This is a genomic window from Thioalkalivibrio sp. ALE23 (assembly GCF_000378545.1).
Lineage (GTDB): Bacteria > Pseudomonadota > Gammaproteobacteria > Ectothiorhodospirales > Ectothiorhodospiraceae > Thioalkalivibrio.
This window is the reverse complement of the sequence record NZ_KB900031.1, coordinates 1-55383: the sequence shown is the minus strand read 5'-3', so window position 1 is coordinate 55383 and position 55383 is coordinate 1. Positions and strand designations below refer to the sequence as shown.

Here is a 55383-nt window from a genome sequence, read left to right as displayed (position 1 = left end):
CCACGTCCGAGCAATGTCCTGCGCCCGATCGGCCAGAGGCTGGCCTCCCACGGCCCCCGGTCGTGTAGGAGGCCGGCCCTCCGGCCGATCCCACGTCCGGGCTGTCTCCTGCGCCCGATCGGCCAGAGGCTGGCCTCCCACGGCCCCCGGTCGTGTAGAAGGCCGGCCCCCCGGCCGATCCCACGTCCGGGCGACTTCCTCCGGCGTGGTTGACCCCGCCCCCCGTCCGCCCTAAAGTCCGATATAGTGCGACAAATTGTCGCAATCATCCACGCTTGTCATCGCGTCGAAGGGCGCAGGAGATGCCACCCATGGCCCGAAGCGTTCGTCTGGACGACACCCTGGTCCGTGATGCACAGGTCTATGCGGAGGCCAATCACCGCAGCCTGCCCAAGCAGATCGAGCACTGGGTGCAGATCGGCCGCACGGCCGAAGACAACCCGGATCTGCCCTATGAATTTATCAGGGACGCACTGACCGCAACCGCCGAGATCGACGCAGGACGGGTCGAGCCGTATGTCCGCCGAAAGAAGGATTGAGATACGGCAGACGCCGACCTTCCGCAAGGCGTTCAAGCGTTTGAGCGAAAAGCAGAAGGACCGGGTGGACGACGAGATCGACCGCCTTGTCGAGAATCCGGAACTGGGGACGCGGAAGCGGGGCGATCTCGCACATCTGTGGGTGCATAAATTTCGGCTGGAGGGGCAGGAGATCCTGCTGGGTTACGCATGGGACGAGGGACAGCTCGTCCTCACGCTGATGAATCTGGCCCCGCACGAGAATTTCTATCAGGCCGCCCGCAAACGCAGGGACGCGGACCTCAAGTTCCTGCACGAACCGGACCCGGGCACATGAACCTGGACTGTTTCAAGGCGTACGACATCCGCGGGCGGGTCCCGTACGAGCTCAACGAGCGGGTGGCGTACAGCATCGCGCGGGCGGTGGCCGAGGAACTGGGGCCGCAGATGGCCATCGTGGGGCGGGACGTGCGCCTCACCAGCCCGGCGCTGGCGGCGGCGGTTATCGACGGGCTCTCCGCCGGCGGCTGCAACGTGGCCGATATCGGCCTGTGCGGCACCGAGGAGGTGTACTTCGCCACCGCCTACTACCGCGCCGGGGCGGGGATCATGGTCACCGCCAGCCACAACCCCATGGACTACAACGGGCTCAAGATCGTGCGCGAGGGCGCGCGGCCGGTGAGCGCCGACAGTGGCCTGGAGGCCATACGCTGGCGGGCGGAGCAGGGCGGGTTTACCCCACGGGTGCGCGGGCGCGCCGGGCGGCTGTACCACCGCGAGGCGTACATCCGCCACCTGCTGAGCCTGGTCGACCCCGAGGTGATGCCGCCGCTCAACCTGCTGGTGAACCCCGGCAACGGCGGGGCCGGCCCGGTGCTGGACGAACTGGATGCCCACCTGCCGGTGGAGATGATCCGCGAGAACGCCGAACCCGACGGCAACTTTCCCAACGGCATCCCCAACCCCATGCTGGAGGAGAACCGCCGTTACACCAGCGACGCGGTGCTCTCCTTCGGCGGCGACCTCGGCCTGGCCTGGGACGGCGACTTCGACCGCTGCTTCTTCTTCGACTCGCACGGCGAGTTCGTCGAGGGGTACTACATGGTCGGCCTGCTGGCTGAGGCCAGCCTGCGCGCGCAGCCGGGGGGCGGGCAGGGGACTCGGGTGGTGCACGACCCGCGCCTGACCTGGAACACCATCGAAATGGTCGAGGCCGCCGGCGGCGTACCGGTGCAGAGCAAGGCCGGCCACGCCTTCATGAAGGAGACCATGCGCCGCGAGAACGCCGTGTACGGCGGCGAGATGAGTGCCCATCACTTCTTCCGCGATTTCTACTACTGCGACTCCGGCATGCTGCCCTGGCTGCGCGTAGTCGAGCTGATGGGGCGGCGCGAGCAGTCCCTGCGCGAGATGGTGCGCGAACGCATGGAGCGCTTCCCCTGCAGCGGCGAGATCAACTTCCGTGTGGACAACATGATGGACGTCATCCACCGCGTGATGGTCGCCACCGATGCCCGGTCCGGCCACATCGACCGCACCGACGGCATCAGCGTCGAATTCCCCGAATGGCGCTACAACCTGCGCGGCTCCAACACCGAACCCCTGCTGCGCCTCAACGTCGAGACCCGCGGCGACCGCCACCTCCTGCGCCGCCAGGTCGAACACATCTCTGCCATCATCGAAGCCGGGGAATAACCCCTGATGCCCGATCGGCCAGGGGGCTGGCCTCCCACGGGTGCCCCGACCGGGTCGGCGGGCCCCGGCGGATCGGCGGGCACGGCCCGTAGGAGGCCGGCCCTCCGGCCGATCTGCCCCTCCGGCCGATTTGCCCCGGTGGGTTGTCTGGCCCCGATCGGCCAGGGGGCTGGCCTCCTACGAGGCGGGGGAACGGTAGGAGGCCGGCCCTCCGGCCGATTTTGCGTTCGGGCAACCCCCGACGCCGGGTAGGTCAACGCCCGATCGGCATTCAATCAGGCCGCAGCCGAGTCCGCGCCATTTCGGGTGACCGACGGCAATCGAGCACGGCAAGAATCTGAACCCGCTCCGGCTCCGGCATTCGATAATACACGGCATACGGGAACCGACGAGCCAGCAGCCGGTAGAAGCCGAACCGGGTCTCATGGATGCCGGCGTAAAGGGCGAGGGAGTCGATTTCGCTGGCCAGGCTTTCGAGAAAATAGAAACCGACCCCGGGACAAAGCTTTTCGTAGAAATGAAAGCCGTCAGTCAGATCGCGTTCGGCTTCCGAGAGGAGCTCAATCTTCATTCAGGGCGATTGAGCAAGCGTTCCCGCGCACTGCTCCAGGGGGTGAATTGCGAGCGCCCCTGTTCTATCTGCGCTGCCCGGTCGTCCAGGACCTCACCGTGCCACTCCGGAGCAGGAACCTGCTCGGGAGTCCGGCTCAGGTCCTCCCACAGGGCTTCCATGGTTCGCAGTTTCTCGGCGACCGACATTTTTTCGATGGTTGGGTCCATAGCCTGGTACCAGAATGTCAAGGGATTATGGCCAGCATATCATCGAGCATGGGATCGGCCAGAGGGCTGGCCTCCTACGGGGCGGGGGAACGGCAGGAGGCCGGCCCTCCGGCCGATTTCGCGTTCGGACATCCCCCCTGCGCCGGATCGGTCAACGCCCCGAGCGGCCAGGGGGCTGGCCTCCCACGGGTGCCCCGGCCGGGTCGGCGGGCCCGGCGGATCGGCGGGCACGGCCCGTAGGAGGCCGGCCCTCCGGCCGATTTCGGGCTCGCCTCCTGCAGGGCGCGGTTACAGCCATATCGCGTCCCAGTGCGGATAATCGCCCAGATTGCGGACCAGCCCGGCACGCAGCGGATTGGCTGCGATATAACGGGCGATCGGCAACAGCTCCTCCTCCCGCCGCAATGCTCGGTCATGGAACCCCGGCTGCCATACCGCATGCCCCAGACGCCTGGACGTGACGGCCTTGATGGATCGAACCACCGTGGATAACGATTCCACCTCGCCCAGCGACATCAACCAGTGCAGATGGTCGGGCATCACCACGAAAGCGAGGGTCTCCGCGTGGTTCTCCCTGTCCGCGTAACGCAGCGTACCAATCAGGGCGCGGGCGGCCCACAGATCTCGAAAAACCGGCTTGCGGTCACGCGTGACCGTGGTCACCAGATAGATACGGCCGGGTTCGGAATACCGGCCCCGGCGAAGGGCCTCGGCATGAGGGCGGCCATCCATGGCGCGTTTCTCCAGCTTGTGTTCCCTGAGCCAGAAAGCCTATCGCGCTCCCGGATGCCCGCCAACCCCCGACCCGGCAGGAGCCCATCCCCCTGGCCGATCCGGCGTTCGGGCATCCAGCGCGGCCCCATCGGCCGGAGGGCCGGCCTCCTACAGGGCGGGATCAGGTCGTAGGAGGCCAGCCCCCTGGCCGATCTGCCCGGTGCGTCTTCTGGCCCCGATCGGCCAGAGGGCTGGCCTCCTACGGGTCCGGGGTGGGGTGGTGTTCCTTCAACCATTCCTTCAGGGCCGCGTCCATGCGCGTCTGCCAGCCCTTTCCGGTTGCGCGGAACGCGTCCACCACCTCCGGTGACAGGCGGATCGTGATTCGTTCCTTGGTCACTTCGGACCGTGGGCGACCGACCGGACGAAGTTTCGCGAACTCCTGTTCATCGGACTCATGGGTATCCGGATCCGCAGCGATGCCCTCGTTGACCCGGGTTTCCTCGTCGGCATCGTTCAGCGCGACCCGGCGGCCGTCACGTAGCGTTATAAATTTGGGCATAGCGAAGGATCTCCCGGTTGTTGGCCTTGCGCAGGCTGATAATGCGGCGAGCGGATCCCCGGTCCGTGAAGACGACGCAGTACAGCCGTTTTTCCCGGAGGGCGTACCCCGTGATCCGGCATTCGCCGTAATCGGCCCTGCGGTCCTCCATCGCCAGCAGCGTGTCGCAGTCGAGATGCGCGGCGTCGGCCAGGGAGACACCGTGTTTGGCCAGGTTCGCGGCGTCCTTGTCCGCATCAAATTCGATCTCCATTTGAATATTGTATGTACAAAAAACATGTGCCGCCAGCGCCACCCGGCGCCGGAGACAGCCCGGACGCACAATCGGCCGGAGGGCCGGCCTCCTACCGGTGGTAGGGTTCGGCCTGTGGGAGGCCAGCCCCCTGGCCGATCGGGCGCCGGAGACACCCCGGACGCCGAATCGGCCGGAGGGCCGGCCTCCTACCGGTGGCAGGGTTCGGCCTGTGGGAGGCCAGCCCCCTGGCCGATCGGGCGCGGGATGTCGGGGCCTGCGGTTGGCCGTGGTTCGTTGCGCCTTGCTGTGCCATATTGGAGCTGCATGTGGCAGAGGATGAGAGCTGTGGCACAAAACGAAAACGAGGTGCAGGTAGGCGCACAAGGCAGGGTGGTGATCCCGGCGGCACTGCGCAATACCCTGAAACTGCGCCCGGGCGACCGCCTGGTCGCGCGTCTGGTCGGGGAGAGCCTGGTGCTGGAACGGCGTGAGATCGTCGAGCAACGGCTCCGTGATCGATTCAGGCACATCCCGCGGGACGTCAGTCTTGCGGACGAACTCATTGACGATCGGCGGCGCGAAGCCGGGCATGAACATGGTGAACCATGACCACCGTGCTGGATGCTTCCGCCCTGCTGGCCTTTTTGCATGACGAGCCGGGCGGAGACAGCGTGGCGCGTGTCCTCGACGGCGGCTGCGTGTCCACCGTGAACTGGTCCGAGGTTCTCCAGAAAGCCCTGCAGCGCGGGGTCGACGTCCGGGGCATGCAGCAGGAGTTCATGGATGTCGGGCTGGTGTTCGAGCCATTCACGGCGCAACAGGCCGAGCTGGCCGCACAGCTGTGGGAATCCTCCCGCCGACATGGCCTGTCAATGGCCGACCGTGCCTGCCTCGCGCTGGCCAGAGACAAGGCCCTCCCGGTCCTGACCGCTGATCGGGCCTGGAACCAGCTCGACCTGGACATCGAGGTTTGCTCGTTGCGTTAACCCCGCCAGCCGCTCGTATCCGGGGCCTGGCCGACGGGGCAAGACTGGCACCGGGCAGATCGGCCGGAGGGCCGGCCTCCCACAGGGAAGGGAGGGGTAGGAGGCCAGCCCCCTGGCCGATTCGGCCCTGGAGACAGCCCGGACGCACAATCGGCCGGAGGGCCGGCCTCCCACAGGGAAGGGAGGGGTAGGAGGCCAGCCCCCTGGCCGATCCGGCGCCGATCCGGCCCCGATACGCCGGTCGGAGGCCCGCACTGGGGTATGATGCCGACATGGACGATACCGTGATCCAGCCCGTGATCCTCGCCGGCGGTTCCGGGACGCGCCTGTGGCCGCTCTCGCGCGAGGCGCATCCCAAGCAGTTCCTGGCCCTGCCGCATGCCGATGGCCCGACGCTCCTGCAACAGACACTCGCGCGGGTGGCCAGCGCTTACCCCGGTTCGACCACCCCCCGCGGGAGGCCGGCCCTCCGGCTGACCAGCTCCGGCGCCCGATCGGCCGGAGGGCCGGCCTCCTACCGGGCAGGGTTTGGTTGTAGGAGGCCAGCCCCCTGGCCGATGCCCCCGGAACCTGCTGCGGAGCCAGATCCGGGGCCAGCCCCACACCCCGCCCCACGCTTCGCCCCCGCCCGGATCATCGTCGGCGCCGAACACCGCTTCCTCGCCGCCGAACAGCTCCGCAGCGCCGGATACACCGACCTGCCGCCGCTGGTGCTGGAACCCGAGGGCCGCAACACCGCCCCCGCCATCGCCCTGGCCGCGGCCTGCGAAGAGGCCGCAGGCCGCGACCCGCTGCTGCTGATCCTGCCCGCCGATCACCACATCGCCCGCACCCGCGACTTCCACGCGGCCGTGGCCCGCGCCACCCCGCTGGCCGAAGAAGGCTACCTCGTCACTTTCGGCGTCACCCCCGAGCGCCCCGAGACCGGCTACGGCTACATCCGCCGCGGCGAGTCACTGGGTGATGCGGGCGCCCGCGTGGCCCGCTTTACCGAAAAGCCCGACGCCGCCACCGCCCGGCAATACCTGGAAGAGGGCGGCTACCTGTGGAACGCCGGCATCTTCCTGTTCCGCGCCTCGCGCGTACTGGCCGAACTGGAACGCCACGCCCCCGACATCCCGCGCGCCGCGCGCGCCGCCATCGCCGATGCCCGGCACGACCTCGACTTCCTCCGCCCCGACCCCGACGCCTTCCGCCAGGCCCCCGCGCGCTCCATCGACTACGCCGTGATGGAAGCCACCGAGGCCGCCGCCGTCACCCCGCTGGACGCCGGGTGGACCGACATCGGCTCCTGGGAGGTACTGGCCGCCCTGCAGGAACCGGACGCCCACGGCAACCACACCCGCGGCGACACCGTACTGGAAGACTGCACCCGCAGCCTGGTGGAAGGCCACGACACCCTGGTCGCCGCCCTCGGCCTGCAGGAGACCGCCGTGATCGCCACCCCGGACGCCGTATTCGCCGCACCCCGCGACAGGCTCCCCCAACTGCGCGCCCTGGTCGAACGCCTGCGCGAACAGTCCCGCCCCGAGGTGCACCAGTACCCCACCGTGCACCGCCCCTGGGGCCATTACCGCAGCATGGAGGCCGGCGAGCGCTACCAGGTCAAGCACCTGCACGTGCGCCCCGGCGCGCGGCTCTCCCTGCAGCGCCACCGCCACCGCGCCGAACACTGGATCGTGGTCGCCGGCACCGCCCGCGTCACGCGCGGAAAAACCGTTTATGATGTACGGGAAGACCAGTCGACCTACATCCCCCTGCACGAGATCCATTGCCTGGAGAACCCGGGCGAGGGACCGCTGGAGGTGATCGAGGTGCAGACCGGGGATTATCTTGGCGAGGACGACATCGAGCGAATGGATCGTTCGCACCGATAACGAGAAGCCACAAAACAACGTCTTTGAGACGTAGCTGTGCTTATCTCCGATCTGTTCGCATAGGAAATATTTTCCCTTCAGCGTCATCGCCTCGTCAACAGAGATTCGTCCGCTCCCAATTTATATGAAAAAATTATTCTCAACCCCAAACGGTTTCACCAAAGAAGCCCTCTTTCTGTCTATCAAGGCGGCGCGCCTCCTCTACCGGTCTTCTCCAAGAGGGCTCCGTTTGATTATTGACAAATGGCCGCTGGCTCAGCGTATAAGCAAGGTCGTTCCCGCTCGCAGAGGCTATCCAAGATACTACCTTCCAGAGGGCGCGTCAGAGACAAAATTCTTGTCTGAAATTTCCGATTATGGGGTTAGTTATGTGCTGATGCGATGGAGTGACCATCTAGAACATGGCCTCGGCGACTCAGAAGACCTGGATATCTTGGTGTCGGAGCGCGATTTCGACTTTGTGGCTTCTTATCTTCGGCGCAGGCCCGGGGGGCGCGCGGTAGATCTATATTCGGCGCGAGGGGAGAAATCAGATTATAATGGGCTGCCATATTATCCTGCCTTTCTAGCTGAGGAGGTCCTTGCTTCTAGTATCACTAACCCGCAGGGTATAAGAGTCCCCAATCAGTCGCATTCCCTTATATTGTTGATCTACCACTGCCTTTTTCATAAGGGTGCTCGATCCGGCATCCCGGGCTTTATGTTTCCGACGCCCAGTCCTGAGCACGCGTATTTTGAAGAGCTGGAAGACTTGGTTTCGCGGCAGCATCTGGAGATCCCCGTTGAGGCTGCTTATTTGAAAGAGTATCTCGAGTCTAGTCAAGCTCTTCCTCCCCCCGACCTGTTCCGTAAACTGTACTTATTAGAGCGTTCTGTCGCGGATTTTGATAATGAGGGAATTATTGCAAGAAAATTCGGGGAACCCGAGGAAATATTGGTTGTGGTGAGGGAGTTGGCGTATAGCTCCGGATTTTTATCAAAAATAAAGGATTCGTTCGACCGCGTGGGTTTGATTTTGGAAGGCGAGTGGGAGCTTTCCAGTGAAGAGGCAGCGTTCTTGTCTGATCATATGAGAGGCGGTAACTGGGGCCCCGGCCCTTTCCCTGTGTCGGGGGGGGCACCCTGTTTATGCGCTAGTTTATTACGATGAGTGTGCGAAACCGAGTCGTGTGGATCCTTTTATTAATGCCAAGCTAGGTGTAGCTAAAAAGAAGTGTCGGAGAGCTGTAAGGAAAGCAGTTCCTGCATCAGAGTCGTTTAACCCTATTCATTCTTGTGATGATGGTTTTGAGTCCAGATGGTTTTTGGATGTCTTGAAAGGAATGGGGTAATGGGTTTAAAAAAAATATGCCCTATTTTGTCCGTAAAAGTCGCGTTGGTGCGATTGGTCGGAATCTATCCGAGTCCGGCATCGTTAGGGCGTAGGCTGGAGGTTGGCTTGAAACAGCGCTCATTGTGTGCGGCACGTAGGGTTAGTATGCGTGAGATTGAGGCGGGGGTTCCGAACAATGGGCTTTATGAGCTTAATGTTACGGCTTCGAGTTTGCGAGTGGTTCCGCCTTTATGTGAGCCATTAATCCCTGGTGGCCGGCTTTATGAAGCTGTGAAGGAGATTGGTGGGTCGTTCGATAGGGGAAAGGCGGCGCTGGGGCGGTATTATGACGAAACGTCGCCAATCTCGTTGGTCGATGTTTTGCCAGAGCTGGAAGGTTTCGTAACGCCAGAGATAGCGAGGTTGGATCCGTTGTCGGCTTGTTTGCCGTGGGAAGGCGTGCCGGGAGGGTACGTGCGTTGGAGGCGGCAAGTATTTGAGCAAGATGACGCGCGAAAAATAATTGGCGGATGCGGGCTGGGGTCGGAGCATGGTAGCAAATATTTCGGCCCGGTATCGTCAGAAAAGCTCAACCTGGAGGCTAGTCGGTATGCGTTTCTGTATGAGAAGCTTAGTAAAACAAGGAAGGACTCGGTTGAGGTGTCGGGCTTTGTACTGGTGTCCTCGAATGAGGTAGTCGGTGTTGTTCACTCGGGACACCATCGAGCAGTGGTAGCGAGCGTTTTGGGGTTGCCTGTGAGATTTCGCTTTTGGGGTTGGAATATAGTCAGAAGCAGTGGTGTAGGTGAGTGGCCTCAAGTAAGGCGAGGGATGGTGGGCGGCGCTGCGGCGCTTAAGTTGTTCGGCCGGGTCTTAAACGGGTGAATGTGTTATGCGTTGGGCGAAGTCGATGAATGAAGCGGCGCGAGTGTACCATGTATCCCTTCCGGTTGAGCGGCTCCAATCAAGGTGAGTGGTGAGCGCGCGTTCGATCGCGTTGGCGACTTCGCCCGGGGAGTCGGGCGGGTATGTCGAGACGACGCCATGGGGAGTGGGTGTTGAAGCAAACGGCCCGGTACGGGCGGCGACGACAGGTAAGTGGCAAGCCAGCATCTCGTGAAGCTTTTGAGGGTAGCAATAGCTTCCGAATTGGCCGGGGATGTTGCAGATGACCCCGACGTCCAGAGCGTTCAGAACCAGTGGCACCTGTTCGAGGGGTATTTGCCCGAGGTCGTAAACCGGGAGATTGGTGGGTGGTTGCCAGGAAGCATCACGGGGGCCGGCGACCAGCAGGCCTGTGTTTCCGAGTCTGGAGCCAAGGATGGCGGCGGCACGACTCAGGATGTCGATTCCGCGGTCGGAGGTCAGTGATCCCGCCGTTCCGAACAGACGCAGGTCAGTCGGGAGGCCCAGTTGTGCCCGGACCTGGTTCCGGTCGAGGGGGCGGAATCGGTGGCCGTCCGCGGCATTGGGCAAATGCAGGGTTCGATGGGCACCGTGTTGCGATGCATATTGGGCGAGGTCCTGTGACGCGCACGTTACCGCGTGGGCGTTACGGATTGCCGAGTGGAGCATACGGCGGAGCCCGGGAAACCGGGTGAGACCGAAGGCTTCATAGTTATCTTTCAGGTCAATGATGGAAGGGATGCCGTGCCGGCGGGCCGCGCGTTCGCCGACGACCGTAATCAGCGCATCCGACCCGGTCCAGATGAGATCCGGTTCAAAGGTCCGGATCGTCCTGCGGATTGCTCGAAGATAGCGGTCGAAGCGCAGCAAGGGACCGGAGCGGATTGGCAGGACTTCCCAGCTAACTGCCGGGTCGGAGGGCGGGCCGTCGTTCCCCGGAGCGGGGCGGTAGTCTGCGACCAGGCCGCGGACGTCGTGGCCCAAGCATGCGAGCTCTTCGGGGATCGCAAAGCATCGGCCATGGAGATGGGTTAGCGCGTCCAGACCCATGTGATGGCGTTTGGTGAGGACGAGGATTTTCATACGAGGTTCGTGTAGAGGGCTGGAAGCGCCGGGCGGTCGAGTGCCGGTCGTAATTTTTCAGTGCGTGGCTCCTGCTCTGACTGGCCAGGTTCCGTGATCGCTCGGGAGTATTCCTTAGGGAGTGCAGAGACTATCTGCACGTCCGTCGTTCGGAGCAGATGGCGTATGACCGCAGAACCGATAAAGCCGGCGCCTCCCGTGACGAGGATGGTGCCGGGACGTTGGGTGTGGACCGGGTTCATGTCAGGCGCTCCCGGAGGTCATTCACGATAATGGCTGCGGGCTGGCTGGCGGGCAGTTCGCTTCGGGAGGTTTGCCCCTCCCCGTGAACAGCCCGCCGGATGGTCTCGGAGATGCGTTCAGGGTCGAAGCGGCTCAGTATGACGTTGCTCCCGAGGCCTTCCTGGCGTTCGGTGGCCATTCGCATCAGAAGTGTCGGGATACCAAGGTACGAAAGCTCCTCCTGATTGCTGCCTCCGTCGCTGACGACCAGTCGGGCCTGGCTGATGAGCTGCATGAAAGGGATGTAGGTCATCCGCGGACGCAGTTCGATCGCTGGGTTCTGTTCAAGCGCATCGAGTTCGCCGAGTTCAATCAGACGTTTGCGAGTGGTGGGATGGAGCACAAGTATGACTCGGACAAGCTCGGCCAACTGTCGGATCGCGCCAAGGATGATGTCCATCCGTACTCCTGAATACAGGTTCTCGAATCGGTGAACCGAGACTACCGCATAGGGCTGGTTCACTCTGGCTTCGGGGCTCGGTGGCGCGGCCGTGGCAGCGCGTAGCGCATCGAGGATGGTGTTGGCTCCGGTGTCCACCACTGCCTGGCGATTCGGGTTGAGATTTCCGCAGGCCCACTCGCCGGGACAGTAGGCGATGTGGGCGAAACGCGTGACGATCAGGCGGGTGAGTTCCTCCGGAAAGGGGTGCCGCCAGTCGTACGAGCGCAGGCCGGCCTCCACGTGGGCCACTCTGGCGCGGACGAGCCAGCCGACGCTGGCGGCCAGCAACGTGGTAAAGGTATCCCCATGGGCCAGGACGATGGTGTTCCGGCGGGGGCGTGGTGCCCAGTTGTTGCGCCGGCGCCAGAGGGTCCATGCCGTACGGATCATCCATTTGGCGGCCTGGGCCATGCCCTTGATCTCCGGCCCTTCATACAGCCGTTCACGCGAAGTGTGGATGCCGAATTCATCCAGCAGCTCGTCGATGGTCTCGCGGTGCTGACCGGTGAGCAGCAGGCGAAAGGGCAGGCCTTGACGCTCCAGCTCTGCGAGCAGGGGCGCCATTTTGATGGTCTGCGCACGGGTGCCGAGGATCGCCACCAGGCGCGGGCTTTCCGTGGGTTGCTCGGGCATGGGTTCCTTTCCCTGTGGGCCTTTCGGCCGGCCGGTTCCTGGCGGGTCAATCGTGTGATTAGCGTACCATGGCAAAGGGCATACAGGCGGATGATCAAGAGCCGGGAGGCAGCATCGCTTGAGCGGCGGGAGTGAACAGCAGCGGCAAGCATCGGATGGAGGCTGGCGAGGTCACGGCCTGGCGGGCCGGTTGCTGCGTGGCGGAGCCGGGAGTCTGGCGGCACAGATAGCCGAGGTCCTGCTGGGTCTGGTGCTGCTGGTGCTTCTTGCGCGCGGGCTTGGGGCCGAAGGGCTGGGTGTGTATGCCTTTGTTCTGGCCTTGATGACGCTGCTTTCCGTGCCCACTCGTATGGGGCTGCCGCCACTGATTATTCGCGAGACGGCAAGGGGCCAGGCGTCGGGTGAATGGGCGCCTGTCCGGGGAATGTGGCGTTGGGGTCACGCTGTCGCGCTGGTCCTCTCGTTGGTGGTGGCGCTTGCCGTGGGCGGGATGTTGCTGCTCTGCGAGGTCGAGGATGGGGCGTTACGTAACACGTTGCTTTGGGGCGTGTTGCTGGTACCACTTCTCGCTCTCCTGGAGATCCTTTCAGCGGCCCTGCGCGGGCTGCGGCATGTGCTGGCGGGGGTCCTGCCCGGGCAGGTGATTCGGCCGGGGCTGGCGGTGGTGTTCATCGGACTGTTGCTATGGGTGCCTGCCGTGTCGCTCACGGCGGATCTGGCGATGGCGATGATGGTCCTGGCCGCCGTCCTGGCCTTTGCGCTGGGGACGTTGTGGCTTTATCGCGTCCGGCCGTTAGAAATGACGCGGGCTGCGCCCGAGTATGATGCAAGGGCCTGGTTCGCGGCCGCCTGGCCCATGGCGCTCACCCAGGGGTTTCAACAGATCAATCGTTACGCGGACGTGATCCTGCTGGGGATCCTGGCGGCTTCGGTGGATGTGGGGGTGTATCGCACGGCGGCGCAGGGGGCCTTGATGGTGGCTCTTGGGCTTAAGGCCCTGAACATGGTGGTCGCCCCGTACATTACCCGGCTGTATAACCAGGGGGAGTTCGGCAAGCTGCAGAAGATGGCTCGGCGTACTGCACAGGCCGCGCTGGCTTTTGCGTTGCCGTCGGTGCTGGTGTTCGCGCTGATCGGCGAGTGGCTGCTGGTGACAATCTTCGGAGCGGAATTCGGGGCCGCCTGGTTGCCGTTACTGATTCTGGGGCTGGGGCAGGTAGTCAATGCCGGGTTTGGTTCCACCGGCTTGTTGCTGAACATGACGGGCCACGAACGCGACGTCACTCGAGTGGTGGCGGTGGCGGCGGGGTTGAACGTGGTGCTGAACCTGGCGCTGATCCCGCTATTCGGTGTGGCGGGTGCGGCGGCGGCCACCAGCGTGAGTCTGGTGGTGTGGAACGTGTGGCTGTGGTTCGTGGTTCGGCAGCGGCTTGGGATTCGCTGTTCGGCGTTTTAGTCGCCTTCCGAGTGCGCATCCTTGTACATCAGCTGGGTGATCTGCTCGGACACCAGGCCGATCAGGAAGATGGTGACGCCGGCGGTGAGCATGAAGATGGTGGCCAGCGACAGCCGCCCCTGGGTGAGAAAGGTGAACGCGTAGTACCCCACGCCCAGCAAGCCGTGCAGGAACGCCACGGGCACGAACAGCTTGAGTGGCGAATAGAGCGTGCCGATCTTGAAGATGATCAGCAGGAAGCGGATGCCGTCCTGAATGGGGCGGATATGGCTCTGGCCAATGCGTTTGGCGGCGTGGATGGGCACGTAGCACACCGGGTAGCCGGCGCGGAAGAACGCCATGGTGATGGTGGTCGGGTAGGAAAAGCCGTTGGGCAGCAGGTGCAGGAACTCGCGGAACAGCCGCGCGCGTACTGCCCGAAAGCCGGAGGTTAGATCCTCGATCCGCTGCCCGGTCATGAAGCTGGCCAGCCGGTTGTAGAAGCGGTTGGCCAGGCCGCGGCCCACGTTGGCCTGCGAACCGCGCTGGCGCGCGCCCACTGCCATGTCGTAGCCGTTGTCCAGGCGTTCCAGCAGGCGCGGGATATCCGCCGGGTCGTGCTGGCCGTCGGCGTCCATGAACACCAGGATCTCGCCATGCGCCGAACGCGCCCCGCGCTTGATCGCGGCGCCGTTGCCCATGCTGTAGGGCTGGGTGACCACCCGGGCGCCGGCCTCGCGGGCCACCTGTTCCGTCTCGTCGGAGGAGCCGTCGTTCACCACCAGGATCTCGGCCTCGGGGAACTGCCCGGCCAGCGCGGAGACGACGGGACCGATGGCGGCGTCCTCGTTTTTGGCGGGGAGGATGATGCTCAGCTGCGGATCCATGCGCTTCACTCCATGTTGGCCTGCCCGGTCCTCGGGGCCGGGATCGGGTAATCCGGTGCGAGCAGGTCCTCGAGGATGGCCCCTCGCAGGTGCTCGCGCTCGCGCTCATAATACCCGGTTCGTTCGGTGTAGCGGGCGCGGATGCCGTCGATGTGCGTGCCTCGGGCGCGGGTGTCCAGCGGCGTGGTCTCCAGGAACACCAGGGCGTCTTCCAGATGGCCGGCGCTGGCGATGCGCGCGGTCACGGCCAGGACCCGCCCGGGCCGGGGTTCTTCGCCCAGGGAGCGCCGGTAGGCGGCCACCGCGGGTTCGATCTCGCCCTGGTCCAGGTGCACATGGCCGCGCCACAGTTCCAGGGTGGAGCCCAGGCCGGGGCGGTTGCGGGCCCGGTCGTCGGCCTCCAGCCGGTCGATGATGGCGAGCACGTCTTCGGGCTGGTCCAGTCCCGGGCAGCCTCCGCCGTGCAGGTGTTCCAGCAGGGTGTTCACCTGCGAGCGCTGCACCGAGCGTACCGCGCTCATGGAGGCGAGGGCGTCCAGCGTGCCTTCCAGTGGCTCATGCGGGTCGCGGCCGCGTTCGCAGGCGATGCCCACGGCACGGATGCGCCAGGGAATGCCCTCGGGGTTCAGTTCGATGGCTCGACGGATCAGCCGTTCTTCTTCCTCATAGTGCCCGGTCTCGCGCCAGAATCCGGCCAGGTAGTGCTGGGCACGGGCCGAGTCCTCGCGGGCCTCGGCCCAGCCGCGGGCCTGCTGGAAGGGGCTGCCCCACAGGTCCGCACGCAGCGCGGTCACCAGGGCCAGTGCGGCGATGACCAGCAGGGGCACCAGCGTACGGGTGAGCGCATCCGGGCGTTTCCAGCGCAGCCAGGCCAGCGCCAGCGGCAGGCCGAGCAGGGCGGCGGCCAGGTGGTTGCGGTGCTCGAAGTACAGCTCCAGTTGGATGAAGCTCGACTCCAGCAGATGCGCGGCCAGAAAGAACAGGATGGCCGCCGCCAGCGCCGGGAAGCGCAGTCGCCACACGATGGCCAGCGCGGCCAGGGTTATCCAGGCCGCCCAGGCCAGTGCCGTGGTCCAGGGGCTGAACAGGCCGGTGGAGACCGTAATATGGTCCTGAAACACCCCGCCCGTGACCGGTCGGGGCAGGGCCAGGTGGCCCACGTAATCCCACAGGATGCGGCCCTGGGTGAGCAGGCGCTCCAGCGCGGTAAAGCCGCGCGTGCCCGGGTCGTCGCTCAGCAGGGCCCCGGCGCGGGTGGCCAGATAGGCCAGCAGCAGCGCGACGGGCACGCCCAGCACGATCCGCCGCCACCAGACAAACCCGCGGGTCGGCTGCAGGCCGTGCCGCCGCGCATGGGCGGCGAGGATGGTCCCTTCCAGCACCAGCGCCAGCAGCGGCAGCAGGGCCCCGTTTTCCTTGGAGAGCACGGCCAGCAGGCCGCACCCGCCGATGCCGCCGGCCATACCGAGTACCGTGGCCGGGCGGACCTCGGGCGGGTGCGCCAGCCGCGTGCGCACGTACAGCCACAGCCCGGCCAGCACGAACAGTGTGGCGAGCTGCGCCATGCGCTGCACCACGTACAGCGTGGTGGAGACCCACAGCGGGTGCAGCAGCCACAGCGCCGTGGCCAGCAGGGCCACCAGCGCGGCGGTGCGGGCGTCTGCCTCCAGTGCCCGTGCCAGCCGGTGCAGCAAGCCGAACAGCACCACGCCGATGGCCAGATGGATGAGCACGTTGGTGTGCTTGAACGGCTCGGGATCCGCCGGCCAGTTGCGCGCATCGATCAGGAACGAGGCCATGGCCACCGGCCGTCCGGTGGGGCCGGCAAAGCCCGAGAGCACGTACAGCCAGAATGCCTGCAGGTTGTCGATGGTGCCGTAGAAACCGAGCAGGGCCAGGTTGGTCAGATCATCGAAGATGAAATCGCCGGACAGGCCCGGGCGGTAGACCAGCCAGGCGAGGGCCAGCAGAAGGAGCAGGGCCAGCCTTGCGCGCCATGCCGTATGAGATCGAACGGAGTTCAGCCGCGTCATGGCATGACCTCCCCATGGGGCCGGAGCTCGCCCGGTTCGATCTCGCCCGGCTCGATCGGGTCCGGCTCCTGTCGGCGTTCATCGAGCTGGGCCTGCAGGGCGCGTCGGGTGCTGCCGTGCCGGTCGTGCCGGTCGGCCTCTGCCGCACGCATCAGGCTCTGTTCTGCCTGGTGCAGCATTCCACTGACGATCTGAAAACGCGCCAGCCGCAGCCAGGTCACCTCGTTGTCGGGGCGGTGGGCGGTTTCCTCTAGCAGGAGTTCGTACCCGCGCTCCCGCTCCCCCGCGACGTTGATCAGGAAGTCGGCCAGCGCAGGGCGCAGGCGGCTCCGGTCGGGATGGAGTTCATAGGCCGTTTCCAGCACCCGCTGCAGCCGCTGCGGGTCCAGATCGATGGTGCCGTCGGCCTGGGCGCGCGCCAGCGACATCAGCGCACCCACGTCCTGCGTGGTCAGCGGCCCGCGGCGGATGTATTCCTCCATGGCGGTCCACCATACAGGGTCCACGTTCAGTCCGGCGTGTCGCGCATGTTCGAAGATCAGCCCCTGATAGGGCGTAAGGGTGGCGCCGGGCAGGCGGGCGGCGCGCTGCATCTGTTCAATGGCCAGTCCGTATACCGGCTGGCCCGGTTCGGCGCCTGCCTGAATCAGGATGAGGCCCAGATGGTAGCTGGCCCGTGGGGAGTCTTCCTGCCGGGTTCCTTCGAAGTACGCGAGCTGAATCGGATCGCTCCATTCGCTGGCCCGCAGAAAGGTGAGAAACCCGTAGAGAAGGATCAGGCCGATCACGGCCGCCTTGCGCGCGAACGCAAGCGAGTCGCCCGGGCGGCCCGAGAGGAGCACCCCGAACACCGCCATGATCAGGCCGGCCGAGGCCATGTGATTGCGGTGCTCGTACACCAGCTCCAGGCCGATGATGGTGGACACCAGCAGGTGCGGGATGAAGAAGAACAGCACGCCGAAGGTGATGAGCGGGTGACGGCGCCACAGCGCGAAGGCCCCCGCGACCAGCCCGAGCAGGCCCAGCGCTGCCGGCAGGCTGGTCCAGGGATCGTTCCAGCCGCGCGCGAGCGGGAAGGCATCGTGGTACAGGGTGAGCGCACCGGGTGCGGGCGCGACGATGTTGCGCATGTAGAACCACATCGCGTGGGCCTGGGTCCACAGGCGTTCCCACAGGTCGAACGGGCGGTTGGGGAGCTCGGGGTTCACCGGCAGTACAGTGGCCAGGCCGGCCACGCCGGGCAGCACCAGCACCAGGCCGAACAGCCAGTAAATCCCGCGCCGGGTCGCCGTCCCGGCCGCGCCAAAGCCGAACAGCAGCCATTCGGCCAGCAGCGCGAACACCGGCAGCATGACCCCGCTTTCCTTGCTGAGCACGGCCAGGGCCGTGCCGAGGCCCAGCCCGCCCAGGACCAGCGCCCAGCCGCTGCGCAGACGCCCGCGTTCGATCCGCAGGCGCCCGAGGATGTAGGCAATGAGGCCGGCCAGCATGAACAGCGTGGCCAGCGCCTCCATGCGCTGGACCACGTACAGCACGCCGGTCAGGTTGATGGGGGCCAGCGCCCAGGCGGCGGCTACGGCCAGGGCGAACATCGGCAACGGGATGACCAGACTCAGGCCATGCCCGCGCCGTTCGGTCAGGCGGTGCTCGAGCCGGCGCGCGACCAGCAGCGCCAGGGCAAACACGAGCAGCGTGTTGATCAGGTGGATCACCACGTTGGTGATCTTCATCGGGAACGGGTCCAGCCCGAAAAAATAGCGTTCCAGGGCGAAGCTGCCCATGGCGATGGGCCGGTTCAGGCGGCCGGAATCCGCGGAAAACGCCGCGGCGCGCAGCTCGGACCACGACAGGTGATCCATCTCCAGTGCGGTGTTGTCGACGATATTGGGCATGTCGTCGAAGACATAACCCCCGGTACTGCCGGGCGCGTAGACCAGTGCAACAGCCGCCAGCAGGGCGACCAGAAGAATGGTGCTCAGCGTGGTTCCGGATAGGGTGCGGGAGGGTCCGTTCACCGTGGCCTCGTGGCGGATGTCTGGAACTGCGGGGAGGGGGTGGAAAAAGAACACCCCGCCGGAGCGGGGTGTTCGGTGCCGGTATCAGCCGATGATCGGCTGGTCGATCCTCGCAGGATCAGTTGCGGCAGTCGGCCGGCAGGTACTGGGTATCCGTGTCGAGGATGTTGCCACCCTGACAGCGCCAGTCCAAGCTGCCTGCCGCAGAAGTGACGGCCGAGAAAAGCAGCTCGGCATCCTCGATTGCAGCATTGGCTTGGTTGCCGAAAGTGACTGTAATGAGGCCATCTTCGCTGGACGCGTTTTCGGTATCGTCCGTGCCGGCGCTGACGCTCACTACGTACTGGCCGCGAATTTCGTTGGAAGCCGCGAGGCCGTAGGACGCGTTATTGTCGGCGAACCTGCCGCGCTGGTTGTAGAATTCAGCCACGGCAGTGCGGGCGCCGGAGGCCAGCGACATGCCTTCCGAGACCTGGGCCCGGACGGTGTAGTCCTGGTAGGCCGGCAGGGCGATGGCCGCCAGGATACCGATGATCGCGACCACGATCATGAGTTCGATGAGGGTGAAACCCTTCTGGACTTGCTTGCGCATGGTGTTGCTCCTTGCTTTTGGGAGTTGGTCAGGGTCCTGCTAAACCCTGCCTGAAAGTATGCAATCGTAATGCCAGGTATTGCAATACGCCGGGCAGGGAAATTTGGGCCCGCTTATTCGCCGCGGCATCCCGAGGGCAGCAGGCGGGTAGGGACGTCGCCCTGGCCCACGCACTGCCAGGTCAGCCCGGAGCTGGCGGTGGAAGCCGAGAACACCATGTAGCCGCCGGCCACGCGAGTATTGGCGTCGTTCCCGATCAGGGCCCGGATGGTGCCGTTATCATGCACCTCGATGGATTCGGTGTAACTCCCCGCATATCCTTGAGGGTCTTCCAGCCCGGCCGATTCGTTGGAGGCGGGGAAACGGCCCCGTTCGTTATAGAACTCTTCCACGGCATTCCGCGCCGGACCCACCAGCGAAACGCTTTCCGCGAGCTGTGCCCGCACCTGGTAATCCGCGTAGGCAAACAGCGCGAGGCTCGCGAGGATGCCGATGATCGCGACCACGATCATGAGTTCGATCAGGGTGAAGCCCTTCTGGATGAGTTGTCGCATGGTGCTGCTCCTTTGTTTTTTGTGCGGGCAATCACATTTCGTGCCAACCATAAATACCCGGAGGTGACGGCGGTTGTCAGTCTCGGGTGACGAAATTGGTCACCCTGAGTGACAACCTTGGTCAGTTTGCGGGTATTCCCGAGTGTGCCCATCGGGATTGTCGCCCCGGCTCGTAATCGCTCTTGTATGCCCCCGCTGCCCGGCCAATAATCCTTCCTCCCCCACGCAGGAGCGCATCCCCTGCGCGTGCTGGTGTCCCCGGCGCAATCCACCGTCGACACGAGCAGCGCAGTCCCCTGCGCGTGGGGGTGCTGGACATGCCCGATCGGCCAGAGGGCTGGCCTCCTACGGGCCCGGCACCCTGTGGGAGGCCAGCCCTCTGGCCGATCGGGGTCTGGATGCGCCCCATCGCGCAGGGGTCTGCTCGCAGGCGAACAGCCGGAGCCCGGGGCGCACGCACGTCCGGTTCGCGGCCGAGGCCGCTCCTACGCGGCCCCCGCCACACCGGTCTGTGGGAGCCTGCTCGCAGGCGAAACGCCAAGGTTGTATACAAAGAACAATGATTAAATTCCGGGAAACACGCTACGTCGCTCGCCTCGCCATGCTCGCCGCCCTCGCGCTCTCCGGCGTTTTCCCCGGCGCTGCGGCCGCCGACATCACCGTCCACGCGGTGTTCGACGGCCGGGCGGTCCTGTCGGTGGACGGCGAGCGGGCCGTGGTGGCCGAGGGCGAGAGCGGTCCCGGCGGGGTTCGGGTGCTGCAGGCGGGCGGCGGGCGTGTGCAGGTGGAGTTCGCGGGGGAGACCCGCTGGCTGGAGCGCGGGGCGGGGGAACCCGCTTCCACAGGGGCTGGCGATGCGGATTCGGCCGATGGTGAAGCCGCGGGCCGTGAGAGAGAGGCCGCCGGCCCCGGGATCACCGTGTACCCCGATTCTCGCGGGGTGCACAGCCTGACCGTGGGCGTGAACGGCCGGGCCATCACCATGGAGGTGGACCGCGAGGCCGAATCGGTGATGCTGCGCGAGCGCGACGCCGAACGCGCCGGGGTGGACGCCGACGCCGGCAATACCGTGCACCTGCGTACCGAGCGCGGCCGCGTGAACGCCCGCCGCGTCACGCTGGATGAAGTGCGGGTGGGCGGCATCCGCCGCAGTGGCGTGAGCGCGGTGATCGTGCCGGACGATCACATCCACCGGGCGCGCCTGGGGCGGACCTTTCTCGACCGGGTGGAGGTGGAGCCCAGCGGTGACGCGCTGATTCTGCGGTAGGGGGTGCCCCGGTTCGCCTGCGAGCAGGCTCCCACAGGCGGGTGGCGGGTGCGTAGGAGCGGCCTCGGCCGCGAACGGACGGGCGTTTGCCTCGGGCTCAACCTGTTCGCCTGCAAGCAGGCTCCCACAGGCGGGTGGCGGGTGCGTAGGAGCGGCCTCGGCCGCGAACCGGACGTGCGTGCGCCCCGGGCTCAACCTGTTCGCCTGCGAGCAGGCTCCTGCAGGCGGGTGGGGAGGCTGTTCGCGTGCGGGCACACTCCCACGATGGGCGATGTGTGCTTGCCGGTCCACGGGGGGTATGATCCAATACGCCCCGTTCGTTCAGGGGGTGAACGGCGCCGGCCGTGCGTCGCCGTGCGGATGCATCCGCGTGTTCGCGGGTCGCCCCTCCCGGTGCCGACGTGCCGAAAGCCCCTCGAAGGCGGTGAATTGCAGCGAGACGAGATCCAGTACCGCATTCTGAAGATCCTTCAGGACCATCCCGAGCTGAGCCAGCGCGAACTGGCGGAACGGCTGGGGGTGTCGGTGGGAAGTGCGCATTATTCCCTGAGGGCGCTCATCGACAAGGGCTGGGTCAAGGCGGGCAACTTTGCCCGCAGTGAGAACAAGACCCGCTATCTGTACAAGCTCACCCCTCATGGCGTGGCGGAAAAGGCCCGGCTGGCCCGTGCGTTCCTCAAGCGCAAGCGCGAGGAGCATGCCGCCATTCAGGCGGAGATCGCGGCGCTGGAGGAAGAGCTGAGGCAGAGCCGGGAGGAGGGGTGATCGGCCGGGGGCGGGGCGGGTAGCGCCGTAGGAGCGCAGCCCCCTGCGCGATTGGGGTGTGTCCCGGGCCCGATCGGCCGGAGGGCCGGCCTCCCACGGGGTGCCGGGTGGTTGTAGGAGCGCAGCCCTCTGCGCGATGGGGCGTGTCCCGGGCCCGATCGGCCAGGGGGGCTGGCCTCCTACGGGGGCGGGAAATCAAGAAGACCAGGAAGGATGACGGAATGAAGATTGCGGTGGCCGGAACCGGTTATGTGGGGCTGTCGAATGCCGTGCTGCTGGCGCAGCACCACGAGGTGGTGGCGCTGGACGTGGTGCCGGAGAAGGTCGAGAAGATCAACCGGGGCGAATCGCCGATCATCGATGCCGAGATCGAGGAGTTCCTGGGCAACGGCTCCCTGAACCTGACCGCGACCCTGGATCCGCAGCAGGCGTACCAGGGCGCGGAGTTCATCATCATCGCCACGCCCACCGACTACGACCCGCAGACCAACTACTTCAACACCCGCTCGGTCGAATCCGTCATCCGCGACGTGCTGGCCATCAACCCGCATGCCACGATGGTCATCAAGTCCACCGTGCCCGTGGGCTACACGCGCGAGATCAAGGCGCAGATGGAGACCGACAACGTCGTGTTCTCGCCCGAGTTTCTGCGCGAGGGCCGGGCGCTGTACGACAACCTGCACCCGTCGCGGATCATCGTCGGTGAACAGTCCGATCGCGCCGAAACCTTTGCCAATCTGCTGGCCGAAGGCGCCGTGGACGACGACATCCCCATGCTGTTCACCAACTCCACCGAGGCCGAGGCGATCAAGCTGTTCGCCAACACCTACCTGGCCATGCGCGTCGCCTATTTCAACGAGCTGGACACCTACGCCGAGACCCACGGCCTGGATACCCGGCAGATCATCGACGGCGTGTGCCTGGACCCGCGCATTGGCAGCCACTACAACAACCCGTCGTTCGGCTACGGCGGCTACTGCCTGCCGAAGGACACCAAGCAGCTGCTGGCCAACTACGACGAGGTGCCCAACAACATCGTCAAGGCGATCGTCGACGCCAACCGCACGCGCAAGGACTTCGTGGCCGATGCCGTGATCGCCCGCAACCCGAAGGTGGTCGGCATCTACCGCCTGGTGATGAAGAGCGGGTCCGACAACTTCCGCGCCTCCGCCATCCAGGGCGTGATGAAGCGCATCAAGGCCAAGGGCATCGAGGTGATCGTCTACGAGCCGGAGCTCCCGGATGACGAGTTTTACCGCTCCCGCGTCATCCGCGACCTCGAACAGTTCAAGCGCGAGGCCGACGTGATCGTCGCCAACCGCATCACCGACGACATCCGCGACCAGACCCACAAGATCTACACCCGCGACCTCTTCAACAGCGACTGACCGAGCCGGCCCCGTAGGAGGCCAGCCCCCTGGCCGATCGGGCCCGTTCGGAACCCCAATCGGCCGGAGGGCCGGCCTCCTACGGGGTGTCGGGTTGCCGTAGGAGCGCAGCCTCTGCGCGATGCGGCATAACCAGGCGCTGATTGGCAGCGTGCCGCTGCTTGCGGGCGCGGTGTGGTTCCGCGCGGGGGAGCCGGAACAGCCGGAGTAGCCCCGGCCCGGAACCCGAGACGCGCGGGGGTGGAATCGGTACCATTCGCGGATTCGATGACCCCATTAATGGCCAACGGGAAACAACGCTGTCATGGATCTGATTGCCCCCTATGGCGGGACGCTTTGCGACCGCTACGTTGACGAATCCACCGCGCGCGAGCTCAAGGAGCAGGCGCAGGAGATGCCGAGCTGGGATCTGACCGAGCGTCAGATCTGCGATGTGGAGCTGCTGCTGAACGGCGGGTTCTCGCCGCTGACGGGCTTCATGCGGCAGGCCGACTACGACGGCGTGCTGGACAACATGCGCCTGGCGGACGGCCAGCTCTGGCCGATGCCCATCACCCTGGACGTCAGCGAGGCGTTCGCCGAGCAGGCGGCGCCGGGCACGCGCATCGCGCTGCGCGATGCCGAGGGCGTGCTGATCGCCGTGATGGACGTGGAGGACCGCTGGACGCCGGACAAGGCGCGCGAGGCGCAGCAGGTGTTCTCCACCACCGACGTCGCGCATCCGGCGGTCAACTACCTGATGAACCGTGCCGGGGCAGTGTACCTGGGCGGCACGCTGCACGGGGTCGAGTCCCCGGTGCATTACGACTTCCGCAACTATCGTTACAGCCCGGCGGAGCTGCGCGAGTACTTCCGCAAGCTGGGCTGGAACCGCGTGGTCGCGTTCCAGACGCGCAATCCCATGCACCGTGCGCATGTGGAGCTCACGCGCATGGCCGCGCGCCAGACCGAGGCCAACCTGCTGATCCACCCGGTGGTGGGCATGACCCGGCCCGGCGACGTCGACCACTACGTGCGCGTGCGCTGCTACGAGCACGTGCTGCGCCAGGCACCGGAGCAGACCACCCAGCTCAGCCTGCTGCCGCTGGCGATGCGCATGGGCGGCCCGCGCGAGGCGCTGTGGCACGCCATCATCCGCCGCAACTATGGCTGCACCCACTTCATTGTGGGGCGCGACCACGCCGGCCCCGGCCCGGGCTCCGACGGCGAGGACTTCTACGGCCCGTACGATGCCCAGGAACTGATCCAGAAACACGCCGACGAGATCGGCATCGAGATGGTGCCGTTCCAGGCCATGAGCTTCGTCGAGGACCGCGCCGAGTACGTGCCGGCCGACGAGGTGCGCGAGGACGAGGAGGTGCTCAACCTCTCCGGCACCGAGTTCCGCCGCCGCCTGCGCGAGGGGCTGGACATCCCCGAGTGGTTCTCCTACCCGGAGGTGGTGGCCGAGCTGCGCCGCAGCTTCCCGCCGCGCCATCAGCAGGGCTTTACCGTGTTCTTCACCGGGCTTTCGGGCTCGGGCAAGTCGACCATCGCCAACGCGCTGCGGGTCAAGCTGATGGAGCTGGGCGGGCGTGCGGTGACGCTGCTGGACGGCGACATCGTGCGCAAGGAGCTTTCCAGCGAGCTGGGCTTCTCGCGCGAGCACCGCGACATGAACGTGCAGCGCATCGGCTTTGTGGCCAGCGAGATCACCAGGAACGGCGGCGTGGCCATCTGCGCGCCCATCGCCCCGTACACCGACATGCGCCGGCGCGTGCGCGAGCGCGTGGAGGACGCGGGCGGGTTCCTGGAGATCCACGTGGCCACGCCGCTGGAAACCTGCGAGAAGCGTGACCGCAAGGGTCTGTACGCCAAGGCGCGCGCCGGCCTGATCAAGGAATTCACCGGCATCGACGACCCGTACGAAGAGCCGGAGCACCCGGAGCTGCGGATCGACACCCGCGAGATGACCCCGGACGAGGCGGCCCACCGGATCCTCCTCAAGCTGGAAGGCATGGGGTTCATCCGCAACCCGTAACCCGTAGGAGGCCAGCCCCCTGGCCGATCGGGCCTGGCCAACCCACCGGGGGTGAATCGGCCGGAGGGCCGGCCTCCTACGGGCCGGGGCCGCCGGGATACCCCGTAGGAGGCCAGCCCCCTGGCCGATCGGGCCTGGCCAACCCACCGGGGGTGAATCGGCCGGAGGGCCGGCCTCCTACGGGCCGGGATACCCCGTAGGAGGCCAGCCCCCTGGCCGATCAGGCCTGGCCAATCCACGGGGGTGAATCGGCCGGAGGGCCGGCCTCCTACCGGCCGGGATACCCCGTGGGAGGCCAGCCCCCTGGCCGATCGGGCCTGGCCAACCCACCGGGGGTGAATCGGCCGGAGGGCCGGCCTCCTACCGGCCGGGATACCTCGTAGGAGGCCAGCCCCCTGGCCGATCGGGGCCCGGCGCCCCCACCGGGGCGCACGATAACCGAACAACAGGCGAACAAGGACACGTCATGAAGATTCTGATTACTGGAACAGCCGGGTTCATCGGCAACGCCCTGGCCCTGCGCCTGCTCGAACGCGGCGACGAGGTCATCGGCGTCGACAACCTGAACGACTACTACGACGTCTCGCTCAAGAAGGCGCGCCTGGCCCGCATCCAGGACCACGAGCGCTTCACCGAGGAGCGCGTGGACATCGCCGACCGCGAGGCGATGCAGCGGGTGTTCCGCGAGCACCGGCCGCAGCGCGTGGTCAACCTGGCCGCCCAGGCCGGCGTGCGCTACTCGCTGGAGAACCCGGCTGCCTACATCGACACCAATCTGGTCGGCTTCGGCAACATCCTGGAGGGCTGCCGCCACAACGGCGTGGAGCACCTGGTCTACGCCAGCTCCAGCTCGGTGTACGGCGCCAACGAAGAGATGCCGTTCTCCGTCCACCACAACGTCGACCACCCGCTCAGCCTCTACGCCGCGAGCAAGAAGGCCAACGAGCTGATGGCGCACACCTACAGCCACCTGTACCAGCTACCCACCACCGGCCTGCGGTTCTTTACCGTCTATGGCCCGTGGGGCCGGCCCGACATGGCGCTGTTCATGTTCACGCGCAAAATCCTCGCCGGCGAGCCGATCGACGTCTTCAACTACGGCAACCACCGGCGCGACTTCACCTACATCGACGACATCGTCGAAGGCGTGATCCGCACCCTGGACCGCCCGGCCCAGCCCAACCCCGAGTGGAGCGGCGCGCAGCCCGACTCCGCCACCAGCGCCGCCCCCTACCGGCTGTACAACATCGGCGCACACCGCCCGGTCGAGCTGATGCACTACATCGAAGTGCTGGAAGACAACCTCGGCAAGAAGGCCGAAAAGAACCTCCTGCCCCTGCAGCCCGGCGACGTCCCCGACACCTACGCCGACGTCGAAGACCTGCGCGCCGACACCGGCTACGAACCCACCACCAGCGTGGAAGAAGGCGTGGCCAGCTTCGTCGCCTGGTACCGCGACTACTACCAGGTCTGACCCGCCGCCGTTCGCGGATGGGGGCATCACCGTAGGAGCGGCCTCGGCCGCGAAGCCCCTGCTACAATCGGCCTCATGCGCCTGAGTCCGCAACATATACGAGCGATCCGCGACGTCGTGCGCCACGAATGCGGGCCCGACGCGCGCGTTCGCCTGTTTGGATCGCGGCTGGACGATACCCGACGTGGCGGGGACGTGGACGTGCTCGTCGAACTCGAACAGCCGGTCGAGCGTCCCGCGGTGCTTGCCGCGCGTCTCTCGGCCTGGCTCAGCCGCCGGCTGGACGGGCGCTCGGTCGATGTCGTCCTGTCTGCCCCGAATCTGCCCCGCAGCGCCGTTCACCGCATGGCCGAACAGCAGGGACAGCTTCTGTGAACATCGACCCCGAACAGCTCGAGCGTCTCCGGTTTCTCGGTCGCGTGGTTCAGCGCGAACGCCAGCATCTGGAGACGACCGATCAACGCGTCTTCAGCGAGCCTTTCACCCCGGCCCGCGCGGGTGCACTGGCCGACAACGTCGACGAAGCCGAGCGTGTCGAAGCCTTCGTGAGCCGCTTCGGACGTTTGCAGGATACGCTGGGCGACAAGCTGCTGCCCGTGTACCTCGAGGCGCTCGGCGAACGCCTTGGCGCGGCGATCGACAACCTCGACCGGGCGGAAAAACTCGGGCTGATCCCTTCCAGTGATGAGTGGCTCGCGATGCGCAAGCTGCGCAATCAAATGGTGCACGAATACATCGAGGCCCCCACCACCCTGGCGGATGCGCTCCAGGCGGGCCACGAATTCGTGCCGACCCTGAGTGCCGTGGTGGACAACATCCTGGCCGACATGCGCGCCCGCGGCTGGGCGGCCGCGTAGGAGCGGCCTCGGCCGCGAACCGGCCTGTTCGCGTGCAAGCACGCTCCCACAGGCGGGTAGGAGCACCGTAGGAGCGGCCTCGGCCGCGAACGGACGGGCATTCGTCCCGGGTTCAACGCTGTTCGCTTGCAAGCAAGCTCCTACAGGCGGGGTGGGGCCGCGTAGGAGCGGCCTCGGCCGCGAACTCCCACGGGCGCGCCCGCGAACCATCCCGCGGTGCTACCCTTGAAACAACGAATCCGAACCAACCTGGAGCAGGCTCATGCCACGGAAGGCGAGAGCACACCGACTGCGCCTCGGGCGCGTGAGTGAAACCGGACGGCCGTATCTCATCACGGCCGTGTGCGCTGAACGGCGCCAGTGGTTTGGCGATCTCGCAGCGGGCCGATGTTTCGTGCACGCACTCCAGGAAGCCGAAGGTGACGCCCGCACTCTTTGTTTCGTGGTCATGCCCGACCATATCCACTGGTTGATGGAGCTGCAGGCCGGAACGGTTTCCCGGGCAGTCCAGAAGGTCAAGGCCGGCACCTCTCGGCGCATCGGGCGGCTATACGATCAGCCGTGTTCGGTCTGGCAGCGCGGTTTCCACGACCGCGCCGTCCGCCGCGACGAAGACCTCGCCGCCATCGCCCGTTACGTCGTCGCCAATCCACTGCGCGCGGGCCTCGTGCGCAACCTCCGCTACTATCCCCTGTGGGATGCCATATGGATCTGACCGCATGCCCATTCGCACGTAGGAGCGGCCTCGGCCGCGAACGGACGGGCATTCGCCCCGGGCTCAACGCTGTTCGCTTGCAAGCAAGCTCCTACAGGCGGGTGGGGCCGCGTAGGAGCGGCCTCGGCCGCGAACGGTGCCTCTTCCTCACCATTTGCGAGTTGCGTACGCTAGTCCGCGACTGGATCCGGAAAACACGCCGAAAGGCTGCGAGACGCCCATGCTCAAGCAACTCGACCTGCGAAACGTGACGGCCTTCGGCGATGCCCATCTGGAGTTCGCCCCCGGCCTGAATGTGATTGTGGGGGAGAACGCCACGGGCAAAACTCATCTGCTCAAACTCGCGTATTCCATCCAGTCGGTGCTTGCGGAAGGCGGTCGGGGTCGGGAAGAAGAGCGGGAACCCACCAAGGCCATCCTCCAGCCGCGGTTGGCGGACAAGCTTGTCGGGGTGTTCAAACCGGACAGCCTGGGCCGGCTGGCCCGGCGTCAGCAGGGACAAAGTCGGGGTTATGTCAGTGCTCGTTTCGAAGACAAGCGCTGGAATATCGACTTCGATTTCCACACCCAGAGCAAGAGCGAGGTAACTGTCACGCGCCTGCCGGACGCCTGGCTGGACAAGCCACCGGTCTACCTGCCCACGCGCGAACTGCTGACCATCTATCCGGGCTTCGTCTCGGTCTACGAGAACCATTACCTGGAGTTCGAAGAGACCTGGCGGGATACCTGTGTGTTGCTGGGCGCTCCGACACTGAAGGGTGCGCGCGAGGAGCGGGCGCGCGAATTGCTGAAGCCGCTTGAAGAGTTGATGGGCGGGCGTGTGGTCCTGGAAAACGGGCGTTTTTATCTGCGACAGCCGGGCCGGGGCAACCTGGAGATGGGGCTGGTCGCCGAAGGATGGCGCAAGATCGCGACACTCGTCCAGCTCATCGTGACCGGATCACTTCTGGAGCAGGGTTACCTCTATTGGGATGAGCCGGAGAGCAACCTGAATCCGCGCCTGATCCGCGCGGTGGCCGAGGCCATTCTCAGCGTGGCGGAGCAGGGCATCCAGGTGGTGCTCGCAACCCACAGCCTTTTCCTGTTGCGGGAGATCGATATCGCCGCCGAGCGACGGGGCAAAGGGGCCGCGCGGCAGCGGTATTTCGCCCTTTCGCAGGGAGAAGCGGGAGTCGAGGTGAGCCAGGCGGATACCCTCGAGGAGATCCACCCGCTCGCTTTGCTGGATGCGGAGCTTGAGCAGGCCGACGATTACCTGGAGCTGGAGTGAAGTCGTGACAGGAAGCCGCTTCACCGAAGGTGGTCTCACCTTTCACTTTGACGCCGGTGTGGAGGCAGGGCAGTACGACGGCTGGCGGTTCTTCACCGGCGGTTTTCAGAACACGTGCGGCGGCGCGAAAGCAGTCGACTTTGTGGCCCGGTGGGACCAAACCACCTACCTCATCGAGGTCAAGGACTACCGTCAGCACCCGCGGACCAAGCCGAGCGAGTTGCCGGACGAGGTGGCCGCCAAGGTACGGGACAGCCTGGCGGGGCTTGTGGCCGCCGGAGCCGGCGGGAACAGCGCATACGGCACGATTGAACCCGAAGAACGCCGACTGGCGCATCTCTGGGTGAGTGCGAAGCGGCTCCGGATCGTGCTGCACCTGGAACAGCCGACCCATGGGCGCAAGGGGCACCGAAGACTGAACCCGTCCAACCTCAAACTGGGTCTTAAACAGCGGTTACGCTTCATCGACGCCCAGCCTCGTGTGGAGCGCATGGACACAACCCATGCGGAACATCCATGGCAGGTGACCAGCCCGTGAACCATACCGGCTTCGTTGCCCTCTTCCGGGCTCAGCCTGTTCGCTTGCAAGCAAGCTCCCACAGGGCCTCCCGGGCGTGGGGTTCCCCGTGGACCAGGCGGATGTCCTGCGGGCCGGTGCGGATGCCGCGCACGAAGCGCAGGAGGTCGGCCTGGTCCGCATGGGCGGAATAGCCGCTGATGCTGTCCACACCCGCGCGGATGGCGTAGCCCTCGCCGTCCAGCTCCACGTGGCCGCCGCGGCCGGCGGCCTGGATGGCGCGGCCCGGCGTGCCCTCCGCCTGGTAGCCGACGAACAGCACATGATGGCGTTCGTCCTCCAGCATCGCCTTGAGGTAGTTCACCACCCGGCCGCCGGCGGCCATCCCGCTGGCGGCGATCACCACCGCCGGGCGGCCGGAGCGGGCCAGGTAGTCCACCGTCTGCAGGTGGGTGTCGTGGTCATCCACCGTGTAGAGGTTCTCGAAATCCAGCGGATGGCGCCCGGCACGCAGGCGCTGGTGCGCCTCGGCATCCCAGAACGGCTTCAGCTCGCGGTAGACCTCTGTAAAGCGCGCGGCCAGCGGCGAGTCCAGCACCACCTCCATGTCGCGCCAGCGCCGGTTGCCGCGATGGATCAGCCCCTCCAGCTCATACAGCAGCTCCTGCGTGCGGCCGATGCTGAAGGCAGGCACGATCACCGTGCCGCCGTTGGCATGGGCATGCTCCACCGCCGCCCGCAGCCGCGCCGCGCGCTCGCGGCGGTCGCCGTGGAGGCGGTCGCCGTAGGTGCTCTCCAGCACCAGCGTATCCGCCCGGCGGGGCGGCTTCGGCGCCGGCAGCAGCGGCGCCCCGGGCGCGCCCAGATCGCCGGAGAAGACCACCCGGCGCGAACGGCGCTCCCCCGGCTCGCGGAAATCGAACTCCACATAGGCCGAACCGAGGATATGGCCCGCACGTTGCAGCCGCACCCGCGGGGCGAGGGCGGCATCCTCCGCCGGCAGCGCATGCCAGGCGTTGTAATCCAGCGCCACCAGCCGCTCGTCGATGGTCTCCAGCACCGGCTCGATCAGCTGCCGGTCGCGGGTGAAGCCGACCCGCAGCGCATCCTCCAGCATCAGCGGCAGCAGCCGGGCCGACGGCTTCGAACAGATGATCGGCCCGTCAAAACCCGCCGCCAGCAGATACGGCAGCCGCCCGATGTGGTCGATATGCACATGCGTGACCACCAGCGCCCGGATATCCTCCACCGGAAACTCGATCGCATGGCGCTCCAGCGTATCGCCCGGCCCATGGTCGCGCCCCTGGAACAGCCCGCAATCCACCAGAAACGAATCCCGCGCCGACAGCCGCAGCCGATGGCAACTGCCCGTCACGCCCTCGGCGCCCCCGTGATGCACGATCTCCATATCGTCTTCCCTGACCGTAAGCCAACCCCGACCATACATCGGACCATGCCCAAAGCGCACTTGATTCGCCCCATTTTTCGTGGCCCAATCCGCATCTCGTTCAAGGGCTGAACGAGCCCCGTAGGAGGCCAGCCCCCTGGCCGATTGTCCTGGCCGATCTGGTTCGCCGGTGGGGCAATCGGCCAGGGCAATCGGCCAGGGGGCTGGCCTCCTACGGGCAAATCAACCGACAACCACCCAACCGGCCACCCCATGCTCAGCACCTACCGCAAAGCCCTGGCCCTGCTCAGCCGCAAGGAAAAACGCCGCGGCGGACTTCGGGCTCAGCCTGTTTCCCGCTTCTCCACCCCAAGATAGGGGTGACACTGCATATGGTGTCAGATGTCTGCTAACGTAAAGGATGTACTGCAGCAGCTCCAGGGTGCGGGCGGTTCCCTGCGATGCGATGAATTGCGACGGTTGCTCGAAACCCTGGGCTTCGAGGTCCGCGACGGGAAGAAAGCAGGCCACAAGGTGGTCACCCATGCCGGGCTGCCGAGTTTCTACTCGACCTCCTACACATGCGGACACGGGAAAAACCCTGAAATCAAGCCAGCTTATGTCCGGAACATCCGCAGGATGCTCGAGGAGCGGGAGCCGGAATTGAGCCAATGGCTGAAGGGAGAGACGTCATGAACGCACAGGACTACGGGATCACGATACGCCGGGTCATCGAGGAGGGAGAAGCCTGCTTCGAGGCCCGGGTACGAGAGCTGCCGGACGTTGTCGAATACGCCGAAAGCCACGAAGAGGCCTACGAGCTCGCGATCGATACCATCGAGACCACCGAGGCAGCGCTGAAGGAAAGCGGACGCGCGCTGCCGCAGCCTTTGCCGCCTGCGGATGACTTCAGTGGGCGCATTACACTGCGCGTGCCCAGAACACTGCACCGCGCACTGGTCTCCCTGGCCGAAGACGAAGGCGTAAGCCTCAACCAGCAGATCGTCGCCGTATTGAGCTACTACGTCGGAGTGCAGACGCCCACCCGTACGGTTTTCGCCGAGTGGCATGCAGAACCCGCCATTGCCCGGCCCGGCGGCAAGGCTGGAACGGCTCGCCCGCAAATCATCCATGACATCGGCGCGAGCGACTCCAGCAAAGCCGATAAGTGGATGGCGCCAGCTGTATGACGGATTCCCCGATCCAAGCAGCCATCGATTGCCTGCGAATCCACGGGGTAAGCGTGCGCCAGTCCAGTGCCTGGCTGGCGGAAGATCATGACCCGCGGTTTTCACCCGTCGAGGCATACCAGCCGCAGTTCAAGCACCATGTGGACCGCAGCTATCTCATGGAAGTCCGCGAAGCAGAGACATCGTATTACGTCTTCCGGGTGTTCATCGGGCTGGGCCTGCGCTTGTTGCCAGCTTCTCCCGCCCGGGAAGGCGAAGACCGGGAGAAACACGAAGCCGGTGAGGCAGAAAGCGATGGTGTGCTGGCGCAGATCGAGGCGACATTTGTTGCCGACTACGACACCGATACCGACCCGGGTCCGGAAGCGCTCGAAGCCTTTGCACAGAGGAATGCCAGCTACCACGTATGGCCATACTGGCGTGAATTTGTAAGCAATCAATGCGCCCGCATGGAGTTGCCGCGGGTCGTCATCCCGACGGTTCAGTTTGCTGTTCCGGCAGATACCCAATAACCCCGCATCCCGAACCCAACACCCGACCCTGAGGCTGCCCAGTTACCCCATGTTCAGCACCTACCGCAAAGCACTGGCCCCTTCCGGTTCGCCTGCGAGCAGGCTCCCACAGACCGCGCATGGCAGCGTAGGAGCGGCCTCGGCCGCGAATTTGATTCGCCCCACGATTCGTGGCCCAATCCGCAGTTCGTTCAAGCGGTGAACAACCCCGCGTAGGAGGCCGGCCCTCCGGCCGATCCCCCGGTGGGGCATCGGGCACCGACCGGCCATGCCAGATCGGCCAGAGGGCTGGCCTCCTACGAGAAAATCAACCAGAAACCACCCAACCGGCCACCCCATGCTCAGCACCTACCGCAAAGCCCTGGCCCTGCTCAGCCGCAAGGAAAAACGCGGCGGCGGCCTCGTGCTCGGCATGGTCATCGTCATGGCCGTGCTGGAAACCGCCGGCGTCGCCTCGGTCATGCCGTTTCTGAGCGTGCTGGGCAACCCCGAAGTGGTGCAGACCAACCCGGTGCTCAACACCGTCTACGAGGGCCTCGGCTTCACCTCGGTGGATGCCTTCATCCTCGCGCTGGGCGCGGCGGCCTTCGGGCTCATCCTGTTCTCTGCCTTCTTCCGCTCGCTCACGCACTACGCGATGAATCGCTTCATCGAGATGCGCCGCCACAGCATCGGCAAGCGGCTGCTGGAGACCGCTGAGGACAGCCACATGGAGCCGCGCCCAGCGGTAGCCAGGCTGCTGGTCATCCTGGGCCGACCGCCTGGTTCAGTCGGCGACAGCGAATGCCCGGCTGGGGGGCACGTTAGAAAGTGATGTCCACTCTCGGGGCCATAGCCGCGCCGTATCGGCGGCTTCAGAAGTACCTCAACAACTCCTTCTGGATCATGGGGGAGAAGGTGCTGGGGATGGGGCTGGCCTTTGTCGCCACCGTCTTCGTTGCCCGCTACCTGGGGCCGGAGGACTTCGGTTCGCTGGCCTATGCGCTTTCTCTTGCCGCTCTGTTCGCTGCGGCGGGTCATATGGGGCTATCCGGCCTGGTCGTTCGCGAGATCGTCAAGAACGATGCGGATCGCGGCGAAACGCTGGGGACGGTGGCCTTCCTCAAACTCCTGGGTATGGGCGCTGGCTATGTAGTGCTGCTGATCTACGCAGCCACCTATGAAGGGCTGGGCAGCACCGAGTTCTACCTGATTGCCTTCGCGGGGGCCGCGCTGCTGTTCCGTCCCATGGACGTGATCGACTTCTGGTTCCAGGCGTTTGTGCAGGCTCGGTACACCGCCATCGCGCGGATCTCCTCGCATCTTGCCACCACCGCATTCAAGCTGGCACTGGTGTTTGCGGGCTCGAGCCTGGTCTATTTCGCCACTGCCCAAATTCTGCAGGCCGCGCTGGCTGCCCTGTTGCTGCTTGTGTTTTTCTGGTTCAAGGCAGAGCTTCGCGTTGCGCATTGGCGTTTCAGCTGGGTCCGCGCAAAAGAGCTTCTCAGCCAGGGGTGGCTGATCTACCTTGGCACGATTTTCGCGGTTATCTACCTGAAAGTGGACCAGGTCATGCTCCGCTGGCTGGCCGACACACAGGAAGTCGGCCAATATGCCGTTGCAGCGCAGATTTCCGAAGCCTGGTATTTCGTTCCCACAGCGATCGTCGCCTCTTTCTTTCCGAAGCTCATCAAGCTGCGAGAGGAAAACGAGGCGTTGTTCAAGTACCGCCTGCAGCAGCTTTTCGATGCGCTGCTCCTGATGGGGCTGGCCGTAGCAGTGCTGATGACGATCGCCGCCCCCTGGATCATCAGCCTCTTCTTCGGGGCCGAATATGCCGCCAGCGCATCGATCCTGGTGATCCATATCTGGGCGGCGATATTCATCTTCATGCGCGCTGCCTTCTCGAAATGGATCCTCATCGAGAATGTGCTGGTATTCTCGTTGATTACGCAGGGCCTGGGTGCGCTGGCCAACGTATTGCTGAACCTGGCTCTGATTCCCGCGCATGGCGGCATCGGTGCGGCATACGCAACCCTGCTGTCCTATGCAACAGCTTCTTTCCTGGCCCTTTTCTTCTACCGACGGACCCGCCCGGTGTTCTGGCAAATGGCGTGGGCTTTGCTTTCGCCCATCCGCTACCCGGTGCGCCTGGCCCGCATGCGATAGACAACGACCCATGATCTCCACACTCCGTAAAGCTCTTCCGGCCCCGGCCAAGCGCACGGTGCGCCGCGCGCTCGATGCGATGGCCGTGGCCAGTCCTCGAATCTTTTCCGCAAACCGCTGGCTGGCCAACCTTTATTATTTCCTGTTCAGCCGACGCTTCGACCGTGAGCACCTTGCGGTGCTGAAGGGGCGCGCGGCCTACCACAGGGCGCTGCGCAGCATGGACGACACCTCGCCACTGCTGCGGCGGAATGTGCATCGGCTGGAGAAGGGGCTGATCATGCAGCCCCGGAGAAACGTGTTCGCCGAGGCCTTCATCCTGGAGACCGTGCGCTGCTACAACCGTGCGAAGGCCCGGCCGGGCTACTCGGAGGGCGAGCTTCGCTGGGCCACGGATGTTCTGGACGAATATTTCAGCGTGGTGGAGGACACGCCGCCCATACGCAAAGCCCGGACGGAATATGCAGGGGAGGGAGCGGAACGCGACCGTGCGAACGACGCTGAACCCCGCACATTCAAGCCCTATCCGCTGTCCACCTGCCCCGAGACCGACGTTTCGTTCGACCAGCTCGCCACGCTGTTCCTCCGTCGTCGCTCGGTGCGGTGGTACAAGCAGCAGCCGGTTCCCTCGGACCTGATCCAGCAGGCGATCAACGCGGCCGCCCTGGCGCCATCGGCGTGCAATCGCCAGCCGTATCGGTTCATCGTTGCGGACGATCCCGATCGGGCCACCGAAATTGCCGAATGCGCCGGGGGTACCACCGGCTTTGCTCAGCAGCTACCGGCCATCATCGTGGTGGTGGGCGATCTCTCCGCATATCCCAAGGAGCGCGATCGGCACCTGATCTATATCGATGCCTCGCTGGCCTCCATGCAGCTCATGCTCGCGGCCGAAACACTGGGGCTTTCCACCTGCCCGATCAACTGGCCCGACGTGGACTGGTCGGAGCGCAAGCTGCAGGGGATCCTCGGTCTGCCGGAATACGAGCGGGTCGTGATGCTGATCTCCATCGGCTATGGAGACCCCGCGAGCGGCATCCCTTATTCGCAGAAAAAGCAGAATTCACTGATTACGCAGGAGTGTGCGCCGGAATGATTATCGAGATCCGAAAGGCCGGGTTCGTCAACAAGGGCGCGGAACTGATGCTCTATGCCATCTTGGAACGGCTTCGTGCCGCCTATCCGGATGCGATCTTTACGATGGCGCCGACGCGCGCAGGTGCGCCGCGACCATTTCGGAAGGTGGTGGACGCGGGTATGTATCCAAAGGCATCCGCCTATTATAAGGGGGTCGAGTGGGGCCTCATCGCGGGTTTGGCACCCCGGAGGCTGCGGGAGATGTATGGGGTTATTCTGGATCGCGATGTGGACGTAGTGATCGATGCAGCCGGCTTCTTGTATACGGACCAGTGGGGGGCTCGGAGCTCACGTGAGTTAGCGCAGGCCTCGAAGCGCTGGCGCAAGCAGGGTACGAAAGTGGTTCTCATGCCCCAGGCGTTTGGCCCGTTTACTAGCAAAGGGATTCGTGCGGCGATCCGCCACGTGGTGGATAATGCGGACTTAGTTATGCCGCGAGATGACACATCGTACAAGTTTCTGACCGACGTTACAGGTGAGAGCCTGAATATCCAGAAGTATCCCGACTTCACGAATCTCATCGAGGGTATTGTGCCCGACTATTTCGACCCGGCTCAGCATGGCGTTTGCCTTGTGCCGAATTACCGTATGGTCGATAAAACAGATGACGTACAGGGTGCGGCCTATCTGCCATTTTTGGTGCGTTGCGCTCAGCGTCTGGTGGAACACGGTGCACAGCCCTTTGTTCTGGTGCATGAAGGGGCCAATGATCTGTGGCTCGCAGAACAGATCTCCAAGGCGAGTGGCGGCATACCTATCCTCACGGAAGACGACCCGCTCAAGATCAAGGGCATTCTCGGTGCCAGTCAAGCTACGGTGGGAAGCCGCTTCCACGGATTGGTAAGCGCGCTGAGTCAGGGGGTCCCCTCGCTGGCTACTGGCTGGAGCCATAAATACGCTGAACTATTCACTGACTACGGCTTCCCGGAAGGGCTGATTTCGGTCGAGGACCCAGAGGATCAAGTAGCGAAGAAGATCGACCGTCTGGTTGATCCCAAAGAGAAGGAAGCGATCCGTGCCCAGCTGCTCGAGAACTCCAATAGGCTCAAGGCATTATCGGAGTCGATGTGGGACAGAGTCATCAGCGTGCTTAATTAATAACCCTGAGTCCTACTGAATAAGTGCAGGTAGCGTCCCATCACGGTCAAGATGCGGGTTGAATGCCGAACCCGAGGCCCGCTCCAACCGCATGGCGATAGAGCATCGAGGTTTGTGTTGGCGGGGTGATCCAGGTCGACCGTTTGTGACCGTTAACGATGGGCCTGTCTTGGGCCATTTGGTTTGGGCAGAGGCCCGTGTGCTTGCAGTGCTGATCGGGCGGTAGAGCAACCGGCCCCACTTAAGCCAGCTCGAGCCTCGCTTCCACACCCTAGACGCGATGTTTAGTCAGAGAGTGATGGGGTCTAACAAGCGTGACCCAAACCAACGGGTCTCCGGGAAACCCGGGGCGGTTCACTGGCGTGCACAGTCGAGACGCGTCGCCGGTCTGGAAAGCGCAACCTCTCGCCCCGCTGAGAATGGCGGGTCTTGAGACACGGCGACGACGGCGTCCGGAGTCAAGCATAAGCCGTTGAGGTAGGAAGCCCGTAGGAGAATGTTCCGAATGTTTAGAAATCAGTACCTTGTCTGCCGCTCGAGTCAGGCAGCAATAGAAAGCGCAGATTTTAGTTGGAGCGGCTATGGGGTATTTCTCGGTCAAGAGACGGAATGCGCTACCTCCTGCGATTGTTCAGTATTGATAATTGGGGTGGCTGTAGATTATTCCAATACAGACGCTGGTTTGGAAGATATTGCAAATGGGTTGGCGGGATTTAATTCTGTTGCTGATGTTATCGCGAGGACCGATCGGTTGACAGGTCGGTACGTTATATTTTTTTCTGTCCAGCGTGTGCTTTACGCGATAAGCGATGCCTGTTCGCTAAAGCGTGTGCTATTTGGTGAGTTTGATGGCAATGCCATCATAACCTCGTCCGAAATGTTTTATTATCACCTCTTTGGAGATGAGCCGGTTCTGGAAGAAGAAGTGTCGGGGCTATTGGGGTGTGATGACTATCTGAAGAAGGAAAGGCCATGGTTTGGTTTGCGAGCATACGATGGCCGCTTCAGTGTTCTTCTTCCGAATACGTTCCTGGATCTGGATCGGTTTGAGGTCCTCCGGCAGCCCCCGCCAGCGATTGAAATGAGCAAAAAGCAGGTGGTGGAGCAATTCCGTGCGATTGTGTCCGGCGCAATCCAGAGCTTGGCGCTGAAAAGGCCCCTGATGTTGGCGGTTACCGCGGGCGTTGACAGCAGGATCCTGCTTGCCTTGAGTCTGAAGTATAAGGAGAGAATCCGCTACTATGTGTTTAATCGGGCCGAGTGGGGCTCGGGGGAAGCAGTAGATGTCGTGGTTCCAAGGCAGATATTTGAGGATCTGGGTATTCCTTTTGATGTCATTGCGCCGGCGGAGGCGGACGCTTGTTGTCTTGAGAGGCTGGAAAGTGATGTGTCGTTTCCCCGGGTTCTTCCCAAGACGCGTAACATCTGCTACCACTTTCACAACTCGGATTCTAAAGTGGTTAACCTGAATGGTAACGCCGCGGGGGTGTTTCGAGCGTTCTATGGTCATCAGCTAACCAACAAGGTGCTTCCCGTTGATTCATTGGCGTATTTGTCGGGTACCCAGGGTTGTGATCTGTTGAAGCGGAATATCGGTGATTGGCATGGGGAGGCGGTCCAGTATTCTCGCGATAGTGGTATTGATCTGGCGAGCCTTTTCTATTGGGAGCAGAGAATGCCACACTGGGGTTCTGAGTACCCGTTAGAGCAAGACATCGCGATTGAAGAGGTTTCTCCGTATAACAATCGGTATTTGCTATTTATGATGATGAGTTTGCCCCCCGCGTGGAGAGTCGGGGCCCGGCCCAAGTACTTCAAGGCCGTGCTGGACGGATCAGATTTAGATTTGTCGGGATACCCCGTCAATCGTACGTTTGGTGCGGGGTTGGGGCTGGGTGAGCGTTTTAGAAGCGTGATTTGGCGTTATTTACTGGCTCGGGTGGTGTATTTGAGAGCGCGCCGCTTTGTGGGCGGGGTCAAGCGAGTGTTGAAACGGCTGCGTAATTATGGCGGCGGTTACAGGCACGAATGGTAACGTCGGGGAAATGGGGTTTTTCAATCGTCCGTGGCGGGGAGCACTCCGCGATCGCCGGGGATTCAACTCGCGGCAAGAGTGACGTGGAGGACGGTATGTGGCGGTTAGTGAGAGTATGGAGCTTGTTGCGTCGCGGAAGCATTCAGTGAAAAAAGGAATATTGGTTGATGGATTTTCAGGATGTGCGGATAGCGGTTATCGGGCTGGGTTATGTCGGCTTGCCGTTGGCGGTGGCGTTCGGGGCAAGCCGGCCCGTGGTCGGGTTCGACGTGAACGCAGAGCGGGTTGCGGCGCTGCGGGCGGGGCATGACAACACCTTGGAGGTTCCGGATGACGAGCTCAGCGGCGCGAAACACCTGAGGGTGACAGACGACGTTGCCGAACTTACTGATTGCAACGTGTTCATCGTTACGGTGCCTACGCCCATTGATGTCAACCGGCGCCCGGACTTGGGACCGTTACTCGCAGCAAGTGAGACTGTCGGCCGTGCACTTTCGCCCGGCGATGTGGTGATCTACGAGTCTACGGTGTATCCGGGTGCCACGGAAGAGGACTGTATCCCGGTTGTTGAGCGGGTCTCTGGGCTCGCGTACAACCAGGATTTCTTCGCCGGGTACAGTCCGGAGCGAGTAAACCCGGGGGATCGGGAGCACCGCGTGACCACTATCCGAAAGGTGACCTCTGGCTCTACGCCCGATGCGGCTGGTTTTGTTGACGCACTGTACCGCGAGGTGATCACCGCAGGTACTCATCGGGCCAGCAGCATCCGGGTCGCGGAGGCGGCCAAGGTGATTGAAAATACACAGCGGGACGTCAACATTGCACTAATAAATGAGTTGGCGATCTTGTTCAATCGTCTGGGAATCGACACGGAGGAGGTACTGGAAGCGGCGGGTTCCAAGTGGAACTTCCTGCCTTTTCGGCCGGGGTTGGTGGGCGGTCACTGTATCGGCGTAGATCCGTACTATCTGACGCATAAGGCGCAGGAACTTGGTCATCACCCCGAGATCATTCTGGCCGGGCGGCGGCTGAACGATGGCATGGGCGCCTACGTGGCCGGCGAGTTGTTAAAGGCGATGATGCGCAAGGGCACACGCGTGCAGGGCGGGCGTGTGTTGGTACTAGGGCTCACATTCAAAGAAAACACCCCGGATCTGCGTAACAGCCGGGCTGTGGATGTGGTGCGCGAACTCGACAGCTACGGATTGACGGTGGATCCCTACGACCCCTGGGTGAGTGTGCGGGAGGCCGAACGGGAGCTAAACATCACGCCGGTAGTGCATCCCGAGCCGGGCGCCTACGACGCGATCGTGCTTGCTGTAGCCCACCGTGATTTCGCCGAACTGGGAGCGGAAGGGATCCGTGTGTTCGGCCGTGCTCCGCACGTGCTGTACGATCTCAAGTACCTGCTGCCCCGGGGCGAGGCCGACATCAGGCTCTAGATGATCCTGCAGGTGTCCGCTGTTCCCCTGCCGCTGGTGGTCGAGCCACGCCCGGCGACCGAGCCGGGGTTTGTTTCGTGGCCGAGTGGATTGTCAACGGCCGTGGGTCGGGGGAGCTCTAGTGGTCAGAGCGCCGGTACACGAGTCCCTTGGTATCGTACGTGGTCGGCGCGGGTTCTACCTAGAGTCGGACCGGTTAAACCTCTGAAATGCAATGCACCTCGAGAGCTATGGAACCTTTATATTCACTGATTATCCCGCATTTCAATGATCCGTCTCGGCTGGAACGGTTGCTGCGGACGGTCCCGGTGGAGCGCGCTGACATTGACGTGATCGTGGTGGACGACTGTAGCCCGGAGCAGGAGCCTCTGGACGCGGTCCGGACGCGCTGGCCGCGGGTCCGCTGGCTGTCGACTCGTACGAATGCAGGGGCCGGTGCGGCTCGCAACGTGGGGTTGCGTGCCGCTGTCGGCCGCTGGTTAGTGTTCGCGGATTCGGACGACGAATTTCTGCCAGACGCATTCGAGGTCTTCGACCGGGTGCTTAAAACGGACGACGAGTTGGTGTATTTCCTGGCCGACGCGGTGCAGGAAGTGGACGGATCACACTCGAATCGCGCGGACCGGATGAACGCGCTTTGCATGGGCTACCTTGAGCGGCCTTCGAACGCAACACTGGAGCGACTAAGACTCGGGCACGTCAACCCCGTAGCAAAGGTCTACTCCCGTCAGTTCGTGGAGCGTCTCGGAGTTGCGTACGAGGAAACCTGGGTGAGCAACGATGTCGCCTTTAACGTGACGTCGGCTTTACAGGCAAGCAGTGTGCGTGTGGCTCCCGAGCGGGTCTATCGGGTGTTTCGCCGTGGGGGCGGCCTCACAACGGCGGAGGACCCCGACACGCTATTGGAAAGAACGCGAGTGCTGGCACGGCTTAATGCCGAACTCGCCTCACTCGGGGTGGCGGCACGAATGCATGCGGGCGGTTACCTTTATCGCGCGTTCTTGCAAGGGCCACGAACGTTTTTTCGGGTGTTTCGGGAAGTCGCTTCAAGCGGCCTGCTTTGGCCGACGCTGCGGCGTTTGACCTTGACTGAGGTCACTTGCTTTGTCCGACGGTTCGCGCAGGACCGGCGGGAGCGCGCGCGTTTGTAGTCATGCTATATCCGTGAGATGGCCCCGTGGTGCATCCTTATGCGGTGGGCCGGACTAGTAATTGTCTGGCGAGACTGTAGTGGACTTGACAAGTCGCCCGTGCAGGTATGCCGGGGGAGCCCTGGCTCCTCGTGTCCGCCACCCGGATCAATCGGGCAGTGCACGAAACTCTGGGTGTGATGCCTTGCGGGGTTGGAGGTCCCACTGTGTGAGTAGGCGTGGGTCCGCATCCATGTTGGGTTAAAGTCGCATTCTCGCTTGCCCAAAATGGCGGTGTGTATCGCTCGCTACGCGCCAGTGTGTCAGCAAACGGTGGGGCCTAAAGATTGTTGAAACGCAATGCTGGGCACCTCGGCATTGGGGCCGTTCCATTAGGGAGACGCTGATTTAATTCGCTGCCGCTCCCGCCCGGTACGCAGCTCTGGGATAATGGCAGCCGGTTTCCGGCCCGAGGTAAGGATCGATGTCGCAGCGCAGTTTTTCCGATCTCGAGTACTCCGCCAAGCGCAAGCAGACGCGGCGCGACCGGTTTCTGGGGGAGATTGATGCGATCACGCCCTGGGCGGCACTGGTGGAGGCGATCGAGCCGCACTACCCGAAGGGGAAGCGCGGCCGCCCGCCGATCGGTCTGGAGCGGATGCTGCGGATGTACGTGGCGCAGCAGTGCTTCAACCTGTCGGATGAAGGGATCGAGGACGCGGTGTACGACAGCCAGGCGATCCGGCGCTTTGTCGGGATTGACCTGAGCCGCGAAGACGCCCCGGATGCCACCACTCTGCTGCAGTTCCGTCGGTTGCTGGAGCGCCACGACCTGACCCGGGTGATCTTCGACCGGATCAACGCCCATCTGCAGCAGCGGGGCCTGCTGCTGCGCGAGGGCACGGTGGTGGATGCCACCCTGATTGCGGCCCCGCCATCGACCAAGAACCAGGAGAAGGCGCGGGACCCGGAGATGCATCAGACCAGGAAGGGTAACCAGTGGTACTTCGGGATGAAGGCGCATGTCGGAGCGGATGTGGTCACGGGTCTGGTGCACACCGTGAAGGGGACAGCCGCGAACGTCTCGGACGTGTCGCAGGTGCCGGAGCTGCTCCACGGCGAGGAACAGAGCCTGCATGGCGACGCCGGGTATGTCGGTGCGGAGAAGCGCCTGAACACGCATCGCCCCGAGACCCATATCGCGCGCAAGCGCGGCACCGTGCGCGCGATGCCGGAAGGCCCGGCTCGCGAACAGGTGCGCGCCGATGAACGGCAGAAGGCCCAGTTGCGTTCGATCGTCGAGCATCCGTTCCATGTGGTGAAGAACCTCTTCGGGTACCGCAAGGTGCGCTACCGGGGTCTCAGGAAGAACACCGCGCAGCTGCACAGCCTGTTCGCCCTCGCGAACCTGTACCGCGCGCGACGATGGGGACTCCTGCCGCAGGGGTAGTGTGTCCGCAGGACCGGAAATCACCCCTGTAACCGCCAAAAACGGCGGTTACAGGGGGTACAGCAGGCCGCCCTGGCCCAAATGCCCTTCCAGAAACGGGTTGGCGGGATATGGAGTCGGGTGGAGGGCCATTGATCAGCGTTTCCTTAGGGCCGGACCTAGAAGTCCGATCCTTCGTGTTCAACACGTGCCTTCCGGGGCGTTTGTGACGAGAAAAAGCATCTGAAGGGGCCTCCACGCTTTCGCGATCGCGAGCTCCGTGATCGCCTTGACCTTCGCGGTCTTTTAGCTCCTTCAGTATTTGTGCCGGTCCTCGGTGTTGATGGTGCCAGCAGCTTCGAACGACCGCCTTGTTCGTGCGTGTGGGCGGTGTGATAACCGCTGCTGTGTTAACGGCAAAAACGGCCCTGTAGGCCGTTAGAATGGTGAGATATGGCGCCATATATTCTGGTTTTCGCGTGGGTGCTCTTGGTAAGTGTCGCTGCACGATCGGGTTGCGGCCAGGTTGCTTTGGCCCATAAAGTGCCGTCCTTGCTTGGTGCGCCGGTGCTTGCTGTGATCGCTGGTGCTCCCTTGATTGCTTTGCATGCGTTTCGGCGTGACGTTGGTACTGATTATGCGTCATATGTGGAGATCTATGAACGGTTCATTGATGGCGCGTCTGTTTGGTGGTATGAACCGCTTTATTCAATAGTAAACATCCTGGCAACACCGGCGGGATCGGCTGGCGTGGTTGTCGTGTTCGCGATCGCGGCGGTGCTGAGTAGCGTGCCAGTCTTGGTCAGGGTTTTTCAGTTGAGCCCGGCGCCGTGGCTTAGTGTGGTGGCGCTGTTCGCGATCGGCTATCCGTTCATGCAGACGAATGCGGTTCGCTCAGTTATCGCCGTGTCCATCGTCTTCTTTGTGTTGCCAATGGTATGGCGGAAGAAGCCGTGGCATTGGCTTGCGGGTGGCGTCTTGGCGGCGGGGTTTCACTATACCGCTCTGTTTGTCCTACCATTCTACTGGCTTCTGCGTTGGAATATGCATGTGGTTTGGGCGGCGGGCTTGCTCGGGGCGGCAGTCGTTCTGTCGACTCAAAAGCAGGTGGCTCTTTTATTTTTGGAGATTGCGCCGGCGCTGTTGCCGTCGGCATACGCAAATTACCCTGGGCAGGTGGCTGCTAGGCTTGGGGATTTCGGCCTCAGTCCGGGGAGCGCTTGGTATATGGCGTCAGCGCTAATGGTGTTATTCGTCTGGCAGCGCGTGGCCCGGCTTGGTGAAGCGGAGACGGTTGTAAGGAATGCGTTTTTCTTCGGGCTTTTGGTGTTAGTCGCAACTTCTCAGTTTTGGGTTGTGGGGCGGATTGGGTGGTTTTTTTATATAGCTGGGGTTCTGTTTTGGCCGATCGTGGTGTGCCGGCTCGTTAATGCCGGCCGTGGGCTAGTAGCGTTGGGTGTAGCGGCGGTGCACCTTGTGCTGCTGGCATATTTTTATGTTATCGGTGCGCATGACGCTGTACCGTATCAGTCGATCTGGAACTGAGTGAGCGCCGAATAAGCCGGTTCCATATTTAGAGAAGCCGAGCGCCTCGCAGGGGATTGCCGGCGGACCCAGGAACAACGGGAGGACGTTGAAATCGTCGGTGGGAGGGGCGTCAGGCGGATGCGACAGCCGATGCAGGGTTTCAGCCGTGGTGCTGAGTGGCTCTGCAGGGCCATGGAGGACGTGCAAGGTGGCCGTGAGTTTGCCGGATTAGGAGTAGCGAGGATGTTCGGGGCGGTTGGCAGATGTTGGGTCTGCGTATTGTATGGGAGTACGCACGAGACTGGTCGGGGAAGTCGTTATGTCGAAGCGTTGTGAGATTATGTTTGTTTCGTCGGCCGGGGGGCACTTGGCGCAGTTGTTGCGGCTTCAAGAAGGGTTCGACGGAGCGAAGGGCGTGGTCGTTACGGAGCGCACACCGGCCAGCGCAGGCCTTGGTGAGGAACTCCAGTCGTTGGTGCTGTTTTTGCCGCATGGTGGGCGGGAAGCGCCGGTTTCGTTTGTTTGGAAGTTCAGCTGGAATGTTATAATCAGTGCGGTTCGGCTACTTTGGTTGAGGCCCGCCGTGGTGATTTCGACCGGTGCGCATACGGCCGTTCCGACGTGTATGATTGGGAAGCTTTTCGGTGCGAAGGTGATCTATATAGAAAGTTTTGCGCGGATTCGGTCTCCGTCGCTTACTGGAAGGATATTGTATCCCATAGTCGATAGGTTTTATGTTCAATGGCCGGAGCTGAAACAGGTTTACAAGCGCGCTAGGTACGAGGGGAAGCTATATTGATTACGGTTTTGACGGGAACGCAGGATATGCCATTCGGTCGATTGATGGGTGGGATTGCGGAGGGTTGGGAGCGGTTGGAGAAATACAAGCCGATGATTGTCCAGGCGGGGAGCACGAAGGTCGGGGAGGTGCCCAACTGGGTTAGGGTGATTGACTTTTGCGGAAGGCAGGAGGTTGAAGGGCTTTTGAGGGAGTCGAAGTTCTGTATTACGCACGGAGGGACGGGGTCTATTGTCGGCGCGATTAAGGCGGGGTGTAAAGTCGCGGTTATGCCCCGGTTGAAGGCCTATGGCGAACATAATGATGACCATCAGGTCGAGATCGCCGAGTTGTTCGAGGAGACTGGGTTGGTGGTGTATTGGCGTGAGTCGATGAGTGTTGGAGACGTGCTAGGACGTTTGGAGGAATTCGAGCCAGTGGAGTATTTGTCGGAGTTTGGAAAGTTGCGGGAGAGTATAGCGGCGGATGTCGCGGAGTTTTTGGGTAAACCGGGCGGATGGGGTTAGGTGGGGCCGGGTTATTGGGCTGCGGGGGTCGGTTGTGGTGGTCAAGTAATTTCGGACACCGCGTTGGGTGGATTGACTGCCGTTGATTGCTCGTAGCCGCTGGGAGGCAGATAGCCCAGGGTCGAGTGGATGCGGACGGAGTTATAGAACCGAACGATGGAGTCGGCAATATCCCGTCGCGCTTCGCTATGGTTCGCGTAACGGTGTTGCCAGACGCGTTCCGTCTTGAGGCTCAGGAAGAAGCGCTCGACCACCGCGTTGTCCCAGCAGTTGCCGCGGCGACTCATGCTCGCCTGGATCTCGTTTTTGGCCAGGAGATGCTGACAGGCGGCGCTGGTGTATTGGCACCCCTGGTCGGAGTGCAGCAGCAGTCCTGGCGCCGGCTGGCGTTGCTCCAGCGCCATGCGCAGGGCCTCGCAGGTCAGGCTCGCCGGCATTTGCCGGTCGAGGGCCCAGCCGATGACCTTGCGCGAGTACAGGTCGAGGATGACCGCCAGGTAGCTCCAGCCGGTGGCGGTTGGGATATAGGTGATGTCGGACGCCCACGCCTGGTTCGGTCCGGCCGGGGTGAACTCGCGGTTGAGATGGTTTTCGGCGACCGGGGCCCGGTCGTCGCGTTGCGTGGTATTCACGAAGCGCCGCCGCCAGACGGGCCGCAGGCCGCGCTCGCGCATCAGCGTGCGCACCCGGTGCCGACCCACGGCGGTGCCATCCGCCTGCAGGGCCTTCGCCAGGCGCCGGCTGCCGTAGGTACGTCCGGAGGCCGCGAACACGCGCTCCAGGTGAACGCCGGCGGCGCAAGGCGAACCCGGGCGTGCGGCCCGCGCCCGGGCCGCGTAATAGCCGGAACGGCTCACGCCCAGCAGCTGACAAAGACGATGGACAGAGCCTTCTTCGCGCAGTCGCGTGATGCAGCGATGCATCACTTCAGTTCCCGGGCGAAGAAGGCCGAGGCCTTTTTTAACAGATCCTTATCCTCCTTCAACCGCCGATTCTCTTCCTCGAGCTGCCGGATTCGCTGCTGTTCCGCCGTCAGCGGTTGCCCTTCGCCCGGCTTTCCCGCGCGTTCCGCCTTGAGTTGATCCACCCAGCGGCGGACGGCCGTCTCGCCAAGATCCTGATCCTGGCAGACGGCCGGCACCGTCAGACCGTCATCGACCACCATGCGGGCGATGCGCTCCTTGTATTCGCCTGAAAAGCTCCGGCGTTTGCGTGCCATGGCTGTTCTCCTCGTAACAGGGGGTTATCGTCCCACCTAACGAGGTGTCCACGGAAATTAGACCAGCTCAGGTTCTTTGGAAAAGTCGTATCAGAGTCAGAGCACGCGGCCAATCACAGGTGGCGGTTCGGCGGGGGCAAAAAAAGGGGGCGGCTCTGGGGTAGCGTCGAGCGCGTGCGCTGGCATGAGGAAGGGTGGCATTCTATGGAAGGGATGACGAAGTGAGGGGCGGAGGCGTGAAGGCGGCGGTAGGTGCGTCGAAGAGGCAGACTGCTGAGAGGTTGGGGTTAAGGTGGCAGGTTTGGGCATTGGAATGAAGGGGGTCCTGATCACTGGAGCGACTGGCTTCGTGGGCGGCGCCGTGGTTGAACGGCTGGCGGAGGACGGCCGTCGGGTACCGGTCGCGGGGTGTCGGCGCAGTGGCTCGGTGCCGGCGGGTGCGGAGCTGGCGGTAACGCCGTCGCTTGGCCCGGAAGCGGAGTGGAGCGGCGCGCTGCGGGGCGTGGAGGCCGTGGTGCATGCGGCGGCCCGCGTGCATGTGATGGACGAGGACGCGGCCGATCCGCTGGCGGAGTATCGACGCGCCAATGTGGAGGGCACGCTCGCGCTGGCGCGGCAGGCGGCGCAGGCGGGTGCGCGGCGGTTTGTGTTCGTCAGCTCCATCAAGGTGAATGGGGAGCAGACTTCGCTCGGCAGTGTGTTTTCCGCGGCGGATGCGCCGGCGCCGGAGGACCCTTACGGTGTCTCCAAGGCGGAGGCGGAGGCGGCGCTGTTTGCGCTGGGGCGGGAGACGGGGATGGAGATCGTGGCGGTGCGGCCGCCGCTGGTGTACGGCCCGGGCGCCGGTGGCAACTTTGCGCGCATGGCGCGCTGGGTAGGCAAGGGCGTGCCGCTGCCGCTGGGCGCGGTGACGCGGAACCGGCGCTCGCTGGTGGGCCTGGATAACCTGGTGGATCTGCTGGTGACCTGCCTGGAGCATCCGGCGGCGGCGAACCGGGTGTTCCTGGCCGGGGACGGGGAGGACCTTTCCACCACCGATCTGCTGCGCCGGGTGGCGGCGGCGATGGATCGGCGCGCGCGGCTGCTGCCGGTGCCGCCGGTGCTGTTGCGTGCCGCGGCGGGCGCGGTGGGGCGCGGCGAGATGGCGCGGCGGCTGCTGGATTCGCTGCAGGTGGATATTTCGCACACGCGCGAGACACTCGGCTGGGAGCCGCCGGTGAGTGTGGACGAGGGCCTGCGGCGGGCGGTGGCGCCGTTGCGGCGTTAAGAGAGGGTGGTGTGATTCGATTTCTGGATATGGTGTTGTCGGCGGTGGGGCTGGTGGTGACGCTGCCGGTGATGCTGGTGCTTCTGTTGCTGGGCTGGCGGGATACGGGCTCGCCACTGTTCCGGCAGCAGCGGGTGGGACGGTATCGGGAGCCGTTTACGCTGGTGAAGTTTCGCACCATGCGGCCGGATACGGCCTCGGTGGCGACGCATCTGGCCGAGGCCTCGGCGGTGACGCGGTTCGGGCACTTCCTGCGTCGGACTAAGCTGGATGAGCTGCCGCAGTTGTGGAATGTGCTCAAGGGCGATATGAGCCTGGTGGGGCCACGGCCGGGTTTGCCCAACCAGACCGAGCTGACGGAGGAGCGTGATCGGCGGGGCGTGTTCGCGGCGCGGCCGGGGATTACCGGGCTGGCGCAGGTCAACGGGATCGACATGTCGGACCCGGCCCGGCTGGCCGCCGTGGATGCGCAGATGCTCGAGTCGCTCACGCTGCGCGACTATTTCCGTTTTATCGTTCTGACGGCGACGGGTAAGGGCTCCGGGGATCGCATTCGGGGCTGAGGTCCCTGCCCGCTGGCGGGTTGCGGCCGAGGCCGCTCCTGGAGGAGGTGGCGGTCGGTGTAGGCGGGCAGCCTTCTGCCCGATCCGGTCCGGTGCCTGGTTCGGGCCGATCGGCCAGGGGGCTGGCCTCCTACGGTGGGGTGTGCTGGGTGAAGAGGTCGGGGCGGTAGTCGAGGGCCTGGTGGCGGGCTTTGGCGGAGGGATGAAAGGCGTCGGGCGGTACGTCGCGCGGGCGGTCGCCGAGGTGCAGCAGGCGCAGGGTGCGGCCGGCCCAGGTGTTCCAGGGTTCGTGGATGGGGCCGGCGGGGTCGGGGGCGATGGCGGGTTCGTGGGGTTTTTTGACGATCAGGCCGGCTTCGGCGGCTTCTTCGAGCATCCATTGCAGGGCGATCTCGGCGAGCTGGCGCTGTTCGTAGCCGCCGCCGACGTCGGCGTGGGCGCCGGGGAACCAGAGCTGTTTGAGGGTTTGCCCGGATTCCACGCGGGTGTCATCCCACAACAGGGCCTCGAACTTGGGGCGGCGTTCGTCGATGGCCAGGGCGTGGCGGGCGTGGGTGACTTCGGGGCTGAGGCGGGTGTCGAAGAAGCGGCGGTTGCGGTAGAGATACCCGAGTGACCCGACGGTGTCCCAGGCGCCGATGAAGTGCACCGGGCAGGGGCGGGTGTGCTGCTTGCGAAAGCTCGCGGCGTCGTCCTGGTTGTCGCGCCCGGTGTACAGGCGCGAGGCCTCGGCGATGAGATCTTCCCGCCCGGGATGCAGCAGCCCGCATTTGCGCAGCATGCCGGACAGCGCGCGCACCGCATACGCGCCACGCGAGAAGCCGAACAGGTACACCCGATCCCCTTCCCGCACCTGCTGCATCAGAAAGCGGTAGCCGTTCTCGATGTTGGCGGTGAGGCCGTGGCCGAACAGCTTGCCCAGGGTGGTGCCGATGATGTTCTCGCGCCGCATGCCGAACGGGGAGAAGGTGCCCACGCCGGGCTCGTAGGCCGAGACCTGACGGGCGGTGGTGGGGATGCGCCGGATCAGGTGCACCACGTTGGTGTTGACCTCGCCCTTCTGGTTGGCGGTGCCGTCGCAGCAGAAGACGATGTTCCGTTCCATGGAATGCCTCACGTGTTTTGTTTCATTGAAGGGGATTGTAGGTCAGGGTGGGTAGCGCTGGGGGCTGGGGCGGGGCATTCGGGATCGTTCGCCTGCGAGCAGGCTCCTGCGGGGGGAGGGGGTTCTGTGGGAGCGGGCTTGCCCGCGAAGGTCTTGCGTGGGGCCTCGCTCAGATGCCCGTAAACAGGAAGTCGCAGGCGGCCATGATGGTGTTTCGTTCGCCGTCGAGGGAGAGGACTTCTTCGCCTAACGTGGTCCGGGAGACCCCGGCAAGTTCGGCGGTGGACAATACCACCGGGTGACCTTCGATGGTGAAGGCGGGGTTGAGGATGTGGGCGGGGCGGCCAAATGCCTCCGCGTGTATCAACGGGGCGACGACCACGGTACTCAGCTCCGAGAGCAGGTCGTTCTGGAGTACCAGCAGGTACGGTGCCCAGGATGCGGTATCGGCGGATGGATTGCGGTGGACCGAGAACTGGGCCATCAGAAGCGGCGAGCGCGGTCACCGAAGCTGCCACGCTCGGCAACACGCTGGTTGTATTCGACCAGGGCCTGGCGGTTCTCGGCGATCCAGGCATCGCGGCGTGCTTCTCGCACGCCCTGAGCCAGCGCTTGCTCGAAAAGGGCCGAGAGGTTGATGCCCAGTTCCCGCGCTTGCGCCAGGAGATCGGAGTTGACGGTGAGGTTGGTGGCCTTGCGCGGGGCGTCGGCCTTGTACGGCGTGAGGTGCATGGCGACTCCCGGTCACTTCATGTCATGACGTGATGCGCATACTGTATGCGCACTCTCCGTGTTGGTCAATCGCGCCCGCTTTGAGCGTTGGTGGTGGAGAAGGGGGTTTCGGATGTAGCGGTTATCCGACGCCGCGTGCGTGAGTTATGGTCAAGTCTGGTGTATGAGCAGTTGCTGGTTCAGGCGGCGCTCCGGTCGGTGATGGAGGATGCCTCGTCGTTGGTCGGTTCAATCTGTTCGACGCCGTCGATGAACGTCACCCAGCGCTGCAGGAGGCCGGCCCTCCGGCCGATGGGGTGTTGGGGTAGGCTGTGGCAGTGTGCGTGCAGGTGAGCGCAGCAGTCAGGTGCGGGCCCCGTGTGGTTCGCCTGGAAGCACGCTCGCTGCGGGGCAAGGGATGGACTGGGGGCGATATGAAGGATCTTGAGGATGCGCGCATTGCCGTAATTGGCCTTGGCTACGTGGGCCTGCCGCTGGCGGCGGAGTTCGGGCGGGTGCTGCCTGTGCTGGGGTTCGATATCGACGCGCAGCGCGTGCAGGAGCTGAACCGGGGGGTTGATCGCACGCGGGAAGTGGAGCCGGAGGAGCTGGCGGCGGCCGCGCAACTGGAGATGACGGCGGACCCCGCGGCGCTGGCGGGCTGCAATGTATTCATCGTGACGGTGCCCACGCCGATCGATGCGCACCGGCGGCCGGATCTGGGCCCGCTGCTGGCGGCCAGCCGTACGGTGGGGCGGGCGCTGAATGATGGCGACGTAGTGATCTTCGAGTCCACGGTGTATCCCGGAGCGACGGAGGAAGACTGCGCGCCGGTGCTGGCGGCGGAGTCCGGTCTGACGGTGAACGAAGGGTTCTTCCTGGGCTACAGCCCGGAGCGGGTGAACCCGGGGGACAAGGCGCATCGAATTCCCGACATCGTGAAGGTGACTTCGGGCTCCACGCCGGAGGTGGCGCGGTTTGTGGACGAGCTGTACGCGCGCATCGTCCGCGCGGGCACGCACCCCGCGCCGAGCATCCGCGTGGCCGAGGCGGCCAAGGTGATCGAGAACACCCAGCGGGACGTGAACATTGCGCTGGTGAACGAGCTGTCACTGCTGTTCGACCGGCTGGGGCTGGATACCGAGGCGGTGCTGGCGGCGGCGGGCACCAAGTGGAACTTCCTGCCGTTCCGGCCCGGGCTGGTGGGCGGGCACTGCATCGGGGTGGACCCGTACTACCTGACGCACAAGGCCCAGGCGGTGGGCCACCATCCGGAGATGATCCTGGCCGGCCGGCGCGTGAACGACGGCATGGGCGGGCATATTGCCGACCGCCTGGTGAAGGCGATGATCCGCAAGGGCTTCCCGGTGGTGGGCTCGCGCATCCTGGTGATGGGGCTGGCGTTCAAGGAGAACTGCCCGGATGTTCGCAACACCCGGGTGGTAGACATCATCGCGGACCTGCAGGGCTACAACGCGCAGGTGGACGTGTGGGACCCGTGGGTGGATACTGCCGAGGCGCGTGAGGAATACGCCCTGGACCTGCTGGAGGCCGAGCCGGAGGCCGCCGCGTACGATGCGATGGTGCTGGCCGTGCCCCACCGCGAGTTCGTGGCGTTGGGCGGCGAGGGCGTGCGCCGCCTGGGGCGCGAGAATGCCGTGGTGTTCGACGTGAAGTCGGCTTTGCCGGCGGAGGCGGCCGACCTCCGCCTGTAGGAGCGGCCTTGGCCGCGAACGGCGGGGTGGGCCAACCCGCCGCCGCATTCGCGGGCAAGCCCGCTCCTACGGGGTGCCGGGGTTTTGTGGGAGCGGGCTCGCCCGCGAATGACGGGCGGAGGGAATCTGACATGAGCCAAACCACCGCAAGCAAGCAGCGAGTTTGTCCGGCCTGTGGTGAGGGTCGGCTTGAGCCTCGGGAGGCGACTCAGCAGGTGGGCCGCGCTGAAGCGCGGCTTTGACGTATTGGGGGCAGCCGTGGGGCTGGCTTCCTGCAGGGAACCCGTGGTTTTGTGAAGCTGGCATATGTGGACATATGTCAGCTTTTGGCCTACCGTTTCACGAGGATCGTTTTTCTGAGGGGCTTTGTATGCGAACCGTATCCATCTTCCGAAATGGCAGGAATCAGGCCGTGCGGCTGCCTCGGGACCTTGAGTTCCAGGGGGTCACGGAGCTGGAGATCATCAAGCACGGTGATTCGATCACGCTGCGCCCGGCGCGTCCCGACTGGCTCTCTTTCGCCGAGGTCGGCAAGGCCGATGCCGATTTCCTGCGGGAGCGGCCGGAGGTTGTCGAGGACGAGGGGCGCTTCACGCTGTGAGGGAGTACATGCTCGACACCTGCATCTGTTCGTTCATCATCCGTGAACGGCCCCTGGAGGTGTTGAAGCGGCTTGAAAGTGAGGTGGAGCAGGGCCACCGGATCGTGATCTCCGCGGTGACCTATGCCGAGATGCGGTATGGCCAGATCGGTAAGAAGGCTTCGCCTCGTCTGGGAGAAATCATTACGGCATTCGTTCAGCGCCTGGACGGGATCCTGCCGTGGGATGCCGCTGCGATCGACAGGGCCATTGAGGTTCGCAGCCGATTGGCTGCGGCGGGTATGCCCATCGGTGGCAATGACGCCGCCATTGCGGCTCACGCCATGGCGACCGATTGCATACTGGTCACCAACAATACTCGCGAGTTCTGCCGTATCGAAGGCCTCCGCTACGAAGACTGGGTGCACTGAAGCCCCGGAAGGGGGCATCCCCTTAAGGAAACACTGATCGCTGTACACGCTCGCGTTGTTACCCGAGGTTTTCCGAGGCCGCTCTGTGTGTCGTCGCAGACGGGCTCGCGGAAGCCGGGCGACCTCCCGGGCCATGAATTTGTGCGTGCTGTTGTGGTGAGCCAAGATAGACGCAGGTATCGGCGGGGCTAGACACGGAGGCGGTGCAGGTGGAAATGAAAAAGCGAGATGCCCGTAGGGTGTGGCTTGCGGCCGGTTCGGTGATGGAAGTGTGGCCGGCGCATGACTACTCGGACTTTATGCCTTCCGGTTCGTTGCAGCAACGAGTTGCCGGTCATTGGGGCAACGTTGGTGAACGGTTGCGTGAAGGGATCAATCGCGCGCAGACCGACCAGGGAATGGAGAAGAAAGATGAGCGAAAGGCCACCGGAGGGCCTGCCTGACAACGGGGCGGATACGCCCGATAGCCAGGGCGGCACATTGGAGGAACTGGTGGACCGGCTGGAGGCCGGTGCCCTGTCGTTGGACGAGCAGCGTCGGCTTGCGGGATTTCTTGCCGCCGAATCTCCGGAGCTGGTGATGGCGGCGACGCGCCACGAGTCGTACAGCGGGCCGTTGCCGCACCCCGATCTTCTGAATCGTTTCGACGATGTCACACGCCGCGCAATCGTGCAGATGGCCGTGGATGAGCAGGCGCATGCCCATCGGATGCGGGAACGCGGTCTGGAAGGCGCCATTGCAAAGGACCGTCGGGGACAGCGCTACGGTCTGGTGATTGCGGTGGCGGGTTTGGCGGCGGCGGTTGCGATTGCGCCTTTCAGTGCCGTTGCGGCCGGCATCATCGGTACCCTCGACCTGTTCGGGATGGTGGCACTGTTCGTGGCCCCGCGAATCCTGGAACGAATGCGCTCGAATGATGCACCTTCGGCTGAATAGGCCGGGCCTGGCGTGTAAAGACACCCATGGGACGGAGAAAACACCCCAACAAGGATGTGGAAGCCGCGCTGGCTTATGCCGAGGCTCGTGGGTGGCGGGTCAATCAGGCGCGCGGGCATGCCTGGGCACATATGTATGGTCCGTGTGGTAGACGGCTGTACCGGTGCTGTCGGGGATGAGGAACCATCATGAGTCATTACGAATTTACGCTGAAATTCGCCATTCCATCCGATTGGGATCGTTCCTGGCTGGAAGCCCGGCTGTTCGAGGGTGGGTGCGATGATGCACTGATGGGAACGGGCCAGCAGGGGCGTCTGGCGCTTTCTTTTTCGCGCGAGGCGGCGTCGGCGAGCGACGCGGTGACGAGTGCGATCCGCGATGTGCGTAACGCCGTACCGGCAGCGGTGCTCGTGGAAGTGACGCCGGATTTCGTGGGGGTGTCCGACGTGGCCGACCTGTTCGGCTTTTCCCGGCAGAACATGCGCAAGCTGGTGCAGACCCACCGGGACAGTTTCCCGTTGCCTTTGCACGAGGGCCGGTCGGCGCTCTGGCATCTGGCGGATGTGCTGGAGTGGTTCGCCCGGGAAGCCCCGGGTAGTCGGGCCCGGTGCGGTTCGCGGCCGAGGCCGCTCCTGCAGGGTGGCGGTCGGTGTAGGAGGCCAGCCCTCTGGCCGATGGGGCTGTGCGGTTCGCGGCCGAGGC

General features: G+C 64.3%; 57 protein-coding genes and 1 pseudogene. 40 read left to right on the top strand and 18 right to left on the bottom strand.

Annotated features, from left to right (window positions below; genetic code table 11):
* Nucleotides 1-311: 311 nt before the first annotated feature.
* The 3 genes from F573_RS0100290 to F573_RS0100280 are packed head-to-tail and all read left to right on the top strand — an operon-like array spanning nucleotide 312 to nucleotide 2213.
* Nucleotides 312-539 (top strand): hypothetical protein, encoded by a 228-nt coding sequence (locus F573_RS0100290; protein ID WP_018946147.1) that lies wholly within the window; start codon nucleotides 312-314, stop codon nucleotides 537-539.
* A complete protein-coding gene (locus F573_RS0100285; protein WP_231384373.1) occupies nucleotides 517-855 on the top strand; it encodes a type II toxin-antitoxin system RelE/ParE family toxin in 339 nt (112 codons plus the stop codon). The genes F573_RS0100290 and F573_RS0100285 overlap by 23 nt, the downstream gene beginning before the upstream one ends.
* A complete protein-coding gene (locus tag F573_RS0100280) occupies nucleotides 852-2213 on the top strand; it encodes a phosphomannomutase/phosphoglucomutase (protein WP_019021010.1) in 1362 nt (453 codons plus the stop codon). The genes F573_RS0100285 and F573_RS0100280 overlap by 4 nt, the downstream gene beginning before the upstream one ends.
* Nucleotides 2214-2484: 271 nt before the next feature.
* Here the strand turns inward: F573_RS0100280 and F573_RS0100275 are convergent, their stop codons facing one another.
* The 5 genes from F573_RS0100275 to F573_RS0100255 all read right to left on the bottom strand — a co-directional run bounded on the left by F573_RS0100275 (nucleotide 2485) and on the right by F573_RS0100255 (nucleotide 4522).
* Complete coding sequence (locus tag F573_RS0100275) at nucleotides 2485-2784, bottom strand: type II toxin-antitoxin system RelE/ParE family toxin (protein ID WP_019021009.1); 300 nt, start codon at nucleotides 2782-2784, stop codon at nucleotides 2485-2487.
* On the bottom strand, nucleotides 2781-2993 hold the full coding sequence (locus F573_RS0100270; RefSeq protein ID WP_019021008.1) for an addiction module protein: 213 nt from the start codon (nucleotides 2991-2993) through the stop codon (nucleotides 2781-2783). The genes F573_RS0100275 and F573_RS0100270 overlap by 4 nt, the downstream gene beginning before the upstream one ends.
* A 288-nt stretch (nucleotides 2994-3281) precedes the next feature.
* Nucleotides 3282-3725, bottom strand: coding sequence for a transposase (locus F573_RS0100265; protein WP_019021007.1), 444 nt, complete (start codon nucleotides 3723-3725; stop codon nucleotides 3282-3284).
* Nucleotides 3726-3966: 241 nt separating this feature from the next.
* Complete coding sequence (locus tag F573_RS0100260; protein ID WP_038033097.1) at nucleotides 3967-4269, bottom strand: BrnA antitoxin family protein; 303 nt, start codon at nucleotides 4267-4269, stop codon at nucleotides 3967-3969.
* Complete coding sequence (locus tag F573_RS0100255) at nucleotides 4244-4522, bottom strand: BrnT family toxin (protein WP_019021005.1); 279 nt, start codon at nucleotides 4520-4522, stop codon at nucleotides 4244-4246. The genes F573_RS0100260 and F573_RS0100255 overlap by 26 nt, the downstream gene beginning before the upstream one ends.
* A 327-nt stretch (nucleotides 4523-4849) precedes the next feature.
* Between F573_RS0100255 and F573_RS0100250 the strand changes: the two genes are divergently transcribed.
* The 4 genes from F573_RS0100250 to F573_RS15005 all read left to right on the top strand — a co-directional run bounded on the left by F573_RS0100250 (nucleotide 4850) and on the right by F573_RS15005 (nucleotide 8517).
* The gene (locus F573_RS0100250) at nucleotides 4850-5113 is read left to right on the top strand and encodes an AbrB/MazE/SpoVT family DNA-binding domain-containing protein (RefSeq protein WP_026279611.1); all 264 of its coding nucleotides are present in this window, start codon (nucleotides 4850-4852) and stop codon (nucleotides 5111-5113) included.
* Entirely contained in the window at nucleotides 5110-5490 is a 381-nt protein-coding gene (locus F573_RS0100245) for a type II toxin-antitoxin system VapC family toxin (protein WP_019021004.1), read from the top strand. The genes F573_RS0100250 and F573_RS0100245 overlap by 4 nt, the downstream gene beginning before the upstream one ends.
* Before the next feature lie 272 nt (nucleotides 5491-5762).
* Nucleotides 5763-7367, top strand: a complete 1605-nt coding sequence (locus F573_RS0100240; protein ID WP_026300736.1) for a mannose-1-phosphate guanylyltransferase/mannose-6-phosphate isomerase — start codon at nucleotides 5763-5765, stop codon at nucleotides 7365-7367.
* Between the two features lie 124 nt (nucleotides 7368-7491).
* Nucleotides 7492-8517, top strand: coding sequence for a hypothetical protein (locus F573_RS15005; protein WP_155986638.1), 1026 nt, complete (start codon nucleotides 7492-7494; stop codon nucleotides 8515-8517).
* A gap of 1035 nt (nucleotides 8518-9552) precedes the next feature.
* Here F573_RS15005 and F573_RS0100235 read toward each other — a convergent pair.
* From F573_RS0100235 to F573_RS0100230, 3 genes are read right to left on the bottom strand one after another with little or no spacing between them, the layout of a single operon-like run.
* Nucleotides 9553-10668, bottom strand: coding sequence for a glycosyltransferase (locus F573_RS0100235; RefSeq protein ID WP_019021002.1), 1116 nt, complete (start codon nucleotides 10666-10668; stop codon nucleotides 9553-9555).
* Nucleotides 10665-10910, bottom strand: a complete 246-nt coding sequence (locus F573_RS15000; RefSeq protein ID WP_155986637.1) for an NAD-dependent epimerase/dehydratase family protein — start codon at nucleotides 10908-10910, stop codon at nucleotides 10665-10667. The genes F573_RS0100235 and F573_RS15000 overlap by 4 nt, the downstream gene beginning before the upstream one ends.
* A complete protein-coding gene (locus tag F573_RS0100230) occupies nucleotides 10907-12025 on the bottom strand; it encodes a UDP-N-acetylglucosamine 2-epimerase (RefSeq protein WP_019021001.1) in 1119 nt (372 codons plus the stop codon). Before F573_RS0100230 ends, F573_RS15000 begins: the two co-directional genes overlap by 4 nt.
* Nucleotides 12026-12143: 118 nt before the next feature.
* On the opposite strand from F573_RS0100230, the gene F573_RS0100225 reads away from it, so the two are divergent.
* Nucleotides 12144-13481 (top strand): flippase, encoded by a 1338-nt coding sequence (locus tag F573_RS0100225; protein ID WP_231384372.1) that lies wholly within the window; start codon nucleotides 12144-12146, stop codon nucleotides 13479-13481.
* Here F573_RS0100225 and F573_RS0100220 read toward each other — a convergent pair.
* The 5 genes from F573_RS0100220 to F573_RS0100200 all read right to left on the bottom strand — a co-directional run bounded on the left by F573_RS0100220 (nucleotide 13478) and on the right by F573_RS0100200 (nucleotide 19541).
* Nucleotides 13478-14347: a glycosyltransferase family 2 protein gene (locus F573_RS0100220; protein ID WP_019020999.1), complete on the bottom strand. Its 870-nt coding sequence runs from the start codon at nucleotides 14345-14347 to the stop codon at nucleotides 13478-13480. The genes F573_RS0100225 and F573_RS0100220 overlap by 4 nt on opposite strands.
* 5 nt (nucleotides 14348-14352) lie before the next feature.
* Nucleotides 14353-16380: a hypothetical protein gene (locus F573_RS0100215; RefSeq protein WP_019020998.1), complete on the bottom strand. Its 2028-nt coding sequence runs from the start codon at nucleotides 16378-16380 to the stop codon at nucleotides 14353-14355.
* Complete coding sequence (locus F573_RS0100210) at nucleotides 16377-18395, bottom strand: lipopolysaccharide assembly protein LapB (RefSeq protein WP_019020997.1); 2019 nt, start codon at nucleotides 18393-18395, stop codon at nucleotides 16377-16379. Before F573_RS0100210 ends, F573_RS0100215 begins: the two co-directional genes overlap by 4 nt.
* A gap of 118 nt (nucleotides 18396-18513) precedes the next feature.
* Nucleotides 18514-18987 (bottom strand): pilin, encoded by a 474-nt coding sequence (locus tag F573_RS0100205; RefSeq protein WP_019020996.1) that lies wholly within the window; start codon nucleotides 18985-18987, stop codon nucleotides 18514-18516.
* Between the two features lie 113 nt (nucleotides 18988-19100).
* On the bottom strand, nucleotides 19101-19541 hold the full coding sequence (locus tag F573_RS0100200; RefSeq protein WP_019020995.1) for a pilin: 441 nt from the start codon (nucleotides 19539-19541) through the stop codon (nucleotides 19101-19103).
* 601 nt (nucleotides 19542-20142) lie between these two features.
* Between F573_RS0100200 and F573_RS0100195 the strand changes: the two genes are divergently transcribed.
* The 10 genes from F573_RS0100195 (at nucleotide 20143) to F573_RS0100145 (ending at nucleotide 29835) form a co-directional block, all read left to right on the top strand.
* The gene (locus F573_RS0100195) at nucleotides 20143-20808 is read left to right on the top strand and encodes a TIGR02281 family clan AA aspartic protease (RefSeq protein ID WP_019020994.1); all 666 of its coding nucleotides are present in this window, start codon (nucleotides 20143-20145) and stop codon (nucleotides 20806-20808) included.
* A gap of 429 nt (nucleotides 20809-21237) precedes the next feature.
* The gene (locus F573_RS0100190; protein WP_018871111.1) at nucleotides 21238-21573 is read left to right on the top strand and encodes a MarR family EPS-associated transcriptional regulator; all 336 of its coding nucleotides are present in this window, start codon (nucleotides 21238-21240) and stop codon (nucleotides 21571-21573) included.
* Nucleotides 21574-21794: 221 nt separating this feature from the next.
* Nucleotides 21795-22961 (top strand): nucleotide sugar dehydrogenase, encoded by a 1167-nt coding sequence (locus F573_RS0100185; protein WP_019020993.1) that lies wholly within the window; start codon nucleotides 21795-21797, stop codon nucleotides 22959-22961.
* A gap of 304 nt (nucleotides 22962-23265) precedes the next feature.
* A complete protein-coding gene (locus F573_RS0100175; protein WP_019020991.1) occupies nucleotides 23266-24981 on the top strand; it encodes a bifunctional sulfate adenylyltransferase/adenylylsulfate kinase in 1716 nt (571 codons plus the stop codon).
* Between the two features lie 466 nt (nucleotides 24982-25447).
* Nucleotides 25448-26455 carry an NAD-dependent epimerase gene (locus F573_RS0100170; RefSeq protein WP_019020990.1) on the top strand — a complete coding sequence of 336 codons (1008 nt, stop codon included), beginning with the start codon at nucleotides 25448-25450 and terminating at the stop codon, nucleotides 26453-26455.
* Nucleotides 26456-26530: 75 nt separating this feature from the next.
* A complete protein-coding gene (locus tag F573_RS0100165) occupies nucleotides 26531-26830 on the top strand; it encodes a nucleotidyltransferase domain-containing protein (RefSeq protein ID WP_051075342.1) in 300 nt (99 codons plus the stop codon).
* Nucleotides 26827-27312, top strand: coding sequence for a hypothetical protein (locus F573_RS0100160; RefSeq protein WP_019020988.1), 486 nt, complete (start codon nucleotides 26827-26829; stop codon nucleotides 27310-27312). Before F573_RS0100165 ends, F573_RS0100160 begins: the two co-directional genes overlap by 4 nt.
* A 262-nt stretch (nucleotides 27313-27574) precedes the next feature.
* Nucleotides 27575-28027: a transposase gene (locus F573_RS0100155; protein WP_026300735.1), complete on the top strand. Its 453-nt coding sequence runs from the start codon at nucleotides 27575-27577 to the stop codon at nucleotides 28025-28027.
* A 220-nt stretch (nucleotides 28028-28247) separates the two neighbouring features.
* Entirely contained in the window at nucleotides 28248-29297 is a 1050-nt protein-coding gene (locus tag F573_RS0100150) for an ATP/GTP-binding protein (protein ID WP_019020986.1), read from the top strand.
* Nucleotides 29298-29301: 4 nt separating this feature from the next.
* A complete protein-coding gene (locus F573_RS0100145; RefSeq protein ID WP_019020985.1) occupies nucleotides 29302-29835 on the top strand; it encodes a hypothetical protein in 534 nt (177 codons plus the stop codon).
* Nucleotides 29836-29866: 31 nt separating this feature from the next.
* On the opposite strand, the gene F573_RS0100140 is transcribed toward F573_RS0100145, so the two are convergent.
* Nucleotides 29867-31222, bottom strand: coding sequence for an MBL fold metallo-hydrolase RNA specificity domain-containing protein (locus F573_RS0100140; RefSeq protein ID WP_019020984.1), 1356 nt, complete (start codon nucleotides 31220-31222; stop codon nucleotides 29867-29869).
* 459 nt (nucleotides 31223-31681) lie between these two features.
* On the opposite strand from F573_RS0100140, the gene F573_RS14705 reads away from it, so the two are divergent.
* From F573_RS14705 to F573_RS14600, 14 genes and pseudogenes are all read left to right on the top strand, one after another.
* Entirely contained in the window at nucleotides 31682-31897 is a 216-nt protein-coding gene (locus F573_RS14705; RefSeq protein WP_231384371.1) for a hypothetical protein, read from the top strand.
* On the top strand, nucleotides 31894-32391 hold the full coding sequence (locus F573_RS0100130) for a toxin-antitoxin system HicB family antitoxin (protein WP_231384370.1): 498 nt from the start codon (nucleotides 31894-31896) through the stop codon (nucleotides 32389-32391). Before F573_RS14705 ends, F573_RS0100130 begins: the two co-directional genes overlap by 4 nt.
* On the top strand, nucleotides 32388-32903 hold the full coding sequence (locus F573_RS0100125) for a hypothetical protein (protein ID WP_019020981.1): 516 nt from the start codon (nucleotides 32388-32390) through the stop codon (nucleotides 32901-32903). The genes F573_RS0100130 and F573_RS0100125 overlap by 4 nt, the downstream gene beginning before the upstream one ends.
* Nucleotides 32904-33240: 337 nt before the next feature.
* Nucleotides 33241-33597: pseudogene (locus F573_RS14130) on the top strand (hypothetical protein); the annotation flags it as partial.
* Between the two features lie 119 nt (nucleotides 33598-33716).
* Nucleotides 33717-35051: a flippase gene (locus tag F573_RS0100115; protein ID WP_019020979.1), complete on the top strand. Its 1335-nt coding sequence runs from the start codon at nucleotides 33717-33719 to the stop codon at nucleotides 35049-35051.
* Nucleotides 35052-35061: 10 nt separating this feature from the next.
* Nucleotides 35062-36147 carry a nitroreductase family protein gene (locus tag F573_RS0100110; protein ID WP_026300733.1) on the top strand — a complete coding sequence of 362 codons (1086 nt, stop codon included), beginning with the start codon at nucleotides 35062-35064 and terminating at the stop codon, nucleotides 36145-36147.
* Nucleotides 36144-37286 carry a polysaccharide pyruvyl transferase family protein gene (locus F573_RS0100105; protein WP_019020977.1) on the top strand — a complete coding sequence of 381 codons (1143 nt, stop codon included), beginning with the start codon at nucleotides 36144-36146 and terminating at the stop codon, nucleotides 37284-37286. The genes F573_RS0100110 and F573_RS0100105 overlap by 4 nt, the downstream gene beginning before the upstream one ends.
* Before the next feature lie 505 nt (nucleotides 37287-37791).
* Nucleotides 37792-39321, top strand: coding sequence for a hypothetical protein (locus tag F573_RS0100100; protein ID WP_155986636.1), 1530 nt, complete (start codon nucleotides 37792-37794; stop codon nucleotides 39319-39321).
* Nucleotides 39322-39488: 167 nt separating this feature from the next.
* Nucleotides 39489-40763 (top strand): Vi polysaccharide biosynthesis UDP-N-acetylglucosamine C-6 dehydrogenase TviB, encoded by a 1275-nt coding sequence (gene tviB, locus F573_RS0100095; protein ID WP_019020975.1) that lies wholly within the window; start codon nucleotides 39489-39491, stop codon nucleotides 40761-40763.
* A 230-nt stretch (nucleotides 40764-40993) separates the two neighbouring features.
* Entirely contained in the window at nucleotides 40994-41914 is a 921-nt protein-coding gene (locus tag F573_RS0100090; RefSeq protein ID WP_026300732.1) for a glycosyltransferase family 2 protein, read from the top strand.
* A 463-nt stretch (nucleotides 41915-42377) separates the two neighbouring features.
* Nucleotides 42378-43343 carry an IS5 family transposase gene (locus F573_RS0100085; RefSeq protein ID WP_019020973.1) on the top strand — a complete coding sequence of 322 codons (966 nt, stop codon included), beginning with the start codon at nucleotides 42378-42380 and terminating at the stop codon, nucleotides 43341-43343.
* A 432-nt stretch (nucleotides 43344-43775) separates the two neighbouring features.
* Nucleotides 43776-44867, top strand: a complete 1092-nt coding sequence (locus F573_RS0100080) for an EpsG family protein (RefSeq protein ID WP_026300731.1) — start codon at nucleotides 43776-43778, stop codon at nucleotides 44865-44867.
* Between the two features lie 265 nt (nucleotides 44868-45132).
* Nucleotides 45133-45648 carry a PssD/Cps14F family polysaccharide biosynthesis glycosyltransferase gene (gene pssD / locus F573_RS15525; RefSeq protein WP_081619193.1) on the top strand — a complete coding sequence of 172 codons (516 nt, stop codon included), beginning with the start codon at nucleotides 45133-45135 and terminating at the stop codon, nucleotides 45646-45648.
* Entirely contained in the window at nucleotides 45645-46154 is a 510-nt protein-coding gene (locus tag F573_RS14600) for a glycosyltransferase (RefSeq protein WP_155986635.1), read from the top strand. The genes pssD and F573_RS14600 overlap by 4 nt, the downstream gene beginning before the upstream one ends.
* A gap of 41 nt (nucleotides 46155-46195) precedes the next feature.
* Here F573_RS14600 and F573_RS14700 read toward each other — a convergent pair.
* A protein-coding gene (locus F573_RS14700; protein ID WP_155986634.1) for an IS3 family transposase occupies nucleotides 46196-47373 on the bottom strand; the annotation gives its coding sequence in 2 pieces (ribosomal slippage) (nucleotides 46196-47106 and nucleotides 47106-47373; 1179 coding nt in all).
* A 313-nt stretch (nucleotides 47374-47686) separates the two neighbouring features.
* Between F573_RS14700 and F573_RS0100055 the strand changes: the two genes are divergently transcribed.
* Both F573_RS0100055 and F573_RS0100050 read left to right on the top strand, forming a co-directional pair.
* The gene (locus tag F573_RS0100055; protein ID WP_081619191.1) at nucleotides 47687-48640 is read left to right on the top strand and encodes an NAD-dependent epimerase/dehydratase family protein; all 954 of its coding nucleotides are present in this window, start codon (nucleotides 47687-47689) and stop codon (nucleotides 48638-48640) included.
* Between the two features lie 11 nt (nucleotides 48641-48651).
* Nucleotides 48652-49203: a sugar transferase gene (locus tag F573_RS0100050; RefSeq protein WP_026300729.1), complete on the top strand. Its 552-nt coding sequence runs from the start codon at nucleotides 48652-48654 to the stop codon at nucleotides 49201-49203.
* Between the two features lie 130 nt (nucleotides 49204-49333).
* Here F573_RS0100050 and F573_RS0100045 read toward each other — a convergent pair whose 3' ends face one another.
* From F573_RS0100045 to F573_RS0100035, 3 genes are all read right to left on the bottom strand, one after another.
* Nucleotides 49334-50308: a DUF2235 domain-containing protein gene (locus F573_RS0100045; RefSeq protein ID WP_019020965.1), complete on the bottom strand. Its 975-nt coding sequence runs from the start codon at nucleotides 50306-50308 to the stop codon at nucleotides 49334-49336.
* Nucleotides 50309-50477: 169 nt separating this feature from the next.
* A complete protein-coding gene (locus F573_RS0100040; protein WP_019020964.1) occupies nucleotides 50478-50792 on the bottom strand; it encodes a CcdB family protein in 315 nt (104 codons plus the stop codon).
* Nucleotides 50792-51040, bottom strand: coding sequence for a type II toxin-antitoxin system CcdA family antitoxin (locus F573_RS0100035; RefSeq protein ID WP_019020963.1), 249 nt, complete (start codon nucleotides 51038-51040; stop codon nucleotides 50792-50794). Before F573_RS0100035 ends, F573_RS0100040 begins: the two co-directional genes overlap by 1 nt.
* A gap of 413 nt (nucleotides 51041-51453) precedes the next feature.
* Here F573_RS0100035 and F573_RS0100025 point away from each other — a divergent pair, with 413 nt between their 5' ends.
* From F573_RS0100025 to F573_RS14120, 6 genes are all read left to right on the top strand, one after another.
* Nucleotides 51454-52734: a nucleotide sugar dehydrogenase gene (locus tag F573_RS0100025; RefSeq protein ID WP_019020962.1), complete on the top strand. Its 1281-nt coding sequence runs from the start codon at nucleotides 51454-51456 to the stop codon at nucleotides 52732-52734.
* Between the two features lie 316 nt (nucleotides 52735-53050).
* The gene (vapB, locus tag F573_RS0100020) at nucleotides 53051-53335 is read left to right on the top strand and encodes a type II toxin-antitoxin system VapB family antitoxin (RefSeq protein WP_369773197.1); all 285 of its coding nucleotides are present in this window, start codon (nucleotides 53051-53053) and stop codon (nucleotides 53333-53335) included.
* An 8-nt stretch (nucleotides 53336-53343) separates the two neighbouring features.
* Nucleotides 53344-53745 (top strand): type II toxin-antitoxin system VapC family toxin, encoded by a 402-nt coding sequence (locus F573_RS0100015; protein WP_038033135.1) that lies wholly within the window; start codon nucleotides 53344-53346, stop codon nucleotides 53743-53745.
* A 209-nt stretch (nucleotides 53746-53954) separates the two neighbouring features.
* Complete coding sequence (locus F573_RS14995; protein ID WP_155984444.1) at nucleotides 53955-54188, top strand: hypothetical protein; 234 nt, start codon at nucleotides 53955-53957, stop codon at nucleotides 54186-54188.
* Nucleotides 54157-54681, top strand: a complete 525-nt coding sequence (locus F573_RS0100010) for a DUF2335 domain-containing protein (protein ID WP_026300727.1) — start codon at nucleotides 54157-54159, stop codon at nucleotides 54679-54681. Before F573_RS14995 ends, F573_RS0100010 begins: the two co-directional genes overlap by 32 nt.
* A gap of 188 nt (nucleotides 54682-54869) precedes the next feature.
* On the top strand, nucleotides 54870-55383 hold a 514-nt coding region (locus F573_RS14120; RefSeq protein ID WP_019020959.1), incomplete at its 3' end, for an AlpA family transcriptional regulator.

Bases quoted from the DNA above. Each gene is read 5' to 3' on its own strand.
- F573_RS0100290 (WP_018946147.1), top strand. From the start codon at position 312: ATGGCCCGAAGCGTTCGTCTGGACGACACCCTGGTCCGTGATGCACAG.
- F573_RS0100285 (WP_231384373.1), top strand. From the start codon at position 517: ATGTCCGCCGAAAGAAGGATTGAGATACGGCAGACGCCGACCTTCCGC.
- F573_RS0100280 (WP_019021010.1), top strand. From the start codon at position 852: ATGAACCTGGACTGTTTCAAGGCGTACGACATCCGCGGGCGGGTCCCG.
- F573_RS0100275 (WP_019021009.1), bottom strand. From the start codon at position 2,784: ATGAAGATTGAGCTCCTCTCGGAAGCCGAACGCGATCTGACTGACGGC.
- F573_RS0100270 (WP_019021008.1), bottom strand. From the start codon at position 2,993: ATGGACCCAACCATCGAAAAAATGTCGGTCGCCGAGAAACTGCGAACC.
- F573_RS0100265 (WP_019021007.1), bottom strand. From the start codon at position 3,725: ATGGATGGCCGCCCTCATGCCGAGGCCCTTCGCCGGGGCCGGTATTCC.
- F573_RS0100260 (WP_038033097.1), bottom strand. From the start codon at position 4,269: ATGCCCAAATTTATAACGCTACGTGACGGCCGCCGGGTCGCGCTGAAC.
- F573_RS0100255 (WP_019021005.1), bottom strand. From the start codon at position 4,522: ATGGAGATCGAATTTGATGCGGACAAGGACGCCGCGAACCTGGCCAAA.
- F573_RS0100245 (WP_019021004.1), top strand. From the start codon at position 5,110: ATGACCACCGTGCTGGATGCTTCCGCCCTGCTGGCCTTTTTGCATGAC.
- F573_RS0100240 (WP_026300736.1), top strand. From the start codon at position 5,763: ATGGACGATACCGTGATCCAGCCCGTGATCCTCGCCGGCGGTTCCGGG.
- F573_RS15005 (WP_155986638.1), top strand. From the start codon at position 7,492: ATGAAAAAATTATTCTCAACCCCAAACGGTTTCACCAAAGAAGCCCTC.
- F573_RS0100235 (WP_019021002.1), bottom strand. From the start codon at position 10,668: ATGAAAATCCTCGTCCTCACCAAACGCCATCACATGGGTCTGGACGCG.
- F573_RS15000 (WP_155986637.1), bottom strand. From the start codon at position 10,910: ATGAACCCGGTCCACACCCAACGTCCCGGCACCATCCTCGTCACGGGA.
- F573_RS0100230 (WP_019021001.1), bottom strand. From the start codon at position 12,025: ATGCCCGAGCAACCCACGGAAAGCCCGCGCCTGGTGGCGATCCTCGGC.
- F573_RS0100220 (WP_019020999.1), bottom strand. From the start codon at position 14,347: ATGGATCCGCAGCTGAGCATCATCCTCCCCGCCAAAAACGAGGACGCC.
- F573_RS0100215 (WP_019020998.1), bottom strand. From the start codon at position 16,380: ATGACGCGGCTGAACTCCGTTCGATCTCATACGGCATGGCGCGCAAGG.
- F573_RS0100205 (WP_019020996.1), bottom strand. From the start codon at position 18,987: ATGCGCAAGCAAGTCCAGAAGGGTTTCACCCTCATCGAACTCATGATC.
- F573_RS0100200 (WP_019020995.1), bottom strand. From the start codon at position 19,541: ATGCGACAACTCATCCAGAAGGGCTTCACCCTGATCGAACTCATGATC.
- F573_RS0100195 (WP_019020994.1), top strand. From the start codon at position 20,143: ATGCTCGCCGCCCTCGCGCTCTCCGGCGTTTTCCCCGGCGCTGCGGCC.
- F573_RS0100185 (WP_019020993.1), top strand. From the start codon at position 21,795: ATGAAGATTGCGGTGGCCGGAACCGGTTATGTGGGGCTGTCGAATGCC.
- F573_RS0100175 (WP_019020991.1), top strand. From the start codon at position 23,266: ATGGATCTGATTGCCCCCTATGGCGGGACGCTTTGCGACCGCTACGTT.
- F573_RS0100170 (WP_019020990.1), top strand. From the start codon at position 25,448: ATGAAGATTCTGATTACTGGAACAGCCGGGTTCATCGGCAACGCCCTG.
- F573_RS0100165 (WP_051075342.1), top strand. From the start codon at position 26,531: ATGCGCCTGAGTCCGCAACATATACGAGCGATCCGCGACGTCGTGCGC.
- F573_RS0100155 (WP_026300735.1), top strand. From the start codon at position 27,575: ATGCCACGGAAGGCGAGAGCACACCGACTGCGCCTCGGGCGCGTGAGT.
- F573_RS0100150 (WP_019020986.1), top strand. From the start codon at position 28,248: ATGCTCAAGCAACTCGACCTGCGAAACGTGACGGCCTTCGGCGATGCC.
- F573_RS0100140 (WP_019020984.1), bottom strand. From the start codon at position 31,222: ATGGAGATCGTGCATCACGGGGGCGCCGAGGGCGTGACGGGCAGTTGC.
- F573_RS0100130 (WP_231384370.1), top strand. From the start codon at position 31,894: ATGAACGCACAGGACTACGGGATCACGATACGCCGGGTCATCGAGGAG.
- F573_RS0100125 (WP_019020981.1), top strand. From the start codon at position 32,388: ATGACGGATTCCCCGATCCAAGCAGCCATCGATTGCCTGCGAATCCAC.
- F573_RS0100115 (WP_019020979.1), top strand. From the start codon at position 33,717: ATGTCCACTCTCGGGGCCATAGCCGCGCCGTATCGGCGGCTTCAGAAG.
- F573_RS0100110 (WP_026300733.1), top strand. From the start codon at position 35,062: ATGATCTCCACACTCCGTAAAGCTCTTCCGGCCCCGGCCAAGCGCACG.
- F573_RS0100105 (WP_019020977.1), top strand. From the start codon at position 36,144: ATGATTATCGAGATCCGAAAGGCCGGGTTCGTCAACAAGGGCGCGGAA.
- F573_RS0100100 (WP_155986636.1), top strand. From the start codon at position 37,792: ATGTTTAGAAATCAGTACCTTGTCTGCCGCTCGAGTCAGGCAGCAATA.
- tviB (WP_019020975.1), top strand. From the start codon at position 39,489: ATGGATTTTCAGGATGTGCGGATAGCGGTTATCGGGCTGGGTTATGTC.
- F573_RS0100090 (WP_026300732.1), top strand. From the start codon at position 40,994: ATGGAACCTTTATATTCACTGATTATCCCGCATTTCAATGATCCGTCT.
- F573_RS0100085 (WP_019020973.1), top strand. From the start codon at position 42,378: ATGTCGCAGCGCAGTTTTTCCGATCTCGAGTACTCCGCCAAGCGCAAG.
- F573_RS0100080 (WP_026300731.1), top strand. From the start codon at position 43,776: ATGGCGCCATATATTCTGGTTTTCGCGTGGGTGCTCTTGGTAAGTGTC.
- pssD (WP_081619193.1), top strand. From the start codon at position 45,133: ATGGGAGTACGCACGAGACTGGTCGGGGAAGTCGTTATGTCGAAGCGT.
- F573_RS0100055 (WP_081619191.1), top strand. From the start codon at position 47,687: ATGAAGGGGGTCCTGATCACTGGAGCGACTGGCTTCGTGGGCGGCGCC.
- F573_RS0100045 (WP_019020965.1), bottom strand. From the start codon at position 50,308: ATGGAACGGAACATCGTCTTCTGCTGCGACGGCACCGCCAACCAGAAG.
- F573_RS0100040 (WP_019020964.1), bottom strand. From the start codon at position 50,792: ATGGCCCAGTTCTCGGTCCACCGCAATCCATCCGCCGATACCGCATCC.
- F573_RS0100035 (WP_019020963.1), bottom strand. From the start codon at position 51,040: ATGCACCTCACGCCGTACAAGGCCGACGCCCCGCGCAAGGCCACCAAC.
- F573_RS0100025 (WP_019020962.1), top strand. From the start codon at position 51,454: ATGAAGGATCTTGAGGATGCGCGCATTGCCGTAATTGGCCTTGGCTAC.
- vapB (WP_369773197.1), top strand. From the start codon at position 53,051: ATGTCAGCTTTTGGCCTACCGTTTCACGAGGATCGTTTTTCTGAGGGG.
- F573_RS0100015 (WP_038033135.1), top strand. From the start codon at position 53,344: ATGCTCGACACCTGCATCTGTTCGTTCATCATCCGTGAACGGCCCCTG.
- F573_RS0100010 (WP_026300727.1), top strand. From the start codon at position 54,157: ATGAGCGAAAGGCCACCGGAGGGCCTGCCTGACAACGGGGCGGATACG.